The following is a 55656-nucleotide window of genomic DNA, read 5'->3' as shown; positions in this document are numbered from 1 at the left end:
GCCACGCCCACCCCGCGCGCCACGCCCCCAACCCTCGCGCTCCATCGCTGCCCGGCGAGTCGCCCTACAGCCAGGCAGCCAGAGGGTCGATCGGCTTGCAGCGATCGCACCCGCCGGGTTCGACCTTCGTGCCAGCGCAGCGGCGTCCCGCTTGCGTGAAGGATGCGCCAAGACAGCCTCGCAAGAGCCCGCCGACCGGCATCCATCCCACGAGCTGGCCACCCGCCAGTTGGTCGTGCTACGAGCAGGCCGCGGCGCGAGTTGGCCACCCGCCAGTTGGTCGTGCCACGAGCCGGCCACGGCGACCATCCACGCCTCCCACCGAGGCTGACTTCGACCCCGGCCCCGGATCTCCGCGACTCGTCACCGAGCCTGCGTCGCTGCCAGCCAAATGGCCCCTCTGCCGACACCAAAAGGGCCACTTGACTGGCAGCGACTGGCGATGTTCTCCGCAAAAGGGCCACTTGACTGGCAGCGACTGGCGATGTTCTCCGCAAAAGGGCCACTTGACTGGCAGCGATCTGGGGCAGAGCGGGACGGCCAGAGCGCGTCACCGCAGCCGCCCACGCCTGGCCACGAGCACCCCTGCACCTCAGACGCGCATTCGACCCCGATCCGATCGAGTCGGCGCGGAGGCACGGTCCAAACTTGCATGGTGGATGCGCCAGCACCGCCCCGCAAAGACCCGCCGCCCCGTACTCATCCCGCGAGTTGGCCACGCCAGGCCGTCAGCGGCGCCGAGCCAGACGCCGCGACTTTCCACGCCCGCGGAACCCACACGCCTCCACGCCTCCACGCCCACATGCCCGCCATCCCGCGCCCGCGCCCGCATCCTGCGCCCAAAGAACAACGCTGCCTGCGTTCCAACCGCGGCGATCTCTCGCGGGGTTGGAAACGCAGACAGCGCTTTCGTGGGTGACGCGGGGCGTCTAGCTCTCGACGATGTCGATCTCGTGCAGCTCGGAGGCGCCGATCGCGTCGCGGAGGCGCGCGAGCAGCTCGTCGCTCGCTGGCTCGTCGATCGTGAGCACGGAGAGGGCCTGGCCGCCCTCTTCGTCGCGGGCGATCTGCATGCCGGCGATGTTGACGCCCGCCTCGCCGAGCGCGGCCCCGTAGAGTGCGACGACACCGGGGCGGTCGCTGTAGACCATGACGAGGTGGTGCGCGGCGAGCGGCACCTCGATGCTGTAGCCGTTGATGCCGACGAGCTTCTCGATCTGCTTCACGCCAGTGAGCGTGCCGGAGACGGAGACCGTCTTGCCGTCGCTGAGCGTGGCGCGCAGCGTGAGCACGTTGCGGTACTCGTCGCTGTCCTCGTCGACGTTCATACGCACGTCGAGGCCGCGCTCCTCCGCGAGGAGCGGCGCGTTCACGTAGGAGACCTGCTCGGTGACGATGTTCGTGAAGAACCCCTTGAGCGCAGCGAGGCGCAGCGCCTTCACCTCGTAGCGGGCGAGCTCGCCGTGCACCTCGATGTCGAGGGCGACGGGAGAGGCGCCGATGAGGCCCTGCAGGAACTGGCCGAGCTTCTCCATGAGCGGGATGCCGGGGCGCACGTACTCGTCGATGATGCCGCCGGCGACGTTGACCGCGTCCGGCACGAGCTCGCCGGCGAGGGCGAGGCGTACGGAGCGGGCGACGGAGACGCCGGCCTTCTCCTGCGCCTCGTCGGTGGATGCGCCGAGGTGCGGCGTGAGCTGCAGGTTGGGCTGGTCGAGGAGGTCGCGGTTCGATGGCGGCTCGGTGACGAACACGTCGAGGGCCGCGCCGGCGATCTTGCCGGACTCGAGGGCGTCGCGGAGCGCGTTCTCGTCGATGATGCCGCCGCGCGAGCAGTTGACGATGCGCAGCTCGGGCTTGGCGAGCGCGAACTCGGCTTCGCCGATGAGACCGGTGGTCTCGGGCGTGCGCGGGATGTGGATGGTGATGAAGTCGGACTGCGCCATGAGCTCTTCGAGGCTGAGGAGCTGCACGCCCAGCTGCGAGGCGCGGGCGGGCGTCACGTAGGGGTCGTAGGCGACGAGGTTCACGCCGAAGCCCTTGAGGCGGTCGACGACGAGCGTGCCGATGCGGCCGAGGCCGACGATGCCGATGGTCTTCTCGAACAGCTCGACGCCCGTGTACTTCGAGCGCTTCCAGTCGCCGGCCTTCATCGACGCGTTGGCGTTCGGGATGTGGCGGGCGAGCGAGATGATGTGGCCGACGGCGAGCTCGGCTGCCGAGGTGATGTTCGAGGTGGGCGCGTTGACGACCATGACGCCCGCCTTCGTGGCGGCGGGCGTGTCGACGTTGTCGAGGCCGACGCCGGCGCGGGCGATGATCTTCAGGTTGGGGGCCGCGGCGATCGCCTCGGCGTCCACCTGGGTCGCGCTGCGCACGAGGATCGCGTTGGCCTCGGCGAGGGCTTCGAGGAGCGCGGGACGATCGGTGCCGTCGACCTGGCGGACTTCGAAGTCGGGACCGAGCGCATCCACGGTTGCGGGGGAAAGCTGCTCGGCAAGCAGAACGACGGGCTTTGACACGTGAAGAATCCTCCAGTGGAGACAGGGAGTCTGCGGGCGCAGGCCGAGGCGATCCTATCGCGAGGCGCGCTTTCGGCCCCGCGCCGTCGTAACACTGAGCGCTCGAGCACGAAGAAGGGCCGGCCACGAGCGGATGCTCGGGCCGGCCCGACGCAGTTCATGACTGCGGACGGAAGTGGCGCTTAGCGCGCGACCTGTCCGTCGACGTAGTCGCTGTCGGTCTGCTTCCAGGCGAAGAGCTTGCGCAGCTCCTGGCCGGTCTTCTCGATGGGGTGCGACTCGCCCTTCTTGCGGAACTCGGCGAACTCGACGCCGCCGTTGTCCTGGTCGTCGATGAAGCGCTTCGCGAACGCGCCAGACTGGATGTCGGCGAGCACGGCCTGCATGTTGGCCTTGACGCTCGGGTCGATGACGCGGGGGCCGGAGACGTAGTCGCCGAACTCGGCCGTGTCGGAGACCGACCAGCGCTGCTTGGCGATGCCGCCCTCCCAGATGAGGTCGACGATGAGCTTGAGCTCGTGGAGCACCTCGAAGTAGGCGATCTCGGGCTGGTAGCCAGCCTCGGTGAGCGTCTCGAAGCCGTACTGGATGAGCTGCGACGTACCGCCGCAGAGCACAGCCTGCTCGCCGAAGAGGTCGGTCTCGGTCTCTTCCGTGAAGGTCGTCTTGATGACGCCGGCACGCGTGCCGCCGATGGCGGCAGCGTAGGAGAGGGCGGTGGCCCAGGCGGTGCCTGATGCGTCGTTCTCGACGGCGATGATGTCCGGGATGCCGCGGCCTGCGACGAATTCGCGGCGCACCGTGTGGCCGGGGGCCTTCGGGGCGACGAGGATGACGTCGACGCCTTCGGGAGCGTCGATGTAGCCGAAGCGGATGTTGAAGCCGTGCGCGAAGGCGAGGGTCTTGCCTGCGGTGAGCTTGTCCTTGACGCTGTCCGTGTAGATCGAGCGCTGGTGCTGGTCCGGCGCGAGGATCATGATGACGTCGGCCCACTCGGCCGCGTCGGCGACGTTCAGGACCTCGAAGCCGTCTTCCTGCGCCTTGGGGGCGGACTTCGAACCGTCCTTGAGGCCGATCTTGACCTCGACACCGGAGTCGCGGAGGTTCTGCGCGTGGGCGTGGCCCTGCGAGCCGTAGCCGACGATGGCTACCTTCTTGCCCTGGATGATGCTCAGGTCGGCGTCGGTGTCGTAGAGGATTTCAGCCACGTGTGTGCTCCTTGATTGTTGGCGTTTGGCTTGTGGGTTCTTCAGTGCCGGTCGGCACAGGTCGGGTGCGCGCTGGCCGGTGGCTCAGCGCGAGACCCGCTCGGTCATGGACTTGGATCCGCGCCCCACGGCGACGAGGCCGGACTGGACGATCTCGCGGATCCCGTACGGCTCGAGGACGCGCAGGAAGGCCTGCACCTTCCCGGTGTCGCCCGTGGTCTCGATGACCAGCGCGTCCGTTGCCACGTCGACGACGCGGGCCCGGAAGAGGTTGACGGCTTCGATGACCTGCGAGCGGGTCGCGGAGTCGACCTTGACCTTGACGAGCAGGTGCTCGCGCTGGACGGACGCGTCGTATTCGAGCTCGACGATCTTGATGACGTTGATGAGCTTGTTGAGCTGCTTCGTCACCTGCTCGAGCGGGAACTCCTCGACATCGACGACGACCGTGATGCGGGAGAGCCCGTCGACCTCGCTCGCGCCGACGGCAAGCGATTCGATGTTGAAGCCTCGGCGGGCGAACAGCCCGGCGACGCGTGTCAGCAGGCCTGGCTTGTCCTCCACGAGGAGGGAAAGGACGTGCTTCGACATGGTCTACTCCCCCTCGAAGGTCGGGCTGTGTTCTTTGGCGTACTGGACGAAGCTGTTCGAGACGCCCTGCGGCACCATCGGCCACACCATGGCGTCCGCGCTCACGACGAAGTCGATGACGACGCTGCGGTCGTTGGTCTCGAGCGCGAGCTTGATGGCGGCGTCGATCTCCTCTTCCTTCGTGACGCGGATGCCGAGCGCCCCGTAGGCGTCGGCGAGCTTCACGAAGTCGGGGATGCGGACCGTCTCGTGCCCCGTGTTCAGGTCGGTGTTCGAGTGGCGGCCGTCGTAGAAGAGGGTCTGCCACTGCCGCACCATGCCGAGCGACGAGTTGTTGATGATGGCGACCTTGATGGGGATGTCGTTGATGGCGCAGGTCGCGAGTTCCTGGTTCGTCATCTGGAAGCACCCGTCGCCGTCGATGGCCCACACCGTGCGGTGCGGCTCGGCGACCTTGGCGCCCATGGCTGCCGGGATGGCGTACCCCATGGTGCCGGCGCCGCCGGAGTTGAGCCACGCGTTGGGGCGTTCGTACTTGACGAACTGCGCTGCCCACATCTGGTGCTGCCCGACGCCTGCCGCGTAGATGGCTTCCGGCCCTGTGAGCTCGCTGATGCGCTGGATGATGCGCTGCGGTGAGAGGAGTCCGTCGCTCGGGTCGGTGTACCCGAGCGGGAACTCGGCCTTGAGGCCGTCGAGGTAGGTCCACCATTCGGCCAGGCGCTCCGTGTCGGCGGGCGCGTGGTCGGTGACGGCGGCGAGGAGGTCGATGGCGACCTCGCGTGCGTCGCCGACGATCGGCACGTCTGCGGTGCGGATCTTGGAGATCTCGGCGGGGTCGATGTCGACGTGGATGACCTTCGCGTTCGGCGCGAAGAGCGCCGCCTTGCCGGTCACGCGGTCGTCGAAGCGGGCGCCGATGGTGATGAGCAGGTCGGCTTCCTGCAGCGAGAGCACTGCGGGCACCGTGCCGTGCATGCCGGGCATGCCGAGCATCTGCGGGTGCGAGTCGGGGAACGCGCCGCGGGCCATGAGGGTCGTGACGGCGGGAGCCCCGGTCTTCTCGACGAGTCGCTGCACCTCCGCGGACGCGCCGGAGCGGACGATGCCTCCACCGAGGTAGAAGACGGGCTTCTTGGCCTGCGCGATGAGCTGCGCCGCGGCGAGGATCTGCTTGCCGTGGGCCTTGAGCACCGGGCGGTAGCCGGGCAGGTCGAGCTTCACGGGCCAGACGTACGGCGCCTTCTTCTGCTGCGCGTCCTTCGTGATGTCGACGAGCACGGGCCCCGGACGACCGGTCGAGGCGATGTGGTACGCGGCGGCGATGGCCGCCGGGATCTCCTCCGGCGTGCGCACGAGGATGCTGTGCTTCGTCACCGGCATGGTGATGCCGATGATGTCGGCTTCCTGGAAGGCGTCCGTGCCCATGAGGTGCGAGAACACCTGGCCGGTGATGGCGAGCAGCGGCACCGAGTCCATGTAGGCGTCGGCGATGGCGGTCACGAGGTTCGTGGCGCCGGGCCCGCTCGTCGCGATGCACACGCCGGTCTTGCCGCTCGCCGAGGCGTAGCCTTCGGCGGCGTGGCCCGCGCCCTGCTCGTGGCGGACGAGGATGTGGCGCAGCTTCGTGCTGTCGAGCAGCGGGTCGTACACCTCGATGATGGCGCCACCCGGCAGTCCGAAGACGTCCGTGACCCCGAGGTTCTCGAGCGTGCGGACGACAGCCTGGGCTCCGGTCAGCATCTCGGGCTCGTGCCCAGCGGAGGGTGATGACGCCGCGGCGATGCGGGCGGCAGTTTCCTGCGTCATGAGATCCGTTCTTCTTCGTGCTCGATGACTCGAGCGCAGTCGATGAGGCGCAGCCCGTGATCAGAGTCGAGACTCTGGGGGCTAGCCCGTGGTCGCGCCCTCGGACGCGCTGCGGACGAGCTTCGAGTATTTCGCAAGCACGCCGCGCGTGAACTTCGGAGGGAGGGGTTCCCAGCCTTCTCGGCGGGAGGCGAGCTCAGCGTCGTCGACGAGTAGGTCGATCGAGCGAGCCGCGATGTCGACCCGAATCAGATCTCCACTGCGGACGAAAGCGATAGGACCTTGGTCGACCGCTTCCGGTGCAATGTGGCCGATGCACAGGCCGGTTGTGCCGCCTGAGAATCGTCCGTCCGTCAAGAGTAGTACATCCTTGCCGAGCCCGGCGCCCTTGATGGCCGCCGTGATGGCGAGCATCTCGCGCATGCCGGGTCCGCCCTTGGGGCCTTCGTAGCGGATGACGATGACGTCGCCCGCTTCGATCTCCCCGTTGGTGAGGGCATCCATCGCGCCACGCTCGCGCTCGAACACGCGGGCCGGCCCCTCGAAGACGTCTGCGTCGAAGCCGGCCGTCTTCACGACGGCACCCTCGGGTGCCAGCGAGCCGTGCAGGACCGTGATGCCGCCCGTCGCGTGGATGGGGTTGTCGATCGTGTGCACGACGTCGCCGTCGACCGGGTCCGGGTTGAGGTCGCGGAGGTTCTCGGCGAGCGTCTTGCCCGTGACGGTGAGCGCGTCGCCGTGCATGAGGCCCTCGTCGAGGAGCGCCTTCATGACGACGGGGATGCCGCCGTGGCGGTCGACGTCGTTCATGACGTACTTGCCGAACGGCTTCATGTCGGCGATGTGCGGAACCTTGTCGCCGATGCGGTTGAAGTCGTGCAGGGTGACGTCGACCTGCGCCTCGCGGGCGATCGCGAGGAGGTGGAGCACGACGTTGGTCGAGCCGCCGAGCGCCATCGCGAGCGCGATGGCGTTCTCGAACGCCTCCTTCGTGAGGATGTCGCCAGTCGTGATGCCCTGGCGCAGCAGGTTGACGACGGCCTCGCCCGAGCGGTGCGCGAACGCGTCGCGGCGCCGGTCTGCCGCAGCCGGAGCGGCCGATCCAGGCAGGCTGAGGCCAAGCGCCTCGGCGACGGACGCCATCGTGTTCGCCGTGTACATGCCGCCGCAGGCGCCCTCGCCCGGGGCGAACGCGCACTCGATGCGCTTCAGGTCGGCCTCGGACATCTTGCCGGCCTTGCACGCGCCGACTGCCTCGAAGGAGTCGATGATCGTGATGTCCTTCTCGGTGCCGTCCGAGAGCTTGACCCAGCCGGGTGCGATGGACCCCGCGTAGAGGAACACGCTGGAGAGGTTCAGGCGGGCGGAGGCCATGAGCATGCCGGGGATCGACTTGTCGCATCCCGCGAGCAGCACGGTGCCGTCGAGGCGCTCCGCCATGACCACCGTCTCGACGGAGTCGGCGATGACCTCACGCGAGACGAGGGAGAAGTGCATGCCCTCGTGGCCCATGGAGATGCCGTCGGAGACCGAGACGGTGCCGAACTGCAGCGGGTAGCCGCCACCCGAGTGGACGCCTTCCTTGGCGCCCTGGGCGAGGCGGTCGAGGGAGAGGTTGCACGGCGTGATCTCGTTCCACGAGGACGCGATGCCGATCTGCGGCTTGTCCCAGTCTTCGTCGCCCATGCCGACCGCGCGGAGCATGCCCCGCGAGGTGGTGGCTTCGATGCCGTCGGTGACGACCCGACTGCGTGGCTTGATGTCGACTTCTGGCTCAGGCATGCCCGCCATTCTACGCCGCGGAGAAGGTCGACCTGCGCCGAGGGGAGCGCCTACTTCTCGCCGTGCCCGAGACCCTCGTGCTCGGGCGCCGGTTCCTTCTCCGGTTCCCCGGTCCGCACGGCCTGCGCGCGCGTCAGCTCGTCGTCGGTTCGGCGCTGGGCGCGCTCGACTGCCGCTGAGAGCTCGTCGACATACAGCGACACGTTGTCGAACTGCCGACTGCGGTAGCCGGCTCGAGCGAGCATCGTCGCGCCAGCCGGGGTCGTGAGCATCTGGAAGAACATGATCGGGATGAGGAACAGGATCGTGGGCAGGTGCGTCTGCTGCACGGCCAGGCCGATGAGCAGGAACATGAGGCCCGCGATCTGCGGCTTCGTCTGCGCGTGCATCCGCATGAGCACGTCGGAGAAGCGCATGAGGCCGACACCGGCGGCGAGGGACAGGATGGCTCCCAGCCCGAGGCACACGAGGGAGACGACGTCGAGCGCATCCAGCGGGCCGTTCTCCACGAGGAGGCCGCCGGACGCGAACAGCAGGTCAGAAGCGCTCACTGGCGTTCGCCTCCTGTCGGGTGACGTGCCTGGCCACGGCGACCGATGCGATGAACGCCGTCATCGCGAGCGCCAGCACGAGCGGGATCGTGTCGGTGTGTCCGCGGATGATCATGTCGGCGACGAGCACGCAGATGAGGATCGTGAGGAGCGCATCGGACGCGACCATGCGGTCGACGATGGACGGGCCGCGGATGATGCGGATCACCGCGAGGAGCGCCGCGACCGCGAACATCGTCCCGAAGATCCAGACGAGGACGTCGATGACCATCATGCGCGGCCCTCCTTCGCTGCTGAAGCGCCCGCGGATGAGCCCTTGACGACGACGGGCGTGTCATGCGCGAACTGCTTGTCGCGGATCGCCTCGTGCTTCTTCTGCGCCGGCGACTGGCCGATGGAACCGAGGCCACGACGCACGCGGTCGCGGTTGACCCGCCAGAGGTCATCGCGGGTTCCGAGCGCGAGCGCGAGCCCCTCCTCCACGTCGAGCGCCAGAGCCTTGACCGATTCGACGGACTCGTCGGTCGAGGCGTCCAGCACGTGCAGGTAGAGCACGGAGTGCATCCGGTCGACTTCGACGACCATGGAGCCTGGGATGAGCATGTTGACCTCGGCCGTCAGCGTGAGGATGAAGTCGCTGCGCGTGCGCAGCTGCACCGAGACCACGGAGCCGAGCGGCGGCTTCGCTGGCCGGAACGCCAGCCACGCGACGATGAACGACGCGCTGACGAGGCGGTACATGAACTTCACGAAGAAGACGAGCGTCCACCACAGGTTGATGCGACCGGAGAGGTCGACGGCGGGCAGGTAGAAGACCTCGACGATGATGACCGAGAAGATGATCCCGGTGACGACGCTGATGACGTCGACGTGGCCCCACAGCACGAGCCAGAACGCGACGAGCGCGAGCAGCAGCGGCAGCTGGACGAGGATGGCGTGGCGCCTGGGCTTGCGGGCGCTGCCGTCGTTCACCTTCATGGCTTGAGCACCTCCCCGTTGGAGACCGAGCTGATGTACTCGGCCGGGAACAGATCGAACGCGGCCGTCTCGGACCACTCGTAGATGGGCCCGGCGAAGATCGTGATGGCGACGCTCACGGCGACCATGGTGGTCGTCGCGATGGTCATGAGCCGCGACGACGACTTCGTCTCGGTGACGACCGCCGACTCGGGAGTGTCGGAGATGCGCTCCGTCATCGGCGAGGAGAAGTCGACGACCTGCTCCTGCGTCCGCCAGAAGCCGAGGTTCCAGACGCGGATCAGCGCGTACAGGGTGAGGAGGCTCGTGACGGCGCCGGCTCCGATGAGGACGTAGCTGAGCACGCTGCCCTGGGCGGCGCCCGCCGTGAAGAGGCCGAGCTTCCCGATGAAGCCCGAGAACGGCGGGATGCCGCCGAGGTTGAGCATCGGGATGAAGAACAGCACGGCCACGAACGGCGCGCGCTTGAGCATCCCGCCCAGGTGGGTCAGCGACGAGGAGCCCGCGATGCGTTCGATGAGCCCCGTCACGAGGAACAGGGCGGTCTGCACGATGATGTGGTGGACGATGTAGAACACCGTTGCGGCGTACCCGAGCTCGGTGCCGAGAGCGACGCCGAAGATCATGTAGCCGATGTGGCTGACGAGGGTGAACGACAGCATTCGTCGGATGCCGGCCTGGGCCACCGCGCCGAGGATGCCGACGATCATCGTGAGGAGGGCGATGACCATGAGCAGCACGGAGATGTCGTTGTCCCAGAACAGCAGCGTCTCCGTCCGCAGGATCGCGTACACGCCGACCTTGGTCAGCAGGCCCGCGAACACCGCCGTGACCGGCGCTGGTGCTGAAGGGTACGAGTCCGGCAGCCAGAAGGACAAGGGGAACAGCGCGGCCTTGATCGCAAAGGCGATGAGGAGCGGCATGTGCAGCATGAGCTGCACGTCCTGCGGAAGCTCGGCCATGCGAACCGCGATCTCCGCGAAGTTCACCGTGCCGACGGCACCGTAGATGAGCGCGATCGACCCGAGGAAGATGAAGGAGGAGACCAGGCTCACGACGATGTACGTGACACCAGCCTTGATCCGCTCCGTGGTTCCGCCGAGCGTGATGAGCACGAAGCTCGACACGAGCAGGATCTCGAAGCCCACGTACATGTTGAAGAGGTCACCGGCGATGAAGGCGTTGTAGACGCCCGCGGAGAGCACGAGGTAGGTCGGGTAGAAGATCGAGACCGGCGTCTCGTCGTCGCCGTCCGCCGCGCCCTGGCCGATCGAGAAGGCCATCACCGCGAGCAGCACGATGCTCGTGACGACGACGAGCATCGCCGACAGCTGGTCGACGACGAGCGAGATGCCGAACGGCGCGAGCCAGCCGCCACCCTGGACGACCAGCGCCTCGCCTGACGTGGTGACCGCGACGAGCAATCCGATGCTGACGCCGAGCGCCAGCACGAGCGTCGCCTGGGCGATGAAGATCTGGAGGCGCGCCGCTCGGGCGGCGGTCAGCGCCAGGGCCGCGCCGATGAGGGGCACGAGCACGATGAGGGGAACGAGCCAGGTCATGAGCGGTCCCCCTCTCCTGCGGTGTCGTCGTTGCGGTCTTCGTGGTCGTCGGCCCCGGAGTCGAGCCCGACTTCGCCGGGCCGCGCGTCCTGCTCGCCGTCCGAGTCCTGCTCCCCTGCCCGGAACTCCTCGAGCTCCTCGTGGCGGTTCATGGGCTCCGTCGCCTTTCGCGAGACCTCCGCGAACGACTCCTTGCCCGGGTCTGCGGTTGCCCCTTCAGCCATGGCGATGCGCGCCGTCGAGACGGCGGTCTCCGCGTACTGGCCGAACTCGGTGTCGCCCGATTCGTCCTCGTCGAACTCCTCGTCGTCCTGCGAGAGGTCGGCGGTGCGCATCGCGATGTCTTCTTCGTCGTCGCTCACGGTATCCGCCTGCGCGAGTCGCCAGGAGCGGTAGATGAGGGCGAGCATGAACGCGGTCACGCCGAAGGTGATGACGATGGCGGTGAGGATGAACGCCTGCGGGAGCGGGTCGGAGTAGTCCTCCGGCGCGATGTCTGCGTCGTAGATGGGGGCGAACCCGAAGCTGCCCGACATGAAGAAGATGAGGATGTTCGTGGCGTTGCCGACGAGCAGGATGCCGAGGAGCATGCGCGTGAGGCTGCGCTCGAGGAGCAGGTAGACGCCGCACGCGTAGAGCACGGCCATGCCGACGAGCAGCACGAGGGACAGAGTCACGAGCGGGTCACCTCCTCGGATTCGACGGGTTCGATGTCGGTCTGATCTGCTTCGACCTCTTCGTTGACTCGGGCGAGCGCCCCGGTGTTGTATCCCGTCTCGCCGCCGGCCGAAGCCGCATCCTGCAGGCCGTCGTGCTCAGCTGCCGAGTCGGAGTCGGGGGACGCGTCCTGTTCGATCTGCAGGTCGATCTCCGAACCGAGTGAGCGCAGGATGTCGATGACCAGCGCGATGACGATGAGGTACACACCGATGTCGAACACGGTGGAGGTCACGAAGACGAACTGGCCGATGCCAGGGATCTCCTGATCTATCCAGGAGGAGGTGAACGGTGCCTGGCCGAAGAAGATCGGTACGAGCGCCGTGAGCGTCGCGAGCAGGAAGCCGATGCCGAGCAGTCGACCCGCATCCACCTTCACCGCCTCGTCGAGCTCGGCCCTGCCCCCGGCCAGGTAGCGCGCGACGAGCGCGAGGCTCGCGACGGCACCGCCAGCGAACCCACCGCCCGGGGTGTTGTGGCCGGTGAAGAGCAGGAACAGCGACGCGATGAGCAGCGCGTGGAACACGAGCCGGACGACGACCTCGAGGATGATCGAGCGGTTGCTCGGGGCGAGCGACTTGCCTGCGATGAGCCAGACCTTGCGGCGCTCCCCCTGCAGCTTGTCGGCCCGGCCGAGCTTCTGCCCGGCCGCGCTCACGGCGGCGAGGTCGATGGGTTCGGTGACGGGTCGGGATGCGCGCAGGAAGCGGGGGCCTCTGGCCGCGTCGACCCTGGAGCGTCCGCGGTTGTTGAGGTAGACGAGGCTCGCGACGCCGGTCGCGGCTGCGATCAGCACGGAGAGCTCGCCCATGGTGTCCCAGCCGCGGATGTCGACGAGCGTGACGTTCACGATGTTGGAGCCGTGCCCGCCCTTGAACGCGAACTCGGGGAACTGCAGGGAGTCCGTCGGAGCCTGGCGCGACGCGAGCGAGATCCACGCGACGACGGCCATGACGATGCCGACGGCACCGCCGATGAGCCAGCGCAACCACGACGCAGGGTTCTTGAGGGCCTTGCCGTGGCGGGCGGGAAGCCTGCGCAGCACGAGCACGAACACGACGAGCGTGATGGTCTCGATGAGCGCCTGCGTCATGGCGAGGTCGGGAGCCCCGGAGAGCGCGAAGAGGGCGGCCATGCCGTATCCCGTGACGCCCACGAGGATCACGCCCTGGAAGCGCTTCTCCGAGGTGGTCACGAAGAACGCCGCGAGGATCATGATCAGGATGATCGCGATCTCCTGCCAGCGGATCTCGGTCTCGAAGGCCGGGACGGGGGTGTCCATGGTCACGAGCGTGAAGACGGACGCCACGACGAACATGATGAAGATCGATGCGAGGTAGAAGGGCAGGGAGCCGCGCTGGGTCGTTGCCGTCGTGCGCGCCGCGATGACGTCCACGACTCGCATCGTGGTCCAGTAGCCGCGGGACGACTCGATGAGCGGAGGCACCTTCGCCTGTGCGCGGGCAACCCCGTCGCGCCAGACGAACAGCAGGCCACCGACGATGAACGTGCCGATCGTGATGAAGAGCGCCGGCTCGAACCCGTGCCAGAGCGCCAGGTGGTACGGCTTGACTCCGGGAAGCTCCGGCAGCGTGTCCGCGTACATCGAGAGCACCGGGTCGACGAGACCGGACGCGAAGCCCAGGCCGAGCGAAGCGGCGACGAGGATGAGCGGGGAGAACATGAAGTCGAGGTGCTCGGGCACGTAGCGCACCCGCTCGACGTCCGGCTTCGACGCGAAGGCCCCGAAGAGGAACCGGGCCGAGTAGGCGACCGTGAACGCGGTGCCGATGATGACGCCGATGAGCGCGATCCACCCCCACACGCTCCCGGCCTCGCCCGCTTCGAGGAGCGCCGTGAGGATCGCTTCCTTGGCGACGAACGTGAACATCGGGGGCACGCCGGCCATAGCCGCGATCGCCAGCGCCGTCATCCAGAACAGGACGGGCGCCGCCTTCGCGAGCCCGGACAGCTTGCGGATGTCTCGGGTTCCCGTGCGGTGGTCGATCATGCCGACGATGAGGAAGAGCGCGGCCTTGAAGCAGGCGTGCGCGATGACCATGGCCAGGCCCGCGAGCGCCGCATCCCGCGTGCCGAAGGCGACGACGATCGTCATGAAGCCGAGCTGGCTGACAGTGCCGTAGGCGAGGATCAGCTTCAGGTCGTGCTGGCGCAGCGAGCGCCACCCGCCGATGAGCATCGTCGCGATGCCGATCGTGACGAGCACCTCTCGCCACCCTGGCATCTCGGCGAAGCCGGGCGCGAGGCGGGCGATGAGGTAGATGCCGGCCTTCACCATGGCCGCGGCGTGCAGGTACGCGCTCACCGGTGTCGGAGCGGCCATCGCCGCAGGCAGCCAGAAGTGGAACGGAGCGAGTGCCGACTTCGTGACGGCGCCCGAGAGCACGAGCATCACGGCGGTGATCGTGAACCCGTCGAACTCGGGCGGGTTGGCGATGATCTCGGAGAGCAGCGTCGTGCCGGTCGAGGCGTGCAGCATGACGAGGCCGACGAGCATGGCCAGGCCGCCGAGCGTCGTGACGAGCAGCGCCTGCATGGCGGCACCGCGGCTCGCGCGCTTCGACGAGTAGTGGCCGATGAGGAGGAACGAGAGCACGCTCGTCGCCTCCCAGAAGATGAAGAGGAGGTAGATGTCGTCGGCGAGGACCAAGCCGAACATGACGCCCGCGAACGCCAGCAGCACCGCGGCGAAGCGCCCGAGGTCGGGCTCGTCTGGCTTGAAGTAGCGGCCGCAGTAGACGAGCACGAGCGCGCCGATGCCGGTGACGATGAGCGTCATGATCCACGCCAGCACGTCCATGCGCATGGCGATGGCGACATCGATCTGCGGGATCCAGGGGACGCTCTCGACGAGCACCTCGCCGCTCAGGATGCGCGGGCCGAGCAGCGCAGTCCAGACGAAGGCGGCGGCGGGGATGGCGGCGGCGGCGAGGAACGTCACGTTCCGGAGCCACCTGTGGAGCACTGGGATGAGGATGCTCGCGCCGAGGAAGATAGCCAGGAACGCGATCATTCGGCCTCCTGGAGCTCATGCAGCGGTGTGGACAAGTAGATTTTACCTGGCAGTTGTCTGCGTGTGTGCCGAATGCCCCGCTCGATAGCGTGAGTGCATGCATGATTCTCCGCGTGGACCCCGGCCGACGGCGACGGGAGCGCGTGCGCTGGCACCCGATGCAGCCCGCGGGTTCGCTCTGCTGTTCATCGCCATCGCGAATCTCACCGTGTACCTGTACGGCCGGGAGCAGGGCATCCTGTTCCGTCCGGTGGACGCTGGACTCGGCGACCGGGTCGCGGATGTCCTCGGCGCGCTGTTCATCGACAACCGGAGTTTCCCGCTGTTCTCGCTGCTGTTCGCCTACGGCTTGCACCAGCTCGTGACGCGCGAGGAGGCGCTCGGCACGGCATGGCCGGTCGTCAGGCGGCTGCTCGTGCGACGCAACGTGTGGCTCTTCGTCTTCGGGGCACTGCACGGGCTGCTCCTCTTCATGGGCGACATCATGCACACCTACGCGCTCGCCGGATTCGTGCTCATCCTGGTGATGCGATCGCCGAACTGGGTGCTCTGGCTGGTCTTCGGCATCACGGCTCCGCTCGCCGTGGCCTTCGGGAGCGGGGACGGCGCGGCGGCGTCCGGGCTCGCCGCGGTGGGTGGCTCGGCCGACCCGATGATGCCCTCCGCCGTGAGCGCGACCCTGCTCGACGCTCAGCTCGCGCGAGCCGGCGAGTTCCTCCCGATCCTGGCGTTCGCACCGTTCAGCGTCCTCGGCGTCCTTCCGCCCATGATGCTCGGCCTGCTCCTGGCCCGCAGCCAGCTGCTCGAGCGCCCGTGGCAGCACGCTCGTGCGGTCCGCAGCATCGCGATCGGCGGCGTCGCGGCCGCCATCGTCGGGGGCCTCCCGTTCGCCCTCGGCCTCGCGCTCGGGTTCGAGCCGGGCCCCGTCTGGTTCCTCGCAGGCTCGCTGCACGCAGCCACCGGCATCCTGGCCGGCGCCGGCTACGCCGCGCTCTTCGCACTCATCGTCGCCGGCACTCAGCGCTCAGGGGCCCGTCCTGGCCCGGTGCTCGGAGCCCTCACCGCCCTCGGACGGCGCTCCATGTCCGGGTACCTCGCACAGTCCGTCATCTTCCTCGCGATCATGCCGGCCTGGTCGATCGGGCTCGGCGCGACCGTTGGCACCGGCGGCGCGTTCCTCATCGGCACCGGCACCTGGCTCGCCACGCTCCTCGGCGCCGTCCTCCTCGAGCGGATAGGTAAGCCGGGTCCCGCTGAGTGGGCGATCCGGAGGCTCAGCTACGGGCGACCGACCGCCAGAGCGGTCGTACGATAAGCCGCATGCAGACCACGAGGCTCTACCGCGACGGACACCGGGTCGGCGGCGAGCACTCGCTGACGAACCTCGTCGAGCACCGCGCATCCGAGGACTGCACGGTCTGGGTCGACCTCACGCTCGACGAAGAAGACGCCCTGGACGAGCTGGCCTCGCTCCTCGAGCTGCACCAGCTCGCCGTCGAAGACGCGAGATCCCACCTCGAGCGGCCCCGTCTCGCGCGCTTCGACTCCCACCTGCTGCTCACGCTGTCGAGCTCCCACTGCGACGAGCAGGGCGACGTCACGATCTCGCGGCTGACCGCCATCATCCTGCCGGGCATCCTCATCACGGTGCACGAAGCCGGCTTCCCCATCGAATCCGTCGCGAAGCGCCTCGACGACAACGAGGAACTCTCCGCGTACCGGGTCCCGTGGCTCGTCTGGGCGCTCCTCGACGTCGTCGTCGACAGCCACACCGACTCCGTCGAGCGGCTCGACGAGGTCATCGAGGCCCTCAGCGACGGGCTCTTCAGCGAGCGGCCGGACACCAGCGAGGTGCAGCGACGCGCGTTCACCCTCCGGCGGAGCGTCTCGAAGCTCCGCCACGCGACGCTCCCGCTCAAAGAGGTGATCACGCTCCTCATCCACCAGGGAGAGGAGAAGGTGGCGCCAGAGCTGCACCCGTACTTCGCCGATGTCGGCGACCACGCGGCGCTCGCCGCGGACTGGTCCGAGACGCTCGCGGAGCACATCTCCACGGCCATCGAGACGAGCATCGCCCTGCAGGGCAACAAGATGAACGAGATCATGAAGAAGGTCACGGGCTGGGCCGCGATCATCGCCGTGCCCACGGCCATCACCGGATTCTTCGGCATGAACGTCGACTTCCCCGGCCACAACGAGGTCGAGGGCCTCATCGCCTCGGTGTCCCTCGTCATCGGCTCGTCGGTCGTGCTCTACATCGTCTTCAAGAGACGCGACTGGCTGTAGCGCGCCGGCTGCGCACTCCCCGCCTGACCTCGCCCGCCTGGCTCCTCCCCCGCCCCGGCGGAAACCACCGACAGCCCTGTGGGGGTGTGCATCCGGTTCTCGCGAAACGGATGCACACCCCACAGGGCTGAGCGGCTGAGCGGCTGAGCGGCTGAGGCTACGCGGTGACGCGCTCCTCGTCGATGACCTGCTGGCTCTTGGCGTCCCGCGAGTGGTCGGTCGAGCCGTGCACGTCCTCGTTCATGGTCGCCTCATCGAACGGGGCGCCCCCGCTGAGGACGAGGTCGACGCGCTGCTTGTCGATCTCCTTCGTCCACGTTCCGACGAGCACCGTCGCGACCGCGTTCCCCGTGAAGTTCGTGAGCGCACGAGCCTCGGACATGAAGCGGTCGATGCCGACGATCACGCCGACGCCGTCGACCAGGTCGGGGCGGTGGGCCTGCAGGCCTCCGGCGAGCGTCGCGAGGCCGGCACCGGTGACACCGGCGGCGCCCTTCGAGGCGATCATCATGAAGATCAGCAGCGACACCTGCTCGCCGATGGACAGCGGCGTGCCCATTGCGCTGGCGATGAAGAGCGACGCCATCGTCAGGTAGATGGCGGTGCCGTCGAGGTTGAACGAGTAGCCGGTCGGGATCGTGATGCCGGCCACCGACTTCGAGACGCCGACGTGCTCCATCTTCGCGATGAGGCGGGGCAGCGCGACCTCGCTCGACGAGGTCGACACGATGAGCAGGTACTCACGGCCGAGGAACTTCATGAGCTTGAAGATGTTCACGCGTGCGACGAGCCACAGCAGCGCGCCGAGCACCACGACGATGAAGAGCGCGCACGTGATGTAGAAGGCGATCATGAGCGTGCCGAGCGCGATGACCGCGTCGATGCCCGTGGCTCCGACGACCGCGGCGATCGCACCGAACGCGCCGACCGGGGCGACCCACATGATCATGCCCAGCACGCGGAAGACGAGCGCCTGGATCTGCGCGATCGCGTCGATGATGGGCGCCGCCTTCGTGCCCATCTTCTGCAGGCCGAAGCCGAGCAGCAGGGCCACGAAGAGCACCTGCAGGATGCTGCCGTCGGTGAGCGACGAGAACAGCGACGTCGGGATGATGCCGAGCAGGAAGTCGGCCGTGCCCTCGCTCTTCGACGCATCCGCCTCGTAGGAGGCGCTCGCGATGTTGAGCCCCTCACCCGGGTGGATGAAGTTGCCGACGACCATGCCGATGGCGAGGGCGAAGGTCGACATCGTGATGAAGTAGAGGAGCGCGAGCCCGCCGACCTTGCCGACCGTCGCGGCCTTCGCGATGGAGCCGACGCCGAGCACGATCGTGCAGAAGATGATGGGGGCGATCATCATCTTGATGAGCGCCACGAACGCCTCGCCGACGGGCTTGAGGGCCTTCCCGAACTCCGGGAGGACCAGGCCGACGGTGATGCCGGCGAGCACCGCGATGATGACGGCGATGTAGAGCCAGTGAGTCTTGTCGATCCCGCGCTTGCGCGGGGCCTTGGTGTCCTGAGATGTGAGCGCCATTGCTGTGTTCTCCCCTTTGAGATCCGACGCGAGCTGCGTCGAGAGCGATGGATCGAGCATCCGCTCACCGACAGCGCCGCCGCGACTTGCGTTCATACTGTTCTCACCGCGCCCGCAGCGGCGAGATCCGACGCGGCCCGCCCATCGACGCCGAGGAGGAACCGTGCGATTCGCAAGCTGGAGCGTCGCGACGCGCCTCTTCGTGCTGCAGTTCGTCGCGATCCTCGCGCTCACCGGACTCGGCGTCGTCATCGTGTGGGCGGATGCGCGGCGCGAGGCGGAGGATGACGCGGCGCTGCGCAGCCTGGCGGTCGCCGAGACGATCGCCCACGACCCGTTCGTCGTCGAGCAGCTGGAGACCGCAGACCCGAGCAGCACGCTGCAGCCGTACGCGATCATCATCTCCGATTCCACGGACGTCGACTTCATCACGATCATGGACACGGACCGCGTGCGCATCACGCACCGCAACCCCGAGGAGATCGGGCGCCTGTTCCAGGGCAACATCGACACCGCGCTCGGCGGCTCGACCTTCACGGAGACCTACACGGGCACGCTGGGCCCCTCGGTGCGAGCCGTCGCCCCGATCTGGGACGACGGCGAGGTGGTCGCCCTCGTGTCGGCCGGCGTCACCGTGTCGAACGCGCACGTCGCGACGGGGTCGCGCATCGCGCTGATCCTCTGGTCGGCCCTCGGCGCGCTCCTCATCGGCGGCGCCGGAGCCTGGGCGCTCAGCCGCTACCTGCGGCGCGTGACCGACAACCGGGGCCCCGAGGACCTGGCCCGCATGTTCGCCTACTACGAGGGTGTGCTCCGATCGATCGACGAGGGGCTCGTGCTCGTCGACCCGAAGGGCAGGATCGTGCTCGCCAACGTGATCGCCGGCGAGTACCTCGGCCTGCCGCCGTTCGACCCGAGGGCCGCCCCGATTCCGGTCAAGGACCTGGCCGCTCCCGAGATCCTGCGAGAGGTCATGCTCCGCGGCGATGCGGTCGTCGACGAGATCGTCGTCACCGAACGGCACGTGCTCGTCGTGAACAGCGAAGCCGTCGTGACGCGCGGGCCAGGTCAGGATGCACCGCGCTCCGCTGGCACGGTCGTCACGCTGCGCGACCACTCCCGCATCGAGGAGCTCAGCGGCGAGCTCGAGACCTCGCAGACCCTTGCGGCGGCGCTGCGCTCGCAGGCCCACGAGTTCGCGAACCGCCTGCACACCATCATCGCCCTGATCGAACTCGGGCGCCCAGAGGAGGCGATGCGGCTCGCGAGCTCGACGCTCGACGTCAGCCAGGAGCTCGCCGACCGGCTCGTGCGGGCCATCGAGGACCCGGTGCTCGTGGCCCTGCTCCTCGGCAAGTCCGCGCAGGCGGACGAGATGGATGTGCGCTTCGAGCTGCACCTGCCCGAGCGGGTTCCCGCGAGCGCAACAGCTCGGGACCTCATCACCATCGTCGGCAACCTCATCGACAACGCGCTCGACGCGGCACGCACGACGCCGGCGCCAGCGGTGCGGGTGCTCGTCGAGGAGCTCGACGGGGAGGTGCTCATCGAGGTGAGCGACAGCGGAGACGGGCCCGACCCGGAGTTCCTCGGCCGCATCTTCGACTTCGGCGTCTCCGGCAAGCCCGGCAAGGGGCGCGGGGTCGGGCTCGCGCTGGTGCGGCAGGCCGTGCGCCGGTCGGGCGGCAGCATCGAGGTCGACGGGTCGGCGTTCACGGTGTGCCTGCCGCTGCGCGCGTCGGACGCTGAGCATGCCGGGGCTGCGCGCGACGGGGAGGCCTCGGATGGACGGTGAGGAGGCGACGCAGGCGACTCCACTGAACGTGCTCATCGTGGACGATGAGCCGCTGACGGCGCAGGCGCACGCCTCTTACGTGGACCGCCTGCCCGGGTTCCGCACCGTCGCCGTCGCGGGCACTGCGTCCGCCGCGCTCCTCGCGGTCCGCGCATCCGCCCACGGCGACACCGAGCGCATCGACGTCGTCCTCCTCGACATCAACATGCCGGACGCGACGGGCATCGACGTCGCGAGGCGCCTCCGGGCGGAAGGGCACGACGTCGACATCATCGCCGTGACGGCCGTGCGCGAGGCGGCCACCGTCAAGCAGGCGGTGTCGCTCGGCATCGCCCACTACCTGCTGAAGCCGTTCACGTTCCAGACGTTCGCGGAGAAGCTCGAGGCGCTGCGCGAATACCGGGCCGGGCTCTTCGATCACGTCGTCTCCAGCCAGGACGAGGTCGATCAGACCCTCGCGTCCCTCCGCCAGTCGACACCGCAGGCGAGCCTCCCCAAGGGGCTGACGAGCGAGACCCTTGCGAGCGTGATCTCAGCGCTGCGCTCCCTGGAGGCCGGGACCGGCATCTCCGCGAAGGAGCTGTCCGAGCAGCTGGCGCTCTCCCGTGTCACCGCGCGCCGCTACCTCGAGCACCTCGTCGACACCTCCGCCGCCGATCGCACCCCCAGGTACGGCACCCCGGGTCGCCCCGAGCTCGAGTACCGTCTCGCCTGAGGCGCTCCGGCTGTCGTCACCTTTCGGACAGACGGGGGGAGTAATCTCCGGAAAATGATCACCGTCGGCATGAGCACCTCCTGCACGTTCCCCAAGTCTGTCGAGACGTCGTTCCAGATAGCCAGGGACGCGGGCTTCGACGGCATGGAGATCATGATCTCGACCGATCAGACGTCGCGGAGCGTGGATGCGCTGATGCGCCTCATCGACAAGTACCAGCTGCCGGTGCTCGCCGTCCACGCCCCCGTGCTGCTGTTCACGCAGTTCGTGTGGGGCCGCGACCAGCGCACGAAGCTGCAGCGCTCCGCTGAGCTCGCGCGCGACATCGGCGCCTCCACCGTCGTCGTCCACCCGCCATTCCGGTGGCAGTCCGGGTACGCGGAGAACTTCCTCGAGATCGTCCGCGAGATCAACGCGGACACCGGCACTGAGATCGCCGTCGAGAACATGTTCCCGTGGAAGGTGTCAGGGCGGGCCCTGCAGGCCTACAAGCCCGGCATCGACCCCGTCGACATGGACTGCGACGCCATCACCCTCGACTTCTCGCATGCCGCGCTCTCGGGACGCGACTCCCTGCAGATGGCGAAGGCGGCCGGCGACCGGCTGCGGCACATCCACCTCTGCGATGGCCAGGCGCCCGACGTGAACGACAAGCTCTTCGACGAGCACCTCGCGCCAGGCGAGGGAGGGCAGCCTGTCGCCGAGACGCTGCAGTACCTCGCCTCGATCGGCTGGTCGGGTCACGTCGTCGCCGAGGTGAACACGCGCAAGGCGAAGAACGAGGCCGACCGGCTGCGCATGCTCCGCGAGACCGTCGCCTTCGCCCACGATCACCTGCAGCTCGGCCGCTCCGTCCCCGACGCCGTCTAGCGCCCACTCGCCCCGCCCGTCTCGGGATGGGTTCCACGCTTCCGGATGGGTTGCAAGCCATCCCGAAGCGTGGAACCCATCCCGAGACACCGTGACCACCCGTCGGACGGCGATCGCCCCACTCACCCACCACGCCCGACTCGGGCTGGCAACCTCACTTCGTGGCGGGAAGCTTCCCACAACGAAGCTGGTTCCCCATCCCGAGACGCGGGGTCACGCCGCGACGAGCTCGCGGCGCCCCGAGGAGAGGCCCGCGACGAGCGACGGCTTCGAGCGTCGACGGCGCCCGATGACGAGGCTCGCCGCCGCGAACGAGACCGCGGCGATGACGAGCATGCCGAGCGCCGCCGCGACGACTGCGGAGGCGCTGCCTCCCGAGTAGGCGAGCTGCAGCCCGGCGGCGAGGTGCGTTCCGGGGAGCAGCCCGGAGAGCATCTCGACGAACGGCGACTTCAGCTCGAGCGGCACGAGCCCCCGCATGGCGAGCACCTGGATGCTCAGGAGGCCGACCGATGCGACAGCTGCCGCCCGACGCCCCCAGAGCGTCGTGAAGAGCAGGTGCACGCCGATGAGGGCGACCGCGCAGAGCGCGCCGAGCCCGAGCGTCGCGAAGGCGGCGGCGACGGGCACGCCGACGAACCCGTGAGCGATGACGATGATGGCGAAGAGCACTGCCGCGAGCGGCAGGAGCATGCGCCTCGCGGCGTCGAGCAGGATGCGCCCGTTCGACGCCATCGACGCGTAGGCCTCGGTCGGCACGAGACGGCGCATGAGCGTCGTCGCGAGGGCGGCGAGCCAGAGTGCGAGCGGAAGGATGAGCGCGGTGAGGATCTCGCCGAAGCTCACCTCGTGCTGCATGGTCTGGTTCGTCTGGACCGGGTTGGCGACGACCTCCGCGAGCGCATCCGGATCGCCGACGGCGTTCTCGGCCTGCGTCGCGCCGTCGCTCAGTCCGGTCGACAGCTGGTTCGCCCCGGAGGTGAGCTCGCCGACGCCCTCCTGGATGGGGGCGACCCCGTCGACGAGCAGCTGCTGCCCGTCGCGGAGCTGCCCGAGGCCCGTGGCCAGCGCGCTGGCGCCCGTCTCGAGCTCGGTTCCGCCGGTGACGAGCTGGGATGCGCCGCTCTCGAGTTCGTCGCCTGCGGTCGCGAGGTCGGAGGCGCCCGTCGTGAGGTTGCTCGAGCCTGCCGAGAGCTGCGTCGCGCCCGTGTTGAGCTGGTCGATGCCGTCCGCCAGGGTGACGAGGCCGGTGCCGAGGGTTTTCAGGTCGGATGCTCCGTCGGTCACGGCGGTGAGCTCGCTCGTAGCGCCGTCGAGGGTCTCGACGAGGCCGTCGACGCCGCCGGTCGTGCCGACGAGGCCTGCGATCTGGGTCTCGCATTGGCTCTTCAACGTCGGGTCGGCGAGGGCCGCGCACCAGGCGACGAGGCCGTCGGTGGAGTCGTTGAGGGCGACGAGTGCGGGCCGGATCTGCTCCTGGTAGGTGGCTGTGCCCTGCGTGACGGCGGTCGAGTATCCCTCGAGCTGTGTGCCCGCGTCCGTGAGCTGCTGCCCGCCGGTGCGGAGTCCGGGTGTCTGCGCTGCGAGCTGGCCGATGCCCGCCGCGAGCTGGTCTGCGCCGCTCGTGTACTGCGTGATGCCCGCGGAGAGCTGGTCGACGCCACCGGTGTACTGGGTGATGCCGCTCGAGAGCTGGCCGACGCCGGAGACGTAGGTGGTCACGCCGGTCGAGAGCTCGCTGGCGCCGTCCGCGCTCTGCACGAGTCCGGTCGAGAGCTCGCTCTGCCCGTCGGCGAACTGGGCGAGGCCGGTGCCGAGCTGCGTGCCCCCGTCGGCGAGCTGGGATGCGCCATCCGCGGCGTCGCGAAGGGAGGTCGCGGTCTGGCCGATGCCGTCGAAGAGCTGCACGGCGACCATCTCGGTGACCTGCGTGCCGAACTGGGCGGTGAGCGCATCCGCGAGCCCGTTGGCGATGGCGGGCGAGAGGTAGTCGTGCGACTGGTCGGTGGTGACGTCGATCGTGGCGGGGGTCGCGCCCTCGTCGGCGATGCCCGTGATGCGGGCGGAGAAGTCCTCTGGGATGGTGACGACGACGTACGCCGAGCCGTCTTCGAGTGCCGCCGCCGCGGTCTCGGCGTTGGCGAGCTGCCAGTCGAAGCCGGTCGCCGTGTCGGGATCGGTGAGCGCGCTGACGACGAGCCGGCCCGCGATGACGGTCGTCTGGGTGCCGTCCGGCGCGGTCTGGGTCTGGAGTTCGTCGTTGTTCACGATCATGGCGGGGATCGCGGAGGTGCGGGCCTCTGCCCCGGCGAGGCCGGCGAAGTAGGCGCCGGCGACGATGAGGGGCACGAGGATCGCGACGAGCAGGTTGCGCAGGCGCCGACGGCGCAGTGCTCCGCGGTCGGCGGTGACGGCGTGGAGGACGGCGGCGCTCATGCGAGTGCTCCCTTGTGCGTGCTGGTTGCGGCGTGCGTGGATGGCGATGCGTCGGCGGATGCGCTCGGCGCGGCGTCGAGGCGGATGCGTCCGGCGGGACGTCGCACCGCGCCGACGATGGCGGCGGGGTCGAGTCCGCTGGGGAGTCCGAGCACGATGGTCGTGTCGGGCGGGGCGAGCGTGCTCACTTCCGCGAGGAGGGTGGAGGCGAGGCGCGTTGCCACCTCGGGTTCGGCTCCCGGCCCGAGATCGACGATCAGGACCTCGGGGTTTTCCGTGAGCGCGATGCGCGCCAGGGCGACGCCTCTCGATGCGGGCCGAAGCTCGCCGAGGTTCGTGTCGGCCTGCACGCGTGGCGAACCGTCGCGCAGTCTGGCCGCGGCTGCTGAGACCTCGGCGACACCCTGGTCGACGAGTGCAGCTGGCACCGGTCCCCCGGCGGCTCCGCGTCCGAGGCGCAGCCGCTCTTCGAGGAGGGCACCCACGGTGAGCTCCGCCGATCTGGCGTCGAGCGTCGAGGCGTCCACGACGGCCACGCGTCGCATGAGGGCGCTCTCGTCACCTGGCGTGAGGTGCCCGTGCGCGTGGGCGTGCCCGGCGACGGGCTCGATGCGTCCCGCGAGGGTGGCCGCGAGGAGCCGCCGCTCGGCGAGCTGTCCTTCCACGAGCAGCACGCCGCCGCGCTCGATGCCGCCCGTCACGGGGCGCGTTGCTGTCGTCTCGGTTCCGGCCACGAGCTCGCCCATGGCGATGCCGTCGGGCTGTCCGCGCATCCACTCGACGTTCTGGCGGTAGTGGCGAAGGTGCTCGCCTTCGACGTCGAGGTCGGGGAGGATGCGGTCGAGCCAGGCTGGGAGGGCCCAGGCGCGCTTGCCGAGCATCGCCATGATGGCGGGCACGAGCGTCATGCGCACGAGGAAGGCGTCGAAGAAGATGCCCGCGGCGAGCCCGAGGGCGATGGCCTTGATGACGCCGGCTCCCTCAGGCACGAAGGCGGCGAAGACGAAGAACATGATGAGGGCGGCCGCGGTGACGACGCGGGCGCCGTTCGCGAAGCCCGTCTCGACAGCGTTCCTGGCGTCGCCGCTGCGCACGTACGCCTCGCGCATGCCGGAGACGAGGAAGACCTCGTAGTCCATGGCCAGTCCGAAGATGATGGCCATGAGCAGGATGGGCATGAAGCTGATGATGGGGCCGGGCACGACGTGCAGGGCGTCGGCGAACCACCCCCACTGGAAGATCGCGACGACGACGCCGAAGGCGGCGAACACGCTCAGCAGGAAGCTCAGCGCGGCTTTGAGCGGGACGAGGATCGAGCGGAACACCATCATGAGCAGGAAGAAGCTGAGCCCGACGACCACTGCGGCGAACGGGAGGAGCGCCTGGTTGAGGCGGTCGGAGATGTCGAGCGCGATGGCGGTCGCTCCGGTCACGGAGGTCGGCATGCCGGTCTCGAGCTCGAGCTCGTCGCCGAGGTCGCGGATCTCGCCGACGACGCGGAGCGTCTCGTCGTCGTCGGGCCCCGTCGATGGCACCACCTGGATGATGGCGGAGTCCACGGTCGTGTTTGGCAGCGGGTCTCCGACCGTGTCCACTCCGTCGACCTCGGCGATGCGGTCGGCGATGAGCTGCAGGTCGTCGAGGAGGGTCTCGTTGTCGCCCTGGGTGATGTCGACCATCACGATGAGTGGCCCGTTGGCGCCTGGCCCGAAGTGCTCGGCGACGAGGTCGTAGCCGATGTGCGCGACGCTGTCCTCCGGTTCGGACGCACCGGAGGGGAGCGCGAGCTTGAGGTCGAGCGCCGGGATCGCGAGCGTGCCGAGGATGGCGATGACCGCGAGCGCGAACGGGAGCGGTGCCCTCATGACGAGCCGCACCCACCTGCGTCCCACCGTGGGCTTCGGGTTCGCGCCCGTCTCGCGACGGTACGCGCGCGACGTGGGCTTGGGGCGCATCCGCTCACCCGCGAAGCCGAGCAGCGCGGGGACGAGCGTGATGACGGCCGCCATGGCGGTGAAGACGGCGGCGGCGGCGGCGATGCCCATGACGCTGAGGAACGGGATGCCGACGATCACGAGGCCGAGCAGCGCGATCATGACGGTCACTCCGGCGAAGACGACGGCGTTGCCTGCCGTGCCGACGGCGGTCGCCGTCGATTCCTCGGCGTCCATGCCGTTCGCGAGCTGCGTTCGGTGGCGCGAGACGACGAAGAGTGCGTAGTCGATGCCGACGGCGAGGCCGATCATGACCGCGAGCAGCGGGGTGGCGCTGGAGACGACCACGAACTTCGCGGCGAAGAGGATGCCGCCCATCGTCACGCCGACCCCGACGATGGCGGATGCGAGCGGGAGCCCGGCGGCGAGCACCGATCCGAACGCCACGAGGAGCACGATCGCCGCGAACACGACGCCGACGATCTCGGTGGGCGTGAGCCCGTACTCGAGGTTCTGGAAGATCTGCCCATCGAACCCGACTTGGAGGCCCGAGTCCTGGAGCGAAGTGCCGGCCTCGGTGACGTCGGCGATGAGCTCGTCGCTGATGTCTTCGCTGGTCCCGTCGAACTGCACGCGGATGATGCCGGCCTCGGCGTCGTCCGATACGGCGTCGCTTGCATACTCCGAGAAGGGAGAGAGGGCCTGGCTGACGCCGTCCAGCTCTCCGATGCGCTCGGACGCGGCGTCGATGGCGCTCCGGTACGGCTCGTCTTCGATGGAGTCGCCGGCGGGGGTCACGACGACGACGCTGGCGCTGGCGCCGGCCGCTTCCGGGAACACCTCGCCGAGGCGATCGAGCGCCGCCTGCGACTGCGTGCCCGGAATCGCGAACGATTCTTTGAGTGCCCCGCCCGCGGCGACGCCGACGCCGAGGGCGAGGGCGAGCAGCAGGAGCCAGGCGGAGAGCACGCGCCATGGGTGACGGTAGGAGCCGCGGGAGATGCGGAAGAGGAGGAGAGCCATGAGTCCGTTGCCTGTCGACTAGCGGCGCGTGGCCGAGATGAAGGTGAGCGCGTCGACGAGCTCGTCGCGTGTGGGGTCCTGCATGCGCGCTTCGCCTGGGATGTTCTCGTTCGCGAGGCAGTAGGTGACGCCCGCGAGGCCGATGGCGATGCGCAGCGCACGGTCCGAGTCGTCCTCGGACAACGCGGCGACGAGCCGCTCGATCATGGGGTCGACTCGGGTGGCGATGAACTCGCCAGCACCGGTGCTGCGGTGGTTCACGAACATGTGCACGGCGAGGCGGTGCTGGAGGAGGAAGTCGACGAAGGGGCCGACGAGGCGCCTGTCCTCGGTGCCGATGTCGAGGTGCTGCAGGGAGTCGACGAGCTCTTCGAACGCGCCGAGCGCCTCGAGCACGGCCTGCTCGAAGAGGCCCTGCTTCGAGCCGAAGTGGTAGAGCAGGTTGGCCTTCGTGTACCCGGCCTTGCTTGCGATCTCCTGCAGCGAGGCGCCCTCGTAGCCGTGCGCGGCGAATTCGACGAGAGCGGCCTGCTTGAGCAGGTCGGTCGGATGCTGGCGGGGCGCCGATCGAGGATGCTCGGCCTGCTTGAGTTCGGGATTCGGCTGCGGTTGCTCGGTCACGCACGCAGTCTATTGACCGAACGGTCAGAGTTCAACCGATCGGTCAGGAGGTCGGATCGAGCGTCTCCTGACAACGGACGGCCAGACGACACCGCTACCCTGACGACGTCAATCAGAACACTGGCGGCATCACAACGACGCAGCCCCGGCACAAGGGAGCGGAACCCATGCGCAAATTCCTCACCAACGGCGCGATCCTGTCCTCGGTCTTCGGCATCGTGGGTGTCGTCCGACAGACCTCGATGGAGACCAAGCGCTGGCGAGCAGTGCTCGTCTGGCTCGCCTGGGGCATCTCGACGGCCCTCGCCATCAGCGCCGTCATGGACGACGCGAACCAGAAGAAGCTAGAGCTCGACTAACAATCCGAGCGTCGTGCGGCGTGTCTGTCGACACGCCGCACGAACGCCGTGAGACTAGTGCTGTCTCATTCCGTGGCAGACGATCTGCCCCGGTTCCGAGCTCACAATCCAGGCGCAGAAAGGGGACTCCGTGTTCGGTTGGTTCCGCAAGCGGCGACACCCCGAGGGTGAAGCCACGTCGAGCGCAGATTCGACGCAGCCCACCCCCCAGCAGGCGGCCATGACGCCACCGGCGCTCCCCCAGCATCAGCTGGGCGCCATCCCTGCCCCGATCCCCGCCGCATCCGCACCGTCGGCACGCCCGGCCATGCCCCTGGGTGGCCACCCCAACTTCTCCGGCCTCGAGCGCCCGGGCAGCGAGCTGGAGCCACCGCGCCTGCTCGAGCCCAGCGCCATCATGAGCGACGAGGCCCGCGAGGAGCTCACGCTCCTCCTCGACGACATGTTCGGAGCCGAAGGGCGCTACCGCCTCGAGTGGCGGCCAGACCGCGAGCCGGGCGACGACGCCATGTTCTCCGAGATCATGGTCGCCGACCTCGTGCGCCGCATCCAGAACACGCTCGGAACCGTGGCAGCGCTGGAAGCAGGCGACGAAGCGCCGGTGCGCCTCGCTCCTGCGAGCGAAGCGGAACGGCAGAAGGCCATCGAGTCGTTCCTCAAGCCTGAGGAGTCGCTCGAGGACCTCGTCGAGACGGTCACCCCTCGCCCCGCCGACCTCGCAGCGCGAGCATCCCTCGCCGAAGAGCGCAAGATCGCCTGAGCCTCACGCGTACAGCGTTGAACAGCGCGCAACGAAGAACCCCGGTCCGAACACGGACCGGGGTTCTTCGTTGCGCGCTGCGTACGCCTAGATGGCGAAGTACGGGAGGAGCCCCGCGAAGACGACCGCGACGACGACCAGGTACCAGACGATGATGATCGTCACGAGGAAGGGAGCGAGCTTCTCCCCCACTCGCCTCGCACCGGCACCCAGGTGCCCGTGCACGAGGTTGAAGATCGTGCCCGTCGCGACGAGGGGAATCGTCGCCGCCCAGATGATCATGCACCAGAGGCAGAGGCGTGCGAGCTCGAATGCGCTGTACCACTGCAGGTAGCTGACGAGCGCCGCCGCGCCCACGAGACCGACCTGGAAGGCCACCCAGAACCAGCGACGGTAGCTCGCGCCAGCGAAGATGCCTGCCCCGATCGCGACCGTCACGGCGAACGTCACGAGGCCGATGATGATGTTCGGGAAGCCGAGGATCGCGCCGGCCGAGGACTGCATGGCCGGACCGCACGTGACGAAGATGCTCAGATCGCAGACCAGCGCCTCGTTCGGCGCCTGCAGCTTGTGGATGTACTCGACGGTGAGGAAGAAGCTCGCGAGCAGCCCCACCCCGCCGAAGACGACCAGCGCCCAGGCGACGTTCCTCGGCGTGCGCACGAGCCAGGGCAGGCGCGATGCGCCGCCCTGCTCGTCCGCGATGGCCTCTGTCATCTCAGGGGAGCTCGCCATGGTCCGCCTCCGCTACTCGGCGTTCGCGGTGCCCGCGAGCGCCATGAGCGCTTCGACGTCCGGAGGCGTCTGCTGGAGTTCTCCGTCGACGAAGATGCTCGGGGTTCCGGAGACACCCGCCTCGCGCGAAGCGGCGGTGTTGGCGGCGGCCCAGCCCGAGAACTCGCCGTTGGTGGCCGCGGCGAGGGCCTCCTCGCTCGTCACACCGAGCTGGCTCAGCGCCGACGAGTAGTCGGCGGGGCCCCAGCTGGTCTGCGTCTGGCCGGGGATCCCGAACAGCCCGTCGTGGACCTCGAAGAACGCGGACGGCTGGTAGGCGACGGTCGAGGCGATCGCCGCCGCGGCCTCGGCACCGTACGGGGCCACGATGTTGATCGCGTGGTAGGTCACCTGGACGTCACCTGCGGCGACGAGATCGTTGTAGACCGCCCCGGTCTGCTCGTGGTAGTCCACGCAGTGGGGGCAGGAGTAGTCGTAGTAGTAGTCGATCTTGACGGGGGCATCCGCTGCACCGACGACGATCGCCGAGTTGTCGACGACCTCGATGGGCTGCTCGACACTCGAACCGTCGAGCCGCTGCACCGCGACCGCGCCATCAGCCGTCAGCTCGATCTTCTTGCCGAACCAGGTCGAACCGAAGACGGCGAGCAGCACGATCGCGCCGAGCACGACGACGGCACCGACGATGATGCCCACCTGCGTGAGCACACGACCGCGCCTGGCGCGCGCCTCCTCCTGCTTGCGGATGGCGTTCGCCTCCTCGCGAAGCTTCTGAATGTGTTCGCGGTTCTTGTCTGCCATTGCGGCTCTCCTCGGGTTCGACGACCGGCGTCATTGTACGTGAGATCATTTTGTGACCTTCACATACATACTTGCGGCCACAACTATTACATTGTGCACCCCCGCACATCCGACCACCCCCAGGGAGCAGCCACCGTGAGTTCCATGTTCCGCTCGCTCGCCGAACGGAACTACCGCATCTGGTTCGCCGGGTCCCTGACCTCCAACGTGGGCACGTGGATGCAGCGCACGGCGCAGGCCTGGATCGTGCTCACCGAGCTCACCGACAACGACGCCACCGCGCTCGGCGTCGTCATGGCGCTGCAGTTCGGCCCGCAGCTGCTGCTGGCCCCGTACGCCGGTGTCATCGCCGACCGCTTCTCGAAGCGCAAGGTGCTCATCTGGACCCAGTCGGTCATGGCCGTGCTGGCCCTCGCACTCGGTGCCATCGTGACGGCAGGTGTCGCGGAGCTCTGGCACGTCTACGTCTTCGCGCTGCTGCTCGGCTGCGCGGCCTCCCTCGACGCTCCAGCACGCCAGGCGTTCGTCTCGGAGGTGGTGGGCCTCAAGCTGCTCTCGAACGCTGTCGCCCTCAACTCCGCGTCGTTCAACGGCGCTCGGATGGTGGGGCCGGCCGTCGCTGGAGTCCTCACGGTGCTCATCGGCGCGGGCCCGGTGATCCTCGTCAACGCCCTCACGTACCTCGCGACCATCGCGGCCCTCCTGGCCATGCGCACCTCGGAGCTGCTCCCCGCTCCCCCGTCGAAACGCGGCCGCGGGCAGATCCGCGAGGGCATCCGCTACGTCGCGAGGCGCCCCGACATCGTCGCGGTCCTGGTGCTGGTCTTCCTCCTCGGCACCTTCGGGCTGAACTTCCCCATCTACACGGCGACCATGACGACCATGGAGTTCGGAGGCGGCGCGGACAGCTTCGGCCTGCTCTCCTCCATCCTCGCCATCGGCTCGCTCGGTGGCGCACTGCTGGCCGCGAAGCGCGAACGAGCCCGGTTCCGCGTCCTGCTGTCGTCGAGCGTGTTCTTCGCGCTCAGCTGCCTGGCGGCCGCCCTCGCTCCGACGTTCTGGCTGTTCGCCGTGGCCCTCATCCCCATCGGCTTCACGTCGCTCAGCGCGATCACCACAGCGAACGCACTCGTCCAGGGAAGCGTCGAGCCATCCATGCGCGGGCGGGTTCTCTCGCTCTACATGGCGATCTTCCTCGGCGGAACTCCCGTCGGCGCCCCGGTCATGGGGTGGATCGTCGAGCTGTTCGGGCCGCGCGCCGCACTCCTCGTCGGCGGCGCATCCGGTGCCATCGGGGCGATGCTCGCTGCCTGGATCCTGCACCGGGCTGGAGCGTTCAGGTGGCGCGACCGCCCCTGGCGCAACCTCGACGACCCTCGAGCCGACGACCCCCTGTAGGCGTCCACGCTGCGCACGCGCATTCGCTCAGCACGTTCGACGGGCGGTGCCGCGGGCCTTCAGACGCCTCGGGCGACGCACCAACGGCCTCGGATGGGTTCCGCGCTTCGGGATGGATTGTTTCCCATCCGGAAGCACGGAACCCATCCCGAGAGGCCGGGGCTCGCAACCGAGCGCCAGGTCTGCTCAGTGCGCGCCGAGGACGCGCTTGAGGTGCGCGTTGTCGAACACGCCTTCCGGGTCCAGCCGCTCGCGCGCCGTGTGGAAGTCGCCGAAGCGCGTGATGACGTGCTTGAACTCCTCCGCGCGCACCGTGTGGAAGCTGCCCCAATGCGGCAGGCCCCCGAGACTCAGGAAGAGGTCCTCGGCAGCGGTGAAGATCGCGCGAGCGTCGAGGGTCGACGGCACGCGCACGGTGATGTTCCCGACAGCCCTGCCGTAGGCGTTCGACAGGAACGCGTCGTCGGCGGCAGTCGTCGAGATGCGGACGGCGTACGGGAGGTTGAGGTGCGCCCGCTCGAGGGTCTCGTCGAGCGCCCGCAGCACCTCAGGGGTCTCGGCGAGGGGGAACGAGTACTCGAGCGACGCGAAGCGCACCGGGGCGGGCTCCGCGAGTGCTCGCATGGGCCCCAGCGTCGACTCGCCGACCGGATGCACCCGGTTCGCGAGCTTGTTCACCGCGGGGGTCAGCAACGGCAGCGACTTCGACAAGCCGATGGCGAGCATCTCGCCGAGCGCACCGAAGGACGCGGACCGGCGCGACGGCGTCGGCTCGTCGGCGATCTCGCCTGATTCGCGGAACCCCTGCGTCACGAACACCTCATCGGTGTGCGGCCGCCAGCTCGCGGAGAAGTGGTCAGCGCCTGAGGCGAGCACTGCGAACTCGTCGACGAGTTCGCTCATGCGCATCTGCTCGTCCGACGTGCGGATGCGGTAGCCGGGCACGATGCGGAACACGAGCTCGGTGAAGATGCCCAGCGCTCCGAGGCTGAGCTTCACCGAGGGCCACAGCTCGAGGTCCTGGTGGGCGCTCACCGTGACGAGCTCGCCGGTCCCGGAGACGAGCGTCGCCGAGACGAGCTGCGATGACAGGCTCGCGAAACGAGCACCAGTGCCGTGGCTGCCCGTGGCGATCGCGCCTCCGAGGGTCACGGCAGGGTTGTTCGGGATGTTCTCCAGCTGCCATCCGTAGGTCTCGAGCAGGGCCCCGGCCTCGGCGATCGTGGTGCCGGCTCCGAACGACGCCTCATGGCTGTCGAGGTCGATCCAGTTCATGCCGCGCAGGCCTCGGGCGTCGAGGAGGATGTCGGGAGCCGCGGCCAGCGCATTCGAGGTGTGGCTCGCGCCGACCGCACGCACGTGCCTGCCCATGCGGTAGGCCTCGGCGACGACCTGCTGGACCTCGAGCGCAGTCCTGGGAGCGACGATGCTCGACGGGTTCGCGCGTGCGGTCCGCGGCCAGTTCGCCCAAAGTTCCCCGGGTGCAATCGTCACGGAATCCGCCTCCTCGTCGTCGGCGCGTTGCGCGCCTAGCCAGTGCATGCCCATTGTGCCAGCACCGCGCCTCCGAGAACGGCAGACCGGTGCCCTCCCAGCCCGAAGAGAGCCTCCCCCGAGGATGCAAGAAGGCCCGGTAGCTGGCGAGAGCTACCGGGCCTATCTCGTACACCCCCTCGGACTTGAACCGAGAACCCATTGATTAAGAGTCAATTGCTCTGCCAATTGAGCTAGAGGTGCGCGTCGTTCCGTTTCCGTGGCGACCAAGAGAGAATAGCACTGTTTTGAAGCCGAAGTCCAATCGGCCACGACATGCCACGATTGGGGCCATGACGACCTCCACTCCGACCCGCCTCGAGCCGGGCGCAGATGCTCCGGACTTCACCCTCACAGATCAGGACGGCCACGCCGTCTCCCTCTCCGAATATCGCGGCAAGCGCGTCATCCTCTACACGTACCCGGAGGCGTTCACCCCCGGATGCACGGCCGAGGCGTGCGACTTCCGCGAGAGCGACGCTCCCCTGCGCGCCGCCGGGTACACGATCCTCGGCATCTCGTCGGACGACCCGGAGAAGCTGGCCGAGTTCCGCGAAGCCGAGCACCTCGACTTCACGTTGCTGAGCGACGCCGACCACGCCGTGCAGACCGCGTACGGCGCATACGGAGAGCGCAACAAGTACGGGCGGATCGCCGTCGGCCCCATCCGCTCGACCTTCGTGATCGATGAGCACGGCAAGATCGCCGAGGCTCTCTACAACGTCCGCGCCGCGGGCCACGTCGCCCGGATCCTGAAGCTGCTCGGGCTCTAGCCCCTCGCCTCCGCCTCGTCATCGTCGCGGCGCAGTGCACGGCCCGTCGCCGGATGCACGGCTGCGACGATGCCGAGCAGGCTGATGGCGACGAGCACCCAGCCGACCCAGACCGCCAGGTCGCCCTGGAGGAACACCCAGGCGACTGCCAGCTGCATGATCTGCCACGTGATGGCGGCCCCGCGCACCCAGGCCCGCAGACGGAGCGTCGACACGGCAACGAGTGCGAGCAGCACGGTCCCCAGCAGCGCGAGCCCAGCAAGCGCAAGGGATGAGGCGAGGAACTCCGCCTCCTGCGCGGCGGTCTCCGCGACGAGGAACGCGGTCACGGCGGCGAGGATCGCGGCCTCAACGCCGAGCAGTCCGGCAAGCAGAACGACGGTGACCGGGCGCCCGGTCGTACCTCGGCTCACGAATTACCCCTTGCCTGGAAAATGACGCTGTGGCAAAATCTTTCTCTAGGTAGAGATACCCGGAGGAATGCAAAATCGAGGCCAAGTCTATAGGCCAGTCACCGCATCCCGGGTTCACGAACTTCGCTCCCAGCGGAGCGTTTTTGTGCGCGAGGCGCACTCGATAAGGAGCACCACTGATGGATTGGCGCGATACTGCCGCCTGCTTGGACGCAGACCCCGAGCTCTTCTTCCCGGTCGGGAACACCGGCCCCGCTGTCGACCAGATCGACGCAGCGAAGGCCGTTTGCGCTTCCTGCAAGGTGACCGAGGTGTGCCTCCAGTACGCACTCGACACCGGTCAGGATTCCGGCGTCTGGGGCGGCCTCTCCGAAGACGAGCGACGTGCACTCAAGCGTCGCGCAGCACGGGCGCGACGCGCATCCTGAGCAGCAGACAACCCGCGACCTGACCGCGGATCGCCCGACGGGCGGCGTTCACGCGCCGCCCGTCTCGCGTTTCCAGCGGCTGGGGATGAGCAGCTTCACCTGCGTTCCCTCACCCGGCTCGGAGTGCCATTCGATGGAGCCGCCGAGCTCGCCCTCCACCAGGGTGCGGACGATCTGCGTGCCGAGACCGGCGCCGATGCGTCCGGCGACGAATCCGGAGCCCGTATCCGCCACCGTGACGGACAGCCCACCCGGCGTCTGCTCGGCCGTCACGGTGACCTCGCCTTCCTGCCCCGCGAGCCCGTGCTCGACGGAGTTCGTGACGAGTTCGGTGAGCGCAAGGGCCAGCGGAGTCGCGTACTCGCTGGGCAGGGTCCCGAATCGACCGCTGACGACCGGTCGGACGACCGTGTTGGAGGAAGCGGATACCTCGGTGATGAGCTTCATGACGCGGAGGAACACCTCGTCGAAGTCGACGGTCTGGGAGAAGCCACCGGAGAGCGTGTCGTGCACGACCGCGATCGAGGAGACCCGACGCATGGCCTGCGTCAGGGATTCCCTGGCCTCGTCGCTCCGCGAGCGTCGGGCCTGGATGCGCAGGAGCGCTGCGACGGTCTGCAGGTTGTTCTTGACCCGGTGATGGATCTCCCGGATCGTGGCGTCCTTGGTGATGAGCTCCTGCTGCTGGTGCCTGACGTCTGTCGTGTCTCGGCAGAGCACGATGGCGCCTGTGCGCTCTCCGTGCGCCCTCAGCGGCAGTGCGCGCAGGGTCACGGTGATGTCCCGGGCTTCGACGTCGGTCATCCACGGGGCACGCCCCGTGACGACGAGCGGCAGCGCCTCATCGACGGTGACGCGACTCTTGTCGTGCACGAGCGCTGAGGCGACCTCCGAGAGCACTTCCCCCTCGAGCTCTCCCCCGAAGCCGAGTTTGTTCATGGCGCTGAGCGCGTTGGCGCTCGCGAACGTGACGACGCCGTCTCGGTCGAGCCTGATGAGTCCGTCCGATGCCCGCGGCGCGCCGCGGCGGGAGATCTGCGGGGCCTCCGGGTCAGGGAATGCTCCCTCCTCGATCATGGCGAAGATCTCGTCGGCGCAGTCGCGGAACGTCTCCTCCTGGCGGGTGATCGAGCGCGTGCTCCCGAGGTTGGTGTGACGGGTGATGACGGCGATGGGGTGCTGGCTGACTCCTTCGCCCGGCAGGCGGCAGAAGACGGGCGTCACGAGCAGCTGCGTCGGGATCTCGTCAAACCAGTCCGGCTCCGTCGACCGAACGGTGATGCCCTCCTCGTAGGACCTGCGCACGGCCATCGCCCACTGCTCCCGCACGGACTGACCGATGAGGTCACGGTAGAAGAGCGTCGGGGCGCTCGAGGGGCGCCCCTGTGCGACGGCGACGAAGTCGTCGTCCTTCGTGTGGACCCAGAGCACGACATCCGCGCACGAGAGGTCGGTGAGGAGCTGCCAGTCGGCGCTCAGCTGCAGGATCCACGACTGCTCAGCTTCACTGAGGGTTCCGCGGCGCTGGAGTTGCGATGAGAGACTCGACACTCGGTCAGCTTAGGAGTTCTGAGCTTGCAGTTCGCCGCGACCGCGCCAGAATCGACGAAACGCCGACGTTCGCCGCCTGTTCTCGCCCTTCGGCTGCCGGGTCTCGAGCCCGCTGCCGGCTGAGGCCAGCAGCGTGTCCGAAACGTAGGTTCCGATCGCACGGGCGAACGCGGAGCGGGGGCTGGCGTACGAGACCGGCTCACCGGCGAGCAGCGCGCGGTCGCACGCCGACTGGTCGAGTGGGATGAGCGCTTGCGCCTCGAGGCCCGCGAACCTCGAGAGGACGTGCCGGATCTGACCGGCGGCCCCCAGGCCGACCGCGTCTGCTCGCACGCGGTTCACGATGATGTCTGTTGGCGTGTCGCCGACGAGGTCGACGAGGTTCGCGCGGGCACGCAGGAATCTCTGGAGGCCGACCGCCTGCCCGTCCGCGACGGCGAGCACTCGGTCCGCAGCGGTGAGGGTGGTCAGGGTCGCGGCCGAACGACGAGGCGAGAACGCGTCGCTCGCGATCTCGTCGTCGCTCTCGAGACTGAAGCCGACGTCGACGACCACGAGGTCGGCGACCTCGCGGCACTTCTCGAGCACGGTCGCGACCCGATCCCTCGCGAGTTCCGGCCACCGTGCGGGGTTCGCGATGCCGGTGAGCACGAGCAGCCCGCCCCGTCCGAAGGACCGTGGCACCGCGATGCGCTCGATCTCGGCGACCGTGAGCCGTGCCGCGCCTGCCAAGCGGCAGGCGGCCGCGAAGCCCGGCGCCTCGTCGGTGATGCCCAGCATCGCCGCGAGCGAGCCGCCGTAGCTGTCAGCGTCGACGAGCAGCACCCGCTGACCCATCTCGGCGGCCTTGGACGCGACCGCTGCCGCGACGGTGGATGCGCCCGGCGCGCCGTGCGGCCCCCAGACGGCGAGCACCGTGCCCCTGCCGTCTGCGCGTGCCAGTCGAAGGGGCACAGCTGAGCCGCCCCGCTCGTGCCCCCCGAGATGATCGCCGGCGCGACCTGGCGTGCTGGCCGCGCGTCTGCGCTCACCTCGTCCCCCTCGCCTAGCCCCGCCGCCCGTCGGGCGCTCGGGTTCGGCAGGGTCGGGCCGGTCCTCCTCCGAGGGGTGGGAGCTGACGCCCGGGGGCCTCGAGAAGGCCACGGGGCGCTGCGGAATCGGGCCGGTCGGCATGGTGCGGTCGGATTCGGTGGGAGTTCTCGCGAGGAGCACCTCGATCTCGCTCCAGCTGACCGCCGCATCGACGACCTCCGCCGCGGCGAGCGTCTCCGCGTTCCGACGTTCCAAGTCGCTCGAGACCACCACGATGGCGCGTGCCCCGAACCGGGCGCACGCCGCCAGACTGCGCGGAGTCAGCGTCTCGGGCGCCCCCTGCAGCACCACGATCTCGGGTCGCAGCCGTTCGAGGGCCGTCGCAGCGGCGAGCCCACCAGAGACTCGATCGACGATGTCGTGCCCCGCCGCGATGATGCCCTCGAGGAGCCGAGCCTCGATCTCGAATTCGATGGCGAGCAGGATCCTCGACATCTCACTGCCCCCTCTCGCGGAAGACGGGGACGAGGGCCAGCCGAGAGTCGTTGCTGATCGCCGCGAGGAGTGCGGGGATCTCGGCCTTCGGCAGGAGCAGCTCCACCCGGTCCGCCTGACTCGCGGAGAGTGCCCCTTCCCTCGGAAGGATCTTCGCGACGATCGCATTCGACGAGGTCAGGACCGGCGCGCCATAGGTCCCGGGAGCTGACTCCTGGCTCGACCAGAGCTCCACCGCGCTTCCCGCGCCCAGCTCCGTCGGCAGCCCGCCGGAGACTTCCACGACAACCGACGACCTGCTCGAATCAGCGTCTCCGAGTGCCGACTTCGGGAGGAGCTCACCAGCCTGGACCGCCTGGGTCACGAGGAACTCACCCTTCGGCACCGTCTCGGTGCTCACGTACGCCTCGATGCTCGACCCGAGGACGACCTCGACGGCGACGAGCTCGTCGACCGTGATCAGCTGCCCGGGCGCGATCGTCGAAGCGGCGGCGTAGGCGATCTCGGTTCGGTTCCCCGCCACGAGAACGCCGACGACACCGAGCACCGATGCGATGACGAGGAAGACGCCGAGGAAGAGCCTCGGGTCGACCCAGCGTCTCGGCGTGCGAGCCCTGCTCACGCTCATGCCACTCTTCCCTTCTTCGGTCGCCGAGAGGTGGCGACTCCGCCATCGTGGCGCAGCGCGAGGGAACGTGCAGAAGTTATCCACAACATGCGTCGATTCATGATCGCCGCGGGATAATCGAGGGCATGAACGCATCCGTTGACCCCCAGTCAATCGGCCGTTTCCTGACTCTCGCCGAGGTCTCCGAGATCCTCAACGTCACGATGGATGTGGCGACCGGTCTCGTGCAGAGCGGGGAGCTGCCTGCGATCCGTATCGGCGGCGTCGGCGAGTGGCGAGTGGAACGGACGATGCTCGAGCAGTACATCGACGACCAGTACGAGTACCAGCGCCGCGTCGCCGCGCTCCGCCAGGGCGAGTTCGCAGACACCGGCGACCTCGCAGGCACTGGCGACTTCCTCGAAGCGAGCGCCACACAGGATGACACGGCCCCGCGCCTGCGTCCGTTGCTCTGACCTTCCCGTCGCCAGGCCGAGTCCGGTCAGTCGCCGGCGAGGATGACGAGGCGCAGGTCCTCGAGCGGGATGATCCGATACGCGACGACGTCTCGCGCTCGTCTGGCGACGCCGCGCTCATGGACGGCGACATCGACGTGGTCGCGCGCGACCCGGTCGATCGTGCCAACGATCGTGCCGGTGGTCACCACGAACTCGCATTGCCGGCGCCGCCGCCCGAGGTCTCGCAGCGCGAACGCCAGGCCGAGACGCCCGGACAGGTCGCCGGGACCGCTCGCGGCCGGTTCACGCAGACTCGCGATGAGCTGCTCTTCGCTGAGCACCAGGGACGCGATTCCCGCCGTCGGGACGATGCAGACGCGCGCCCGACCTGATTCTGCGAGCAGTTCGGCTGACAGCCAGTCACTGCCGAACGCCACCGGGCGCACGGCGACGATGGAACCGTCCGACAGCTGCAGTGAGATGGGAGCCGAGCTGCTCTCCGCGAGCGCGACGAGCCGCTCGCGCACGGTCAGCCGACCGACGCGGAGTCGCTCCTCGTCGACGGCGCGCCTGGCGGCCTCGTCGTCGAGCGCACCCTGCAGCTCGCCCGCGAGGTCATCGAACAGGTCGTCCCATCGCACGTCGCCAGCGTAGAGTTCACGGCCCGTGCGACCGGAGTTATCCACAGGGGAGTTCAGCCCTCGCGAGCGACGGACGCAACGTGGTTTCATGTCGCCAGGCGGTTCGGGGGGAATCGCCTGAGATCTGACGGGGGCCACATGTCGCCAACGCGCAGCACCAGGGCGCTCCGCGCCATCGATGCGCCACAATCAACGTTTTCCGCGGCGGCGGGTGAACTCATCGACGCCGACCCGCTCTTCGTCCGGGAGCGCACGGCAGCCAGCGAACTGCCCGACCCGGCTCCGCTGGTCTCGAACCTGGCCCGGAGCGTCGTCGAAGTGATCTCGGGGGTCCGCGACATCGAGCAGCTGTCCAGGTGGGTGACCGACGACGTCTACCGTCACCTGCTCATCCGCACACAGCACGCAGCACGAGCGAGGCAGGCGCGTCGGCGTCCAACGCGCCGGCCCAACTTCGTCGAGCTGAGCGTGCGCATCCAGGCGACGACGGAGAACATCGTCGACGCCGTCGTCGTCCTCGACTTCGGTGCGCGGGTCAGGGCCGTGACCGTGCGCCTCGAGGGTCTCGACCGGCGCTGGCGAGCATCCGCCATCCACGTCCTCTGAACTGCTCCGCGAGGCGTTGGCTCTGCTCCCGGGAGCTGGCCCCTACTTCTTGCGGCGTCGCTGCGCGCGGTTGCCAGCGGGCTGACCGCCCGGCTTCGATGTCGCCCCCTTGCCGAACGAGCTGCCTGCCGCGGGGCCGTCGCCGTCAGACTGGGACGCCTGCTCGGCCGCCTGTCGCTTCGCGGGGTTCCCCGAACGGGAGGCAGGCTGACGCGAGCGTGTTGCCTGCTGCGTGTTGGCCACTGGCGCGGCTGGCTCCTCGCCCGCCTCACCCCGCGCCTGGTCGAGCGCGGAGGAGGTGCCCAGGTCCCGCTCGCGGCGCTTCGCCTCGGCCGTCGCACGCTGGTTGAGCTGGCCGCGCTCATTGCGGACCTCGACCTCACCCTGGTCGGTCGCTGCCGAGTAGCTGAGCGCGGTCTGCGCCTTCTCGTCGAGCCCCTTCGCGACGATCTGCACATCCGGCGTCTCGCTGGCCGACGGCGTCTCGTCCTGCTTGACGGTGACCTCGAGGTTGTAGAGGAAGCCGACGGATTCCTCGCGGATGCTGCCGAGCATCTGCTGGAACATCGCGAAGCCCTCGCGCGTGTACTCGACGAGCGGGTCGCGCTGCGCCATGGCGCGGAGGCCGATGCCGTCCTTGAGGTTGTCCATCTCGTAGAGGTGGTCTCGCCACTTCCGGTCGATGACGCTCAACACGACGCGTCGCTCGAGTTCGCGGGTGGCGTCCGCGCCGATCGATGCTTCGCGGCGTTCGTAGGCGTGGCGCGCATCAGAGAGGATCTCCTCCTCGAGGAGCTTTCGCGTGAGCTTGCTGCGTCCACCGGCTTCCTCGAAGAGCTCCTCCTCGGTGATGCCGACCGGGTAGAGCTGCTTGAGGTCCGTCCAGAGGGCCTCGAACTCCCAGTCGTCGCCCGTGCCGTCGCCCGTGTGCTCCTGGATGATGTCGTCGATCGCGTCGGTGAGGAAGTTCTGCACCTTGTCGGCGATGTCATCGCCCTCGAGGATGCGGCGGCGGTCGCTGTAGATCGCCGTGCGCTGCTCGTTCAGCACGTTGTCGTACTTGAGCACGTTCTTGCGGATCTCCGCGTTGCGCGACTCGACCTGCGACTGCGCCGAGCGGATGGCGCGGGAGACGATGCGCGACTCGAGCGCGAGATCGTCCGGCGTGCCGTCACCGGCCATGATCGCCCGGGTCGCACCGGTGTTGAAGAGGCGCATGAGGTCGTCCGTCATGGACAGGTAGAAGCGGCTCTCGCCCGGGTCACCCTGACGTCCGGAGCGTCCACGCAGCTGGTTGTCGATTCGCCGGGACTCGTGGCGCTCGGTGCCGAGCACGTAGAGGCCGCCAGCTTCCGCGACTGCATCGGCCTCGCCCTTGACCTGCTCCTTCATGGCGGAGAAGACCTCGAGCCACTTCTCGTCGTACTCGTCGGCGTTCTCCTGCGGGTCGAGACCGAGGGCGGTCATCTCGGCGACCGCGAGGAACTCGGCGTTGCCGCCGAGCATGATGTCGGTACCACGGCCGGCCATGTTCGTGGCGACCGTGACCGCACCCTTCCGACCAGCCTGAGCGACGATCGCGGCCTCGCGCGCGTGGTTCTTCGCGTTGAGCACCTCGTGCTTGATGCCGCGCTTCGCCAGGAGCTTCGAGAGGTACTCGCTCTTCTCGACGCTGGTCGTGCCGACGAGCACCGGCTGCCCGGTCTCGTGCCGCTCGACGATGTCCTCGACGACCTGGTCGAACTTGACCTTCTCGTTCTTGTAGACGAGGTCGGGGTTGTCCTTGCGCTGCATGGGACGGTTCGTGCGGATGGGCACCACACCGAGCTTGTAGGTGCTCATGAACTCGGCCGCCTCGGTCTCGGCCGTACCGGTCATGCCCGCGAGCTTGTCGTACATCAGGAAGTAGTTCTGCAAGGTGACCGTCGCCATCGTCTGGTTCTCGGCCTTGATCTGCACCCCTTCCTTCGCCTCGATCGCCTGGTGCAGGCCTTCGTTGTATCGGCGGCCCTTGAGGATGCGGCCCGTGTGCTCGTCGACGATGTTGACTTCGCCGTTCTGCACGACGTATTCCTTGTCGCGCTTGAAGAGCGCCTTCGCCTTGATGGCGTTGTTCAGGAACGAGATGAGCGGGGTGTTCGCCGACTCGTACAGGTTGTCGATGCCGAGGGCGTCCTCGACGCGGTCGATGCCGGGCTCCAGGACGCCAATCGTGCGCTTCTTCTCGTCGACCTCGTAGTCGCGCCCTTCCTTGAGCTTGCGCACGATGGAGGCGAACTCCGAGTACCAGCGGTTCGCGTCGCCCTGGGCGGGACCCGAGATGATGAGCGGTGTGCGGGCTTCGTCGATGAGGATGGAGTCGACCTCGTCCACGATCGCGAAGAAGTGCTCGCGCTGGACCATGTCCTCGGAGCGCCAGGCCATGTTGTCGCGGAGGTAGTCGAAGCCGAACTCGTTGTTCGTGCCGTAGGTCACGTCGGCCGCGTACTGCTCGCGGCGCTCAGCGGGCGACTGCCCGGAGACGATGCAGCCCGTGGTCATGCCGAGGGCGCGGAACACGCGGCCCATGAGGTCGGACTGGTAGCTCGCGAGGAAGTCGTTGACCGTGACGACGTGCACGCCCTTGCCGGCGATGGCGTTGAGGTACGCCGGCAGCGTCGCGACGAGGGTCTTGCCCTCACCGGTCTTCATCTCGGCGATGTTGCCGAGGTGCAGGGCGGCGCCACCCATGAGCTGCACGTCGTAGTGCCGAAGACCGAGCACACGACCCGCGGCCTCGCGGACGGCCCCGAACGCCTCCGGCAGAAGCGCGTCGAGCGACTCCCCTGCTTCGTGCCGTTCGCGGAAGGATGCGGTGATGTCACGCAGCTCGTCGTCGCTGTACTCCTTGAAGGCGTCCTCGAGGCGTCCGACCTGCTTGGCGATGCTCTCGAGCTTGCGGAGGGTGCGCCCCTCGCCCATGCGGAGAATCTTCTCGAGAACTGAGGCCAAGGTCTGCTCCTACTGGTTGACGCAAGCGGCGCGAGAGCGCGCTGAGAGGCACAGCCCGTGCTGTGCATATTCGTTGATTCTACGCACCTCGCCCCGACCGATGCTGGATGCATCGACCGGGGCGAGGGTGAGCGGGGTGGGCTCAGGAGACGGGAACCTCGTTCTCGTCGAGCGCGATGACACCGTAGTCCCAGCCGCGCCGGCGGTAGACGACGCTCGGGCGGAGGGACTCGCTCTCGATGAAGAGGAAGAAGTCGTGGCCGAGCAGTTCCATGTGGTCGACGGCTTCGTCGTTGCTGAGCCGCTTCGGGGCGAAGGTCTTCTCCCTGATCACGACGGGCGAGTAGAGCTCGTCCAGCTGTTCTTCTTCTGCCGCGATCTCAGAGGCGGTGCCGCCGTTCTCGACGAGCCTGATCGTGTCCGTGTCAGCGGGAACCACGTCGATCTGCGAGAAGTTGTCTGCTGCCGCCTCCTGGAGGCGGAGGGGGGTGTGCTGTCCGCGATGGATCTTCTTGCGGTCCTTGTTGCGACGGAGACGCTCGACGAGCTTGTCGAGCGCGAGATCGAAGGCTGCGTACTTGTCACCGGCCTCGGCTTCTGCGCGGATCAAGGGGCCAGGGCCGAAGAGCGTGATCTCGACCTTGCCCTTGTCGAGCAGGTTGCCCGCGCGGTCCGTGCGCTTGGTCAGCTTGATTTCCGCCGCCTGCGTCTTGCCATCGAGCAACGAGACCTTGGCGAGCGCTTTCTCCGTGGCGTACTCGCGGAAGCGGTCCGGGATCTCGGTGTTGCGACCGGTGATCGTGATTTCCATGTCACTCTCCTGTCGTTCTGCACGAGGCCGAGGTGTCACTGCCTCGTGATGCTGTGCCGCAATCGTAGACCCCTATTCACCCGGTGTTATCTGCGACTTCGCAGGCATGCCGTACCCTCCGCGCGTGTCGGGTTCGGCTCACGGGCTCTGCGGTGACCTCCGCCTCGTCTCCGCGATCACGGCGCAGCCGATGACCACCGCACCCACGGCTTCCAGCGCGCGAACCGATTCCCTGATCGTCGCGCCGCTCGTGACCACGTCGTCGACCAGGACGACCCGCGCACCGCCGAGCCTGGGGTCCGCGACGTAGGCGCCCCTGAGGTTCGCCGCCCTGCCGTGCCTGGAGAGCCCCGCCTGGTCGCGGACCCGTCGGCTGACGCGGAGCCCGTCGACGCCGCGTGTCCCTGGCACCGCGACCTCCCAGAGCACGGCGAGGTGGGCGTATCCGCGGGCACGGCGAGACCTCGGCGAGGAGGGAGCGAGCACCGGAACCCACGCGGGCAGCGGTCCGGTCGCGGATGCGGGAGCTCGTGCGGACTCCGCCAGTCCGCTCATCGCCCTCCGCAGGAGAAGGCCGAGCGGGCGGGCAGCATCCGTTCTCCCCCGCTCCTTGAGCGCCGCGATGAGCGCCTTGACCGCGCCTTCGTAGTCGGAGGCGGCGAAGACCGGGATGCGGCTGCCGTCGCCCGCGACGACTCGCAGCTCGCACGCCCGGACGCCCGTATCGCGGGCGAGGTGCTCGCCGCACCGCCGGCACAGGGCCCGATCGACGGCTCCGCACGAGGCGCAGGTGACCGGGAGGACCACCGCGAGCGCGTCGAGCGCGTCCGAGCGCATCCGCTCGAGCCACGTGCGCAGGCGCGCGACCAGCATCGACGGCGGCGACATCCTGCAAGCTTGCCTCAGCCTGGCCCGCGGTCGCCGGCGGCGTCTGAGACTGTGGAGAACAGCCTCAGCGCATCCGTCACACCTGCGTCAGGATGAAGTCGACGACAGCGTCAGACTGCTGCCACCTGTTGCCCTTCGGCACGTAGATGTGGTGGTCCTTGTCGAGCACACGCAGCCCGGCCGGGGTGTTGCTTCCCGTGATCTGCTGGCCGTCGAGCACCGCCCCGTTGACGCTGACGGTGCCGCCGACGGTCTGTGTCCGAACCTCGGCGGTCCCCTCGCTGCCGACTGCGAGGACGGCGAGGGATGTCTCGTCCACCCAGGCGAGATCGACCGGCGAGGCTCCACCCGGTTCGAGCACGAGCGGGACGCCGAGCGCGACTGGCCGGTTCGTGCTCGGCTCTCGCTCGATCGCCATGACCGCGACGCGCACCCCGACGGAGCTGTTCTCGAGCACGGCGAGCCTCGCGCCGTCGCGCGACACGGCGATGGCCCGGTACCCGGTGGCTCCGACGTTCTCAGCGGGCTCGAGCCAGCTGTGCTGCCGGTCCTCGACGTCAGTCGCGCGAAGCCCGGGTCCGTCGGTGCTCCCGGTCCAGGTGTACCCCCAGCTGTCCAGGCTCATGGCCAACGGGCCCGGTCGTGCGTCCACGAGCAACGGCTCCGGATCGGAGATGGGTGTCGTGAAGACGCCGTTCGGGGTCACGAAGGATGCGACATCACCGTCGGCGGAGTAGGCGCCCTTCTGCGGGCTGAGCGAGGCGAGCGCGCCCTGCAGAGCCGCCGTCTCAGGCGATGGCGTGACGTTGACGCCGCCGAGGAAGCCGAGCTCACCGCTCTTGTAGACGAGCGGTGTGCTCGTCACCTGGCGGTTCACCACGACCTCGTCCTCCGGAGGAAGCTCCTGGTCGATGGGGACACCCGTGATCGACATGGTGACGCTCGAGATCGCCTCGAAGTCCGCGAAGCTCTCCGTGAGCTGCAGGAGCATCCGCGAGTACTGGTCCGGTGAGGTGGAGGAGAGACTCGAAGAGAAGTCCACGTCGGCGACGTCCCCTTCGACGGTGACCGCGCCCAGCAAGGAGACGCCGGACGGGATGGCGCTGACGACGTTGCCCTCGGCGAGCCAGGGGGCTGGGCCGTTCACGAGAGCGCGCGCGATCCGCGTCAGCGCAGTCTGCTGCGCGTCGAACCAGCGCACGTCCGGCACGAGCCGCGAGAGGGTGTCGTCGTAGAAGTAGAGCGTGTAGCTCTTGAAGAGGCTGCGGAAGTTCTGGCTCAGCAGCACGATGCCTGGTGGGGCCTGGGTGATCCTCCACTCACCGGCGGAATCCTGGGCGAGCGTGAACTCGAGCCGCTCCGTCGTTCCGCTCTTGAGCTCGCTGTAGAGGCCTTCCGAGTCGACGCTCGCCGAGGACTTGTAGCTGGCCTGGATGCTGTCCGGGCCCGCGTCGACCACGTCCGGCACGGACGCCGTGATGAGGATGCGCGCGTTCGGATCCCACTCCTGCCGGTACGAGTCCGCGAGGTACTCCCTCGCGACCTCGTAGTCGTTCTGCGTTCCGGTCCCCGCATCGAGGAAGCCCTCGACGATCTCCTCGCGGCTCATCCCGTCGCGGGGCGCGTCAGGGAAGAAGCTGTAGGACTGGTCGCTCTCCTGCTGCTCGGACTCGCCGGCCAGGACCTGGCCTGAGGTCGGGATGCGGGCGCATCCGACGAGCACGAGCACGGCGAGGACCACGATCGCGGCGGTCGAGCTTCGCGCGGCGCGACGTCGGTGCGCGGATCCTGTCACTTCGGGTCCTCCTGTTCCTGGTCGCGGCTCGGGCCGGCGTCGTCGCTGTTCACGCCATCGTCGGGGTCGCTGCTGGGAAGCGACGGCACGGAGTCGGGAGCCGAGCTCGTCACCACGACCGCCTCGGCGTCGTCCCAGGGTGCTGGCGTCTGCGTCGGCTCGTCCATGGGGGCGATGTCGATGACGTCCATCGAGTTCGTGGGGGCTGAGGAGACGAGCGGCTCCGCGTTCGAGGAGCGCATGCCGACGAGGTCAGGGAGCTCGATCGGCTGCGTGTCGACGTCCTCGTCGGTGAACGCCTCGGAGGACACATCCTCCTCCTCGATCGTGATGGTCGCGGCCCCGGCGTCACCCGGCTCGAGCGGGAGCGGGGACCCCATGATCTTGCCGCCGACGAACCGCGGGAGCGTGAGCCGGAAGTTCGTCCCCTTGCCCGGCTCCGACCACACCTCGAGGCGCCCTTCGTGCAGGCGGACGTCTTCGAGGGAGATCGCGAGCCCGAGCCCCGACCCGCCCATCGTGCGCTTGCGGGAGGGGTCAGCGCGCCAGAACCGGTCGAAGACCCTCGTTCGCTCCGCCTCGGTCATGCCGATGCCGTAGTCGCGCACCGAGAGCGCGACCGCCGACTCGTTGGAGTCGACCGAGACGACGATGGGCTTGGCCTCCCCGTGCTCGATGGCGTTGCCGAGGAGGTTGCGCACGACCCGGTTGATGCGACGTGCATCGAATTCCGACTCGCCGTATCCGCCGGGCGCCTTGAGGACGAGGCGCGTGCCGTGGTCGAGTGCGACCGGGGTCATGGCACCGATGACGTCGTCGGCGACCGTCGCGAGGCTGTTCGATTCGCGCAGGATCTCGACCGCGCCAGCGTCGTACCTCGAGATCTCGAGGAGGTCGGCGAGGAGGATCTCGAACCGCTCGATCTGGTCGTGCAGCAGCTCGACCGAGCGGGCCGTGACGGTGTCGAAGTCATCTCGACGGTCGAAGAGCATCCCACCCGCGAGACGGATGGTCGTGAGCGGCGTACGCAGCTCGTGGGAGACGTCCGAGACGAAGCGCTGCTGCACCTGGGACAGGTTCGCGAGGCGCTCGATCTGGTCCTGCAGGCTGTCCGCCATCTCGTTGAACGACCTCGCCAGCGTGGCGATGTCGTCTTCGCCGGACTCGGGGACACGCTGCTCGAGGTGGCCTGCCGCGAGACGCCGACTCGTCTTCGCCGCCTCGCGAATGGGCTGGATGACGGCACGCATGACGAATCCCGTGATGACGGCGACGAGCAGGACCAGCACGATCATGGCCACGACGAGGGTGCGCTGCACGAAGTCGAGCGTCTGCTGGGTCTCCTCCATCGAGTACACGAAGTACATCTCGTACTGGCCGAGGTTCTGCACGGTCACGGTCGAGCCGATGACGATGCCGGGGACCACGTTGCCGAGCTCGTCGACGAGGGCGATCGACTGATAGTGCGTCTGCGGGGAGGTCGACGCGGCACCGGTCGCGGTCGTGTCCGCGCCTGCGCTGACCGCCTCCTTCAGCTCAGCGGAGACGAGGTCTGCCGACACGGGCCCCTTCGCGAGTGCTCGCAGCTCGTTCGGCTGCTCGCCGGTCCCCGACGCGCTCTGCATGAAGATGACGCCGTAGCTGTTCGCCGCGGAGTCCTGAGCCGCATCCACAGCCACGGTCTGCAGCGTCTCCAGGGCAGCGCTGTCCGTCTCCTCGCCTGACGCGAAGACGGTCTGGGCCGCGGTCACGGCGCGTTCGGTTTCGGAGACCAGCGGCCGAAGCCTCGAGTTGAAGAGGTCGCTCGCGATGGAGTTCGACATGACGAAACCGACCGAGAGCACTGTCGCGGTCGTCAGCGCGACCGAGAGCGCGATCGTGCGGAACGGCAGCGACGTGCGCCAGAGGAACACGAGGTTCCGCCACACGCCGCGGGCGGACCGCCATCGGTAGGGGACGCGGATGCCCTCCGTGTCGACGTCGGAGGATCGAGGGGAGGTGGAGGTCGCGCGCGGTATCACTGCGCTCACGTCAGGAGAATGCGGTGGTGTTCCCAGCGCGGTAGCCCACGCCGCGAACCGTCGCCACGATCTTCGGGTGGTCCGGGTCGTGCTCGACCTTCGCGCGCAGGCGCTGCACGTGCACGTTCACGAGTCGCGTATCCGCCTTGTACTGGTAGCCCCAGACCTGCTCGAGGAGCTCCTCACGGGTGAAGACCTTCTGCGGCTTGGCCGCGAGGGTCAGGAGCAGGTCGAACTCGAGAGGCGTCAGGTTGATCTGCTCGTCGCCTCGCAGGACCTCGTGCGCGTTCACGTTCAGGGTCAGGTCGCCGACGCGGATGATGCTCTGCACCTCCGGCTGGCTGGCGCGAAGTCGCGTCTTGATGCGCGCGACGAGCTCCTTCGGGTTGAAGGGCTTGACGATGTAGTCGTCGGCGCCGGCCTCGAGGCCGCGCACCACGTCGGTCGTGTCGGACTTCGCGGTGAGCATGATGATCGGGGTCCCGGATTCGGCGCGCAGCAGGTGGCAGATCTGGATGCCGTCGAGCCCAGGGAGCATGACGTCGAGCAGCACGAGCTCCGGCTTGACCCGACGGAACTCGCCGAGGGCAGCCGCGCCGTCACCGCAGAACTCCGGTTCGTAGCCCTCAGCCCTGAGCACGATGCCGATCATCTCCGAGAGCGCGAGGTCGTCATCGACCACGAGGATGCGTTCGCCCACAGAACCCTCCCTGTTCCAGAACCCGCACGAGACCGGGCGGTTCCCTCAGCGTAGCGGGCGTAGCCTCCTCAGAGGCTCAACCCAGAGAGCGCGGCGAGCGGTATGCCACGATGGGCGGGTGACGCATGGCCCATACGAGCACGCACCAGAGCCCAACCACGCGTATCCGCCGACACCCGGAGCGCAGTCGCCCGGCGGCTTCGAGCAGGGTGCCCAGTGGCCCGCACCCCAGCCCGTCCCTGGCTCATCGAACTGGCAGTACGGCCCTGCCCCGGAATCCGGGTACGGGCAGCAGCCTGGTGGCCAGTGGATGCCGGCCCCCACGCCCGGCCTGTTCCCGCTGCGTCCACTCGCGTTCGGGGATGCGCTCGCCGCCACCTTCCGACTCTTCCGCACGTCCCCCAAGACGACCCTCGGCAGTGCCGTCATCGTCATGGGCGCGACCACCCTCTTCGCGAGCCTCCTCCCGGTGGTCGTCGGCATGCTCATGTTCACTCGCATCCCGTTCGGCGGGAGCCAGGAGGACATCACGCCGATGCTCGTGTCCTCCATCACGCTCACCTCGCTCGCCGCGATCTTCGGCCTGGCCATCGCCGGTGTCGGCTCGGCGCTCCTGCAGGGCATCCTCGTCCGCGTGGTCGCGCGCGGGGCCATCGGCGAGAAGCTCGGGTTCAAGGAAGCCTGGCGCGCCGGTTGGCGGGGCATCTGGCGCCTCATCGGCTATGCGCTGATCGTCGGCGTCGGCTCGCTCCTCCTCATCGCTGTCGGGTGGCTGCTCATCCCGTTCATCCTGTTCATGGTCCTCTCGGGTTCCGGAGCAGACGAGGCGACGATGGCCGGCTCCATCGGTCTCGGCGTGATCTTCACGCTGCTGCTCGGCGGCGCGACGGTTGTCCTCATGGTGTGGGTGGGCATCAAGATCATGTTCGCTCCGAGTGCCATCGTGCTCGAGGGGCTCGGGCCGATCGCGGCCATCCGGCGCAGCTGGGGCCTCTCCCACGGCAACTTCTGGCGTGTGCTCGGCATCGTCGTCGTCATCCAGGTGATCCTGAACTTCGCGACCGGAGCGGTCTCGACGGTCGCGCAGCTGGCCGTCAGCATGGGCCAGGTCATCCTCACGCCGCTCGGCAGCGGGCAGTCGGTGGAACCGCAAGCAGGCACGATCGTCGCCTTCGCGGTGATCCTGCTGGTGACCTCAGCCCTGCAGGTCCTGCTCGGGGCGATCGTCCTCGTGCTCACCAGCGGGAACGCGACGATCCTGTACTTCGATCTGCGGATGCGGAAGGAAGGGCTCGGCGTGACCCTCCAGCGGTACGCGGAGCAGTCCGCAGCCGGCGCTGAGATCACCGACGCTGACTTCGATGTGCAGCGGGAGCAGCACCTACCGCCCATGACCGCTCCGGGATACGCGCGCTGATGACCCGTGGCCCCTGGGCCGGCTCTGGAGAGCCCCCTCTGGAGATCGACGAGGACCGAGCCCGAGACCTGCTGCAGGGCGAGCTCGCCAAGAGCGAGTACACGCAGGCCTCGCCGACCTGGCTCGACCTGTGGATCGACGACTTCTGGAACTGGGTCAACGACATCCTGCAGCCCATCGACGGAGTTCCCGGCGGACTCTCGCCGATCGCTCTCGTGCTCGGCGCGATCGTCGTCCTCGCCGTCATCGCGTTGCTCGTGGGACGCCCGATCCTCGTTCAGCGAGCGAGACGCGGGGCGGCGCTCTCGCCTGATCTGTTCGACGGCGACGAGCGTTCCGCGCAGGAGCTGCGGGCTTCGGCTGCAGCCGCTGGGGCGCGCGGTGACTTCGAGACTGCCGTGATCGAGCAGTTCAGGGCACTCGCGCGGGCCGTGCATGACCGCACCGTGATCGCGCTGAGCCCCGGCATGACCGCGACAGCTGTCGCTGCGGCGACGACCTCCGCGTTCCCCGGACAGGCGACCGGGCTGCAGCGAGCTGCCCGGTCGTTCAACGCAGCCAGATACCTGGGCCTCGGCGCGTCTGAGGACGACTGGCTGGCGCTGAGAGACGTGGATTCGTCGCTGCAGGCAGCCAAGCCGGTGGCCCTCACCTCGTTCGCGGGTCGCGCCTCATGAGCCACACGCAAGAAGCCACGCCGACGATTCCAGAGCGCTTGAGGCGAGCACGCCCGTGGATCCTCATCGCCACAGGAGCCGTGTTGATCGCAGTGACGAGCGCGCTCATCGCAGGCGGTGTCGCGAGTGCCAACTCCCCGTATCTCGGTGTCGATTCCGCGCGCCCCAACGGGGGCAAGGCCGTGTTCACCGTGCTCGGCGAGCAGGGAGTTCAGACCAGCAGCGCCAAGAGCATCGTTGACGCGCGGGCGCGGCTCCAGGAGGCCGAGGGGGAGACGACACTCGTCGTGCACGACCGCGATGGCATCGCGGTCGATGAGCTGGCAGCTCAGATCGCCGAGCTGGACGCGGACCGGGTTGTCCTGCTCGCGCCGAGCCGCGGCCTCCTCGAAGCATTCGGCGGGGCGATCACGGTCGGTGGAGTCGGAGCCGCGGGTGAGACGGAAGATGTCGTCGAGGCGGGCCCGGAATGCGCTGCACCCCTCTCCGAGCTGGCACCCGAGATCTCGCAGCGCGGAGCTCGGCTCTACCAGCTCGACGACGCTGCCGCCGCGGCCAGCAGCACCTGCTACGCCGAGTCTGGTCGATTCGCCTACGTCGAGACGCCGCTTCCCTCCGGAACGACACTTGCCGCGCTTGGTGCGACGGACAACCTGAGCAACGGCGACGTGCTGAGCTCCGCAAACGCTGCCATGGGGCTCGCGGTCCTCGGACAGACCCAGTCGCTCGTCTGGTACACGCCTGGCATCTCGGACGCGGAGGCCGTCTTCGGCGTCGAGCCCTCACTCGACGCCTTCGTGCCGCCGTGGCTGACGCCCAGCATCCTGATCGCGCTCGCCACGCTGCTGGCCGTCATGGTCTGGCGAGGTCGCCGCTTCGGTCCGCTCGTCGAGGAGCGCCTGCCGGTGATCGTCGAGGCGTCGGAGACCATGCACGGCCGCGGAAGGCTCTACGCCCAGCAGCGCGCGCGGCTGCGCGCGCTCGACAACCTGCGCATCGGCACGACCACCCGCCTCGCGACGTCGCTCGGGCTGGCCAAAGCCACCGGCGTGCAGGAGATCATCACCTCGAGCGCGGCCATCCTCGGCGCGAACCGAGCAGCCATCGCCTGGACCCTCCTGGACGCCGTGCCCGGCAGCGAGGCGGAGCTGCTCGACCTCAGCCAGGCGCTGCTGACGCTGGAACGCGCGGTCGCCGACGCGGCGGACCCCGGCAGCGTCCACCTCAGCAGTGGCCCAGGCACCACCGACCCGAGTAGCACCGCCGAGAAATCCGGAGGCCCAGTATGAGCACCGATGTCCGTGAAGCACTGCAGCGAGTCAGAGGCGAGGTCGCCAAGGCCGTCGTCGGACAGGAGCGAGCCGTTGACGGGCTCCTCGTCGCCCTGCTCGCCGGCGGTCACGCCCTGCTCGAGGGCATCCCCGGGGTCGGCAAGACGCTCCTCGTGCGGACCCTGAGCGAGACGCTGTCGCTCGACACGAAGCGCGTGCAGTTCACGCCCGACCTCATGCCGGGTGACATCACGGGCTCGCTGGTCTACGACGCTGCGGCTGGCGAGTTCGAGTTCCGCGAGGGCCCGGTGTTCACGAACATCCTGCTCGCGGACGAGATCAACCGAACGCCGCCGAAGACGCAGTCGGCCCTGCTCGAGGCGATGGAGGAGCGCCAGGTGTCTGCCGACGGGGTGACGCGCGCGCTCCCCTCCCCCTTCCTCGTCGCCGCGACCATGAACCCGATCGAGTACGAGGGCACGTACACCCTCCCGGAGGCTCAGCTCGACCGCTTCCTGTTGAAGCTCGTGCTCGAGCTGCCGTCGCGGGACGCCGAGTTCGAGGTGCTGCGCAGGCACGCCGCGGGGTTCTCTCCGCGAGACCTGCGCGCTGCTGGGGTGCGAAGCGCGCTCACGGCTGAAGAGCTGAGGCGCGCCCAGGCCGAGGCGGCCGCCGTCGACGTTCGGGCGGACGTGCTCGCGTACATCGTCGATATCGCACGCGCGACCCGTCAGTCGCCGTCTGTCCGCATGGGAGTCTCTCCCCGTGGGGCGACTGCCCTCATGTCGGCGAGCAAGGCGTTCGCGTACCTGAGCGGGTACCAGGCGGTGACGCCTGACCACGTGCAGGCGATGTCGCTTCCGGTGCTCCGGCACCGACTGCAGCTTCGTCCGGAAGCCGAGCTCGAGGGGGTCGGCGCGGACGCGATCCTGCGTTCGATCCTGGCGCAGGTCCAGGTTCCCATCTGATCCGGCAGCTGCAGGTGTCAGTCGAGGGTGCATGCCCGAAGGGAAGCGTGATCACATGGTGGTGAGCGGACGTCTGGTGCTCCTGACCGCGGTCGGCGCTGTCCCAGTGGTGCTGTTCGGCCAGACGGCGGCGTCCGCGTACGTGACGCTCGCCATCTGGCTGCTCTTCGTGCTCCTGGCGTCGATCGCGGACGTCCTGTTCGCCGGCGCTCCGCGCCAGGTGGAGATCGAGCGTGACCTGCCCGCCCGAGTGCGGCTGGGTGAGGACGCCGTGAGCAGGGTCGCCATCACGAATCGAGGATCGCGGACGCTCCGGCTCCAGGTCCGGGATGGCTGGGAGCCGACGGCTGGTGCGACGCAGCACCGACCCAAGCTCGATGTGCCGTCCGGCGAGCGACGTGTGGCGGAGTTCCCTCTCCGCCCGTCGCGTCGAGGCGACCGGAGGTCCGAGCTCGTCACCCTCAGGAGCTGGGGGCCCATGGGCCTGGCTGCCCGCCAGGTGAGCCTCGCCGACCGTGGCGTGCTCCGGGTGCTGCCCCCGTTCAATTCGCGCAAGCACCTGCCGTCGCGTCTCGCGCGGCTGCGGGAGCTGGATGGGGCGACGCGTCTCATGGTGCGCGGGCAGGGCACCGAGTTCGATTCGCTGCGCGAGTACGTCCGAGGGGATGACGTCCGTTCGATCGACTGGCGTGCCACGGCTCGGCGCCAGGACCTCGTCGTGCGAACGTGGCGCCCGGAGCGCGACCGCCGTGTGGTCATCGTCATTGATACCGGACGCACCTCGGCGGCCCGTGTCGCCGACGAGACGCGATTGGATACGGCGATCGAGTCGGCGCTGCTGCTGGCCGCGCTTGCGACTCGTGCTGGCGATCGGGTCGACGTGGTGGCTTGGGACCGCCGGGTGCGAGCACGCATCCAGGGCGTCTCCGGGGCCGAGCTGCTGAGCCGCATGGTCGAGTCCCTCGCGGACGTGGAGCCTGAGCTGATCGCCACGGACTGGCGGGCGATCCCCGGCCTTGTGCGCGGTGTGACGACGCATCGGTCGCTCGTCGTGGTCCTCTCCACGCTCGAGACGGCGGGCACGCTCGAACCGGTCATCGCCGCACTTCCGCAGCTGGCGAGCAAGCACGTGGTGGTGCTCGGGTCGGTGTTGAATCCGGATGTGCACGAGGTGGTGCTTCGCCGGGACACCCGCGAGCAGACGTATGCGGCCTCGGCCGCCGAGCGGGCCTTGCTCGATCAGGAGCGGGTGCGTCAGACGGTTCGTCGCCTTGGCGGGGACACGGTGACCGGCACACCTTCTGCGTTGCCTCCTGCGATCGCTGACCACTACATCGAGCTCAAGGCGACGGGCCGCCTGTAGGCAGCAGCGGGACTGGGACGACGAAGAGCCCCCGCGTTGAGAACGTAGGGGCTCTTCGTCGTGACCCTTGGGCTTCACAGAGTTTTCGGGCAACAAAAAAGCCGGGGTTGGGAGGCGAGGAGCATCTCTGCTCACTCACCAACCAACCCCGGCTCATGAAGAAGTCCGGCGGTGACCTACTCTCCCACAGGGT

46 protein-coding genes and 1 tRNA gene are annotated in these 55656 nt (G+C 68.6%); 17 read left to right on the top strand and 30 right to left on the bottom strand.

Features of this window, described 5'->3' with window-relative positions; all coding sequences use genetic code 11:
• Positions 1-929: 929 nt before the first annotated feature.
• From serA to C5C17_RS05300, 11 genes are all read right to left on the bottom strand, one after another.
• On the bottom strand, positions 930-2522 hold the full coding sequence (gene serA, locus C5C17_RS05350) for a phosphoglycerate dehydrogenase (RefSeq protein ID WP_104252355.1): 1593 nt from the start codon (positions 2520-2522) through the stop codon (positions 930-932).
• A 182-nt stretch (positions 2523-2704) separates the two neighbouring features.
• Complete coding sequence (gene ilvC / locus C5C17_RS05345) at positions 2705-3730, bottom strand: ketol-acid reductoisomerase (protein ID WP_104252354.1); 1026 nt, start codon at positions 3728-3730, stop codon at positions 2705-2707.
• Between the two features lie 84 nt (positions 3731-3814).
• Positions 3815-4321 (bottom strand): acetolactate synthase small subunit, encoded by a 507-nt coding sequence (gene ilvN / locus C5C17_RS05340; protein WP_104252353.1) that lies wholly within the window; start codon positions 4319-4321, stop codon positions 3815-3817.
• A gap of 3 nt (positions 4322-4324) precedes the next feature.
• On the bottom strand, positions 4325-6130 hold the full coding sequence (locus C5C17_RS05335) for an acetolactate synthase large subunit (RefSeq protein ID WP_104252352.1): 1806 nt from the start codon (positions 6128-6130) through the stop codon (positions 4325-4327).
• Between the two features lie 81 nt (positions 6131-6211).
• Positions 6212-7912: a dihydroxy-acid dehydratase gene (gene ilvD, locus C5C17_RS05330; RefSeq protein ID WP_104252351.1), complete on the bottom strand. Its 1701-nt coding sequence runs from the start codon at positions 7910-7912 to the stop codon at positions 6212-6214.
• 50 nt (positions 7913-7962) lie between these two features.
• Positions 7963-8463 carry a monovalent cation/H(+) antiporter subunit G gene (gene mnhG, locus C5C17_RS05325; protein WP_244296292.1) on the bottom strand — a complete coding sequence of 167 codons (501 nt, stop codon included), beginning with the start codon at positions 8461-8463 and terminating at the stop codon, positions 7963-7965.
• Positions 8450-8737 (bottom strand): monovalent cation/H+ antiporter complex subunit F, encoded by a 288-nt coding sequence (locus C5C17_RS05320; RefSeq protein WP_104252350.1) that lies wholly within the window; start codon positions 8735-8737, stop codon positions 8450-8452. Before C5C17_RS05320 ends, mnhG begins: the two co-directional genes overlap by 14 nt.
• Positions 8734-9441 carry a Na+/H+ antiporter subunit E gene (locus C5C17_RS05315; protein WP_104252349.1) on the bottom strand — a complete coding sequence of 236 codons (708 nt, stop codon included), beginning with the start codon at positions 9439-9441 and terminating at the stop codon, positions 8734-8736. Before C5C17_RS05315 ends, C5C17_RS05320 begins: the two co-directional genes overlap by 4 nt.
• Positions 9438-11003, bottom strand: a complete 1566-nt coding sequence (locus tag C5C17_RS05310) for a Na+/H+ antiporter subunit D (RefSeq protein ID WP_104252348.1) — start codon at positions 11001-11003, stop codon at positions 9438-9440. Before C5C17_RS05310 ends, C5C17_RS05315 begins: the two co-directional genes overlap by 4 nt.
• Entirely contained in the window at positions 11000-11680 is a 681-nt protein-coding gene (locus C5C17_RS05305) for a Na(+)/H(+) antiporter subunit C (protein ID WP_104252347.1), read from the bottom strand. The genes C5C17_RS05310 and C5C17_RS05305 overlap by 4 nt, the downstream gene beginning before the upstream one ends.
• A complete protein-coding gene (locus tag C5C17_RS05300) occupies positions 11677-14754 on the bottom strand; it encodes a Na+/H+ antiporter subunit A (protein WP_104252346.1) in 3078 nt (1025 codons plus the stop codon). The genes C5C17_RS05305 and C5C17_RS05300 overlap by 4 nt, the downstream gene beginning before the upstream one ends.
• Positions 14755-14851: 97 nt before the next feature.
• Here C5C17_RS05300 and C5C17_RS05295 point away from each other — a divergent pair, with 97 nt between their 5' ends.
• Both C5C17_RS05295 and C5C17_RS05290 read left to right on the top strand, forming a co-directional pair.
• A complete protein-coding gene (locus C5C17_RS05295) occupies positions 14852-16069 on the top strand; it encodes a DUF418 domain-containing protein (protein ID WP_104252345.1) in 1218 nt (405 codons plus the stop codon).
• Positions 16070-16074: 5 nt separating this feature from the next.
• A complete protein-coding gene (locus tag C5C17_RS05290; protein WP_104252344.1) occupies positions 16075-17040 on the top strand; it encodes a magnesium transporter CorA family protein in 966 nt (321 codons plus the stop codon).
• 157 nt (positions 17041-17197) lie between these two features.
• Here C5C17_RS05290 and C5C17_RS05285 read toward each other — a convergent pair whose 3' ends face one another.
• Positions 17198-18577 (bottom strand): cation:dicarboxylate symporter family transporter, encoded by a 1380-nt coding sequence (locus C5C17_RS05285; protein ID WP_104252359.1) that lies wholly within the window; start codon positions 18575-18577, stop codon positions 17198-17200.
• A gap of 163 nt (positions 18578-18740) precedes the next feature.
• On the opposite strand from C5C17_RS05285, the gene C5C17_RS18340 reads away from it, so the two are divergent.
• The 3 genes from C5C17_RS18340 to C5C17_RS05265 all read left to right on the top strand — a co-directional run bounded on the left by C5C17_RS18340 (position 18741) and on the right by C5C17_RS05265 (position 21957).
• Positions 18741-20372, top strand: coding sequence for a sensor histidine kinase (locus tag C5C17_RS18340; protein WP_181028495.1), 1632 nt, complete (start codon positions 18741-18743; stop codon positions 20370-20372).
• Positions 20362-21087 carry a response regulator gene (locus C5C17_RS05270; RefSeq protein WP_104252343.1) on the top strand — a complete coding sequence of 242 codons (726 nt, stop codon included), beginning with the start codon at positions 20362-20364 and terminating at the stop codon, positions 21085-21087. Before C5C17_RS18340 ends, C5C17_RS05270 begins: the two co-directional genes overlap by 11 nt.
• Positions 21088-21156: 69 nt before the next feature.
• The gene (locus C5C17_RS05265; RefSeq protein ID WP_258065961.1) at positions 21157-21957 is read left to right on the top strand and encodes a sugar phosphate isomerase/epimerase; all 801 of its coding nucleotides are present in this window, start codon (positions 21157-21159) and stop codon (positions 21955-21957) included.
• 213 nt (positions 21958-22170) lie between these two features.
• On the opposite strand, the gene C5C17_RS05260 is transcribed toward C5C17_RS05265, so the two are convergent.
• The 3 genes from C5C17_RS05260 to C5C17_RS05250 are packed head-to-tail and all read right to left on the bottom strand — an operon-like array spanning position 22171 to position 27971.
• Positions 22171-24393, bottom strand: a complete 2223-nt coding sequence (locus tag C5C17_RS05260; RefSeq protein ID WP_104252341.1) for a YhgE/Pip domain-containing protein — start codon at positions 24391-24393, stop codon at positions 22171-22173.
• Positions 24390-27350 (bottom strand): MMPL family transporter, encoded by a 2961-nt coding sequence (locus tag C5C17_RS05255; protein WP_104252340.1) that lies wholly within the window; start codon positions 27348-27350, stop codon positions 24390-24392. The genes C5C17_RS05260 and C5C17_RS05255 overlap by 4 nt, the downstream gene beginning before the upstream one ends.
• Before the next feature lie 18 nt (positions 27351-27368).
• A complete protein-coding gene (locus C5C17_RS05250; RefSeq protein WP_104252339.1) occupies positions 27369-27971 on the bottom strand; it encodes a TetR/AcrR family transcriptional regulator in 603 nt (200 codons plus the stop codon).
• Between the two features lie 167 nt (positions 27972-28138).
• Here C5C17_RS05250 and C5C17_RS05245 point away from each other — a divergent pair, with 167 nt between their 5' ends.
• Both C5C17_RS05245 and C5C17_RS05240 read left to right on the top strand, forming a co-directional pair.
• Positions 28139-28330 (top strand): hypothetical protein, encoded by a 192-nt coding sequence (locus C5C17_RS05245; RefSeq protein WP_068476980.1) that lies wholly within the window; start codon positions 28139-28141, stop codon positions 28328-28330.
• 130 nt (positions 28331-28460) lie between these two features.
• Complete coding sequence (locus C5C17_RS05240; RefSeq protein WP_104252338.1) at positions 28461-29090, top strand: hypothetical protein; 630 nt, start codon at positions 28461-28463, stop codon at positions 29088-29090.
• An 87-nt stretch (positions 29091-29177) separates the two neighbouring features.
• Here the strand turns inward: C5C17_RS05240 and C5C17_RS05235 are convergent, their stop codons facing one another.
• Together C5C17_RS05235 and C5C17_RS05230 are read right to left on the bottom strand one after the other, a co-directional pair.
• Positions 29178-29825: a vitamin K epoxide reductase family protein gene (locus tag C5C17_RS05235; RefSeq protein WP_104252337.1), complete on the bottom strand. Its 648-nt coding sequence runs from the start codon at positions 29823-29825 to the stop codon at positions 29178-29180.
• A gap of 12 nt (positions 29826-29837) precedes the next feature.
• Positions 29838-30626: a thioredoxin domain-containing protein gene (locus C5C17_RS05230; RefSeq protein WP_104252336.1), complete on the bottom strand. Its 789-nt coding sequence runs from the start codon at positions 30624-30626 to the stop codon at positions 29838-29840.
• 144 nt (positions 30627-30770) lie between these two features.
• Between C5C17_RS05230 and C5C17_RS05225 the strand changes: the two genes are divergently transcribed.
• A complete protein-coding gene (locus C5C17_RS05225; RefSeq protein WP_258065969.1) occupies positions 30771-32024 on the top strand; it encodes an MFS transporter in 1254 nt (417 codons plus the stop codon).
• A 186-nt stretch (positions 32025-32210) separates the two neighbouring features.
• Here C5C17_RS05225 and C5C17_RS05220 read toward each other — a convergent pair whose 3' ends face one another.
• Positions 32211-33518, bottom strand: coding sequence for a D-arabinono-1,4-lactone oxidase (locus C5C17_RS05220; RefSeq protein ID WP_181028494.1), 1308 nt, complete (start codon positions 33516-33518; stop codon positions 32211-32213).
• Between the two features lie 170 nt (positions 33519-33688).
• Positions 33689-33761: transfer RNA gene (locus C5C17_RS05215), tRNA-Lys, on the bottom strand.
• 89 nt (positions 33762-33850) lie between these two features.
• Between C5C17_RS05215 and bcp the strand changes: the two genes are divergently transcribed.
• Complete coding sequence (bcp, locus tag C5C17_RS05210; RefSeq protein WP_104252333.1) at positions 33851-34330, top strand: thioredoxin-dependent thiol peroxidase; 480 nt, start codon at positions 33851-33853, stop codon at positions 34328-34330.
• Here the strand turns inward: bcp and C5C17_RS05205 are convergent.
• On the bottom strand, positions 34327-34743 hold the full coding sequence (locus tag C5C17_RS05205) for a hypothetical protein (protein ID WP_104252332.1): 417 nt from the start codon (positions 34741-34743) through the stop codon (positions 34327-34329). The two genes, bcp and C5C17_RS05205, sit on opposite strands and share 4 nt — an antisense overlap.
• 179 nt (positions 34744-34922) lie before the next feature.
• On the opposite strand from C5C17_RS05205, the gene C5C17_RS05200 reads away from it, so the two are divergent.
• On the top strand, positions 34923-35171 hold the full coding sequence (locus tag C5C17_RS05200; protein WP_068476994.1) for a WhiB family transcriptional regulator: 249 nt from the start codon (positions 34923-34925) through the stop codon (positions 35169-35171).
• A 48-nt stretch (positions 35172-35219) separates the two neighbouring features.
• On the opposite strand, the gene C5C17_RS05195 is transcribed toward C5C17_RS05200, so the two are convergent.
• From C5C17_RS05195 to C5C17_RS18535, 3 genes are read right to left on the bottom strand one after another with little or no spacing between them, the layout of a single operon-like run.
• Positions 35220-36722: a sensor histidine kinase gene (locus C5C17_RS05195; protein WP_104252331.1), complete on the bottom strand. Its 1503-nt coding sequence runs from the start codon at positions 36720-36722 to the stop codon at positions 35220-35222.
• 9 nt (positions 36723-36731) lie between these two features.
• Complete coding sequence (locus C5C17_RS05190; RefSeq protein ID WP_104252330.1) at positions 36732-38249, bottom strand: P-loop NTPase; 1518 nt, start codon at positions 38247-38249, stop codon at positions 36732-36734.
• A gap of 1 nt (position 38250) precedes the next feature.
• Positions 38251-38877: a hypothetical protein gene (locus C5C17_RS18535; RefSeq protein ID WP_104252329.1), complete on the bottom strand. Its 627-nt coding sequence runs from the start codon at positions 38875-38877 to the stop codon at positions 38251-38253.
• Between the two features lie 125 nt (positions 38878-39002).
• Between C5C17_RS18535 and C5C17_RS19075 the strand changes: the two genes are divergently transcribed.
• Complete coding sequence (locus C5C17_RS19075; RefSeq protein ID WP_146079083.1) at positions 39003-39332, top strand: helix-turn-helix domain-containing protein; 330 nt, start codon at positions 39003-39005, stop codon at positions 39330-39332.
• A gap of 26 nt (positions 39333-39358) precedes the next feature.
• Here C5C17_RS19075 and C5C17_RS05175 read toward each other — a convergent pair whose 3' ends face one another.
• Positions 39359-39955 carry a hypothetical protein gene (locus C5C17_RS05175; RefSeq protein ID WP_146079082.1) on the bottom strand — a complete coding sequence of 199 codons (597 nt, stop codon included), beginning with the start codon at positions 39953-39955 and terminating at the stop codon, positions 39359-39361.
• Positions 39956-40093: 138 nt separating this feature from the next.
• On the opposite strand from C5C17_RS05175, the gene C5C17_RS05170 reads away from it, so the two are divergent.
• Positions 40094-40561 carry an Rv3235 family protein gene (locus C5C17_RS05170; protein ID WP_104252327.1) on the top strand — a complete coding sequence of 156 codons (468 nt, stop codon included), beginning with the start codon at positions 40094-40096 and terminating at the stop codon, positions 40559-40561.
• Between the two features lie 42 nt (positions 40562-40603).
• On the opposite strand, the gene secA is transcribed toward C5C17_RS05170, so the two are convergent.
• From secA to mtrA, 6 genes are all read right to left on the bottom strand, one after another.
• Entirely contained in the window at positions 40604-43552 is a 2949-nt protein-coding gene (gene secA, locus C5C17_RS05165) for a preprotein translocase subunit SecA (protein WP_104252326.1), read from the bottom strand.
• Between the two features lie 142 nt (positions 43553-43694).
• Positions 43695-44363: a ribosome hibernation-promoting factor, HPF/YfiA family gene (gene hpf, locus C5C17_RS05160; RefSeq protein ID WP_104252325.1), complete on the bottom strand. Its 669-nt coding sequence runs from the start codon at positions 44361-44363 to the stop codon at positions 43695-43697.
• Between the two features lie 138 nt (positions 44364-44501).
• A complete protein-coding gene (locus C5C17_RS05155) occupies positions 44502-45251 on the bottom strand; it encodes a ComF family protein (RefSeq protein WP_104252324.1) in 750 nt (249 codons plus the stop codon).
• A gap of 76 nt (positions 45252-45327) precedes the next feature.
• Positions 45328-47046: an LpqB family beta-propeller domain-containing protein gene (locus C5C17_RS05150; RefSeq protein WP_104252323.1), complete on the bottom strand. Its 1719-nt coding sequence runs from the start codon at positions 47044-47046 to the stop codon at positions 45328-45330.
• The gene (gene mtrB / locus C5C17_RS05145; RefSeq protein ID WP_258065959.1) at positions 47043-49076 is read right to left on the bottom strand and encodes an MtrAB system histidine kinase MtrB; all 2034 of its coding nucleotides are present in this window, start codon (positions 49074-49076) and stop codon (positions 47043-47045) included. Before mtrB ends, C5C17_RS05150 begins: the two co-directional genes overlap by 4 nt.
• Position 49077: 1 nt before the next feature.
• Positions 49078-49767, bottom strand: coding sequence for an MtrAB system response regulator MtrA (mtrA, locus tag C5C17_RS05140; protein ID WP_104252322.1), 690 nt, complete (start codon positions 49765-49767; stop codon positions 49078-49080).
• Positions 49768-49885: 118 nt separating this feature from the next.
• Between mtrA and C5C17_RS05135 the strand changes: the two genes are divergently transcribed.
• The 5 genes from C5C17_RS05135 to C5C17_RS05115 are packed head-to-tail and all read left to right on the top strand — an operon-like array spanning position 49886 to position 55463.
• The gene (locus C5C17_RS05135) at positions 49886-51184 is read left to right on the top strand and encodes a hypothetical protein (RefSeq protein ID WP_104252321.1); all 1299 of its coding nucleotides are present in this window, start codon (positions 49886-49888) and stop codon (positions 51182-51184) included.
• On the top strand, positions 51184-51861 hold the full coding sequence (locus C5C17_RS05130) for a DUF4129 domain-containing protein (protein ID WP_104252320.1): 678 nt from the start codon (positions 51184-51186) through the stop codon (positions 51859-51861). Before C5C17_RS05135 ends, C5C17_RS05130 begins: the two co-directional genes overlap by 1 nt.
• The gene (locus C5C17_RS05125) at positions 51858-53150 is read left to right on the top strand and encodes a DUF4350 domain-containing protein (RefSeq protein ID WP_146079081.1); all 1293 of its coding nucleotides are present in this window, start codon (positions 51858-51860) and stop codon (positions 53148-53150) included. The genes C5C17_RS05130 and C5C17_RS05125 overlap by 4 nt, the downstream gene beginning before the upstream one ends.
• Complete coding sequence (locus C5C17_RS05120; RefSeq protein ID WP_104252318.1) at positions 53147-54100, top strand: MoxR family ATPase; 954 nt, start codon at positions 53147-53149, stop codon at positions 54098-54100. Before C5C17_RS05125 ends, C5C17_RS05120 begins: the two co-directional genes overlap by 4 nt.
• Before the next feature lie 55 nt (positions 54101-54155).
• Complete coding sequence (locus C5C17_RS05115; RefSeq protein WP_104252356.1) at positions 54156-55463, top strand: DUF58 domain-containing protein; 1308 nt, start codon at positions 54156-54158, stop codon at positions 55461-55463.
• Positions 55464-55656 lie beyond the last annotated feature (193 nt).

It is taken from the genome of Pseudoclavibacter sp. RFBA6 (genome assembly GCF_002931575.1).
GTDB classification, from domain to species: Bacteria; Actinomycetota; Actinomycetes; order Actinomycetales; family Microbacteriaceae; genus Pseudoclavibacter; species Pseudoclavibacter terrae.
The sequence above is the reverse complement of the archived record's forward strand: the minus strand, read 5'-3'. Positions and strand labels throughout refer to the sequence as shown.

Bases quoted from the DNA above. Each gene is read 5' to 3' on its own strand.
- ilvN (WP_104252353.1), bottom strand. From the start codon at position 4,321: ATGTCGAAGCACGTCCTTTCCCTCCTCGTGGAGGACAAGCCAGGCCTG.
- C5C17_RS05335 (WP_104252352.1), bottom strand. From the start codon at position 6,130: ATGACGCAGGAAACTGCCGCCCGCATCGCCGCGGCGTCATCACCCTCC.
- ilvD (WP_104252351.1), bottom strand. From the start codon at position 7,912: ATGCCTGAGCCAGAAGTCGACATCAAGCCACGCAGTCGGGTCGTCACC.
- C5C17_RS05320 (WP_104252350.1), bottom strand. From the start codon at position 8,737: ATGATGGTCATCGACGTCCTCGTCTGGATCTTCGGGACGATGTTCGCG.
- C5C17_RS05315 (WP_104252349.1), bottom strand. From the start codon at position 9,441: ATGAAGGTGAACGACGGCAGCGCCCGCAAGCCCAGGCGCCACGCCATC.
- C5C17_RS05310 (WP_104252348.1), bottom strand. From the start codon at position 11,003: ATGACCTGGCTCGTTCCCCTCATCGTGCTCGTGCCCCTCATCGGCGCG.
- C5C17_RS05300 (WP_104252346.1), bottom strand. From the start codon at position 14,754: ATGATCGCGTTCCTGGCTATCTTCCTCGGCGCGAGCATCCTCATCCCA.
- C5C17_RS05295 (WP_104252345.1), top strand. From the start codon at position 14,852: ATGCATGATTCTCCGCGTGGACCCCGGCCGACGGCGACGGGAGCGCGT.
- C5C17_RS05290 (WP_104252344.1), top strand. From the start codon at position 16,075: ATGCAGACCACGAGGCTCTACCGCGACGGACACCGGGTCGGCGGCGAG.
- C5C17_RS05285 (WP_104252359.1), bottom strand. From the start codon at position 18,577: ATGGCGCTCACATCTCAGGACACCAAGGCCCCGCGCAAGCGCGGGATC.
- C5C17_RS05270 (WP_104252343.1), top strand. From the start codon at position 20,362: ATGGACGGTGAGGAGGCGACGCAGGCGACTCCACTGAACGTGCTCATC.
- C5C17_RS05265 (WP_258065961.1), top strand. From the start codon at position 21,157: ATGAGCACCTCCTGCACGTTCCCCAAGTCTGTCGAGACGTCGTTCCAG.
- C5C17_RS05260 (WP_104252341.1), bottom strand. From the start codon at position 24,393: ATGAGCGCCGCCGTCCTCCACGCCGTCACCGCCGACCGCGGAGCACTG.
- C5C17_RS05255 (WP_104252340.1), bottom strand. From the start codon at position 27,350: ATGGCTCTCCTCCTCTTCCGCATCTCCCGCGGCTCCTACCGTCACCCA.
- C5C17_RS05245 (WP_068476980.1), top strand. From the start codon at position 28,139: ATGCGCAAATTCCTCACCAACGGCGCGATCCTGTCCTCGGTCTTCGGC.
- C5C17_RS05235 (WP_104252337.1), bottom strand. From the start codon at position 29,825: ATGGCGAGCTCCCCTGAGATGACAGAGGCCATCGCGGACGAGCAGGGC.
- C5C17_RS05230 (WP_104252336.1), bottom strand. From the start codon at position 30,626: ATGGCAGACAAGAACCGCGAACACATTCAGAAGCTTCGCGAGGAGGCG.
- C5C17_RS05225 (WP_258065969.1), top strand. From the start codon at position 30,771: ATGTTCCGCTCGCTCGCCGAACGGAACTACCGCATCTGGTTCGCCGGG.
- bcp (WP_104252333.1), top strand. From the start codon at position 33,851: ATGACGACCTCCACTCCGACCCGCCTCGAGCCGGGCGCAGATGCTCCG.
- C5C17_RS05200 (WP_068476994.1), top strand. From the start codon at position 34,923: ATGGATTGGCGCGATACTGCCGCCTGCTTGGACGCAGACCCCGAGCTC.
- C5C17_RS05190 (WP_104252330.1), bottom strand. From the start codon at position 38,249: ATGTCGAGGATCCTGCTCGCCATCGAATTCGAGATCGAGGCTCGGCTC.
- C5C17_RS18535 (WP_104252329.1), bottom strand. From the start codon at position 38,877: ATGAGCGTGAGCAGGGCTCGCACGCCGAGACGCTGGGTCGACCCGAGG.
- C5C17_RS19075 (WP_146079083.1), top strand. From the start codon at position 39,003: ATGAACGCATCCGTTGACCCCCAGTCAATCGGCCGTTTCCTGACTCTC.
- C5C17_RS05170 (WP_104252327.1), top strand. From the start codon at position 40,094: ATGTCGCCAACGCGCAGCACCAGGGCGCTCCGCGCCATCGATGCGCCA.
- hpf (WP_104252325.1), bottom strand. From the start codon at position 44,363: ATGGAAATCACGATCACCGGTCGCAACACCGAGATCCCGGACCGCTTC.
- C5C17_RS05155 (WP_104252324.1), bottom strand. From the start codon at position 45,251: ATGTCGCCGCCGTCGATGCTGGTCGCGCGCCTGCGCACGTGGCTCGAG.
- C5C17_RS05130 (WP_104252320.1), top strand. From the start codon at position 51,184: ATGACCCGTGGCCCCTGGGCCGGCTCTGGAGAGCCCCCTCTGGAGATC.
- C5C17_RS05125 (WP_146079081.1), top strand. From the start codon at position 51,858: ATGAGCCACACGCAAGAAGCCACGCCGACGATTCCAGAGCGCTTGAGG.
- C5C17_RS05120 (WP_104252318.1), top strand. From the start codon at position 53,147: ATGAGCACCGATGTCCGTGAAGCACTGCAGCGAGTCAGAGGCGAGGTC.
- C5C17_RS05115 (WP_104252356.1), top strand. From the start codon at position 54,156: ATGGTGGTGAGCGGACGTCTGGTGCTCCTGACCGCGGTCGGCGCTGTC.